The sequence below is a fragment of the Leisingera sp. ANG-M6 genome (assembly GCF_000813905.1).
In the GTDB taxonomy this organism is placed as follows: domain Bacteria; phylum Pseudomonadota; class Alphaproteobacteria; order Rhodobacterales; family Rhodobacteraceae; genus Leisingera.
Genome location: NZ_JWLG01000034.1, coordinates 1 through 42,687 on the forward strand (window position 1 = coordinate 1; position 42,687 = coordinate 42,687).

General features: G+C 64.1%; 38 protein-coding genes. 26 read left to right on the forward strand and 12 right to left on the reverse strand.

Annotated features, from left to right (window positions below; genetic code table 11):
* Positions 1-123: 123 nt before the first annotated feature.
* From RA24_RS21035 to RA24_RS21060, 6 genes are all read left to right on the forward strand, one after another.
* Entirely contained in the window at positions 124-1,068 is a 945-nt protein-coding gene (locus RA24_RS21035; protein WP_052254223.1) for a CheB methylesterase domain-containing protein, read from the forward strand.
* 24 nt (positions 1,069-1,092) lie between these two features.
* Complete coding sequence (locus RA24_RS21040) at positions 1,093-1,662, forward strand: chemotaxis protein CheD (protein WP_019294499.1); 570 nt, start codon at positions 1,093-1,095, stop codon at positions 1,660-1,662.
* Between the two features lie 105 nt (positions 1,663-1,767).
* Positions 1,768-2,571, forward strand: coding sequence for a molybdate ABC transporter substrate-binding protein (modA, locus tag RA24_RS21045; RefSeq protein WP_039194166.1), 804 nt, complete (start codon positions 1,768-1,770; stop codon positions 2,569-2,571).
* Entirely contained in the window at positions 2,568-3,272 is a 705-nt protein-coding gene (modB, locus tag RA24_RS21050) for a molybdate ABC transporter permease subunit (protein WP_039194169.1), read from the forward strand. The genes modA and modB overlap by 4 nt, the downstream gene beginning before the upstream one ends.
* On the forward strand, positions 3,272-4,360 hold the full coding sequence (gene modC, locus RA24_RS21055) for a molybdenum ABC transporter ATP-binding protein (protein ID WP_019294502.1): 1,089 nt from the start codon (positions 3,272-3,274) through the stop codon (positions 4,358-4,360). The genes modB and modC overlap by 1 nt, the downstream gene beginning before the upstream one ends.
* Before the next feature lie 125 nt (positions 4,361-4,485).
* Positions 4,486-5,316 (forward strand): bifunctional allantoicase/(S)-ureidoglycine aminohydrolase, encoded by an 831-nt coding sequence (locus tag RA24_RS21060; protein ID WP_019294503.1) that lies wholly within the window; start codon positions 4,486-4,488, stop codon positions 5,314-5,316.
* A gap of 72 nt (positions 5,317-5,388) precedes the next feature.
* Here the strand turns inward: RA24_RS21060 and RA24_RS21065 are convergent, their stop codons facing one another.
* Positions 5,389-5,757 carry a winged helix-turn-helix transcriptional regulator gene (locus RA24_RS21065; RefSeq protein WP_019294504.1) on the reverse strand — a complete coding sequence of 123 codons (369 nt, stop codon included), beginning with the start codon at positions 5,755-5,757 and terminating at the stop codon, positions 5,389-5,391.
* 210 nt (positions 5,758-5,967) lie between these two features.
* Between RA24_RS21065 and RA24_RS22130 the strand changes: the two genes are divergently transcribed.
* Entirely contained in the window at positions 5,968-7,131 is a 1,164-nt protein-coding gene (locus RA24_RS22130) for a glutathione S-transferase N-terminal domain-containing protein (protein WP_241480988.1), read from the forward strand.
* Positions 7,132-7,144: 13 nt separating this feature from the next.
* Here the strand turns inward: RA24_RS22130 and bhcR are convergent, their stop codons facing one another.
* Entirely contained in the window at positions 7,145-7,960 is an 816-nt protein-coding gene (gene bhcR, locus RA24_RS21080) for an HTH-type transcriptional regulator BhcR (protein WP_019294506.1), read from the reverse strand.
* A 198-nt stretch (positions 7,961-8,158) separates the two neighbouring features.
* Here bhcR and bhcA point away from each other — a divergent pair, with 198 nt between their 5' ends.
* The 5 genes from bhcA (at position 8,159) to RA24_RS21105 (ending at position 13,143) form a co-directional block, all read left to right on the forward strand.
* The gene (bhcA, locus tag RA24_RS21085; RefSeq protein ID WP_039194170.1) at positions 8,159-9,349 is read left to right on the forward strand and encodes an L-aspartate--glyoxylate aminotransferase BhcA; all 1,191 of its coding nucleotides are present in this window, start codon (positions 8,159-8,161) and stop codon (positions 9,347-9,349) included.
* Positions 9,349-10,317, forward strand: a complete 969-nt coding sequence (gene bhcB / locus RA24_RS21090) for a beta-hydroxyaspartate dehydratase BhcB (protein ID WP_039172432.1) — start codon at positions 9,349-9,351, stop codon at positions 10,315-10,317. Before bhcA ends, bhcB begins: the two co-directional genes overlap by 1 nt.
* Positions 10,318-10,333: 16 nt before the next feature.
* Positions 10,334-11,497 carry a 3-hydroxy-D-aspartate aldolase BhcC gene (gene bhcC / locus RA24_RS21095; RefSeq protein ID WP_039194173.1) on the forward strand — a complete coding sequence of 388 codons (1,164 nt, stop codon included), beginning with the start codon at positions 10,334-10,336 and terminating at the stop codon, positions 11,495-11,497.
* Positions 11,498-11,569: 72 nt separating this feature from the next.
* Complete coding sequence (bhcD, locus tag RA24_RS21100) at positions 11,570-12,535, forward strand: iminosuccinate reductase BhcD (RefSeq protein ID WP_039194176.1); 966 nt, start codon at positions 11,570-11,572, stop codon at positions 12,533-12,535.
* A 95-nt stretch (positions 12,536-12,630) separates the two neighbouring features.
* Entirely contained in the window at positions 12,631-13,143 is a 513-nt protein-coding gene (locus tag RA24_RS21105) for an AmiS/UreI family transporter (protein WP_039194179.1), read from the forward strand.
* Positions 13,144-13,205: 62 nt separating this feature from the next.
* Here the strand turns inward: RA24_RS21105 and RA24_RS21110 are convergent, their stop codons facing one another.
* From RA24_RS21110 to puuE, 3 genes are all read right to left on the reverse strand, one after another.
* Positions 13,206-14,642, reverse strand: coding sequence for a nucleobase:cation symporter-2 family protein (locus tag RA24_RS21110; RefSeq protein WP_039194181.1), 1,437 nt, complete (start codon positions 14,640-14,642; stop codon positions 13,206-13,208).
* A 71-nt stretch (positions 14,643-14,713) separates the two neighbouring features.
* Complete coding sequence (locus RA24_RS21115; protein WP_039194184.1) at positions 14,714-15,205, reverse strand: ureidoglycolate lyase; 492 nt, start codon at positions 15,203-15,205, stop codon at positions 14,714-14,716.
* Positions 15,202-16,617 (reverse strand): allantoinase PuuE, encoded by a 1,416-nt coding sequence (gene puuE, locus RA24_RS21120; RefSeq protein ID WP_039194187.1) that lies wholly within the window; start codon positions 16,615-16,617, stop codon positions 15,202-15,204. The genes RA24_RS21115 and puuE overlap by 4 nt, the downstream gene beginning before the upstream one ends.
* Positions 16,618-16,766: 149 nt before the next feature.
* On the opposite strand from puuE, the gene uraH reads away from it, so the two are divergent.
* Positions 16,767-17,123 (forward strand): hydroxyisourate hydrolase, encoded by a 357-nt coding sequence (gene uraH / locus RA24_RS21125; RefSeq protein WP_027233834.1) that lies wholly within the window; start codon positions 16,767-16,769, stop codon positions 17,121-17,123.
* A gap of 79 nt (positions 17,124-17,202) precedes the next feature.
* Here the strand turns inward: uraH and RA24_RS21130 are convergent, their stop codons facing one another.
* A complete protein-coding gene (locus RA24_RS21130; RefSeq protein WP_039152356.1) occupies positions 17,203-18,111 on the reverse strand; it encodes a LysR family transcriptional regulator in 909 nt (302 codons plus the stop codon).
* Positions 18,112-18,215: 104 nt separating this feature from the next.
* Between RA24_RS21130 and RA24_RS21135 the strand changes: the two genes are divergently transcribed.
* Both RA24_RS21135 and RA24_RS21140 read left to right on the forward strand, forming a co-directional pair.
* On the forward strand, positions 18,216-19,475 hold the full coding sequence (locus tag RA24_RS21135; protein ID WP_039194191.1) for a urate hydroxylase PuuD: 1,260 nt from the start codon (positions 18,216-18,218) through the stop codon (positions 19,473-19,475).
* A 317-nt stretch (positions 19,476-19,792) separates the two neighbouring features.
* A complete protein-coding gene (locus RA24_RS21140) occupies positions 19,793-19,996 on the forward strand; it encodes a hypothetical protein (RefSeq protein ID WP_019294497.1) in 204 nt (67 codons plus the stop codon).
* A 58-nt stretch (positions 19,997-20,054) separates the two neighbouring features.
* Here RA24_RS21140 and RA24_RS21145 read toward each other — a convergent pair whose 3' ends face one another.
* On the reverse strand, positions 20,055-20,972 hold the full coding sequence (locus RA24_RS21145; RefSeq protein ID WP_039152352.1) for a LysR family transcriptional regulator: 918 nt from the start codon (positions 20,970-20,972) through the stop codon (positions 20,055-20,057).
* A gap of 207 nt (positions 20,973-21,179) precedes the next feature.
* Here RA24_RS21145 and xdhA point away from each other — a divergent pair, with 207 nt between their 5' ends.
* The 6 genes from xdhA to RA24_RS21175 all read left to right on the forward strand — a co-directional run bounded on the left by xdhA (position 21,180) and on the right by RA24_RS21175 (position 31,572).
* The gene (gene xdhA, locus RA24_RS21150; protein ID WP_039194194.1) at positions 21,180-22,643 is read left to right on the forward strand and encodes a xanthine dehydrogenase small subunit; all 1,464 of its coding nucleotides are present in this window, start codon (positions 21,180-21,182) and stop codon (positions 22,641-22,643) included.
* A gap of 12 nt (positions 22,644-22,655) precedes the next feature.
* Complete coding sequence (xdhB, locus tag RA24_RS21155) at positions 22,656-24,974, forward strand: xanthine dehydrogenase molybdopterin binding subunit (RefSeq protein WP_039194196.1); 2,319 nt, start codon at positions 22,656-22,658, stop codon at positions 24,972-24,974.
* 3 nt (positions 24,975-24,977) lie between these two features.
* A complete protein-coding gene (xdhC, locus tag RA24_RS21160; RefSeq protein ID WP_039194199.1) occupies positions 24,978-25,871 on the forward strand; it encodes a xanthine dehydrogenase accessory protein XdhC in 894 nt (297 codons plus the stop codon).
* Between the two features lie 31 nt (positions 25,872-25,902).
* Positions 25,903-27,495, forward strand: coding sequence for a xanthine/uracil/vitamin C permease (locus tag RA24_RS21165; RefSeq protein WP_039152346.1), 1,593 nt, complete (start codon positions 25,903-25,905; stop codon positions 27,493-27,495).
* Positions 27,496-27,558: 63 nt separating this feature from the next.
* Positions 27,559-28,857, forward strand: coding sequence for a guanine deaminase (guaD, locus tag RA24_RS21170; protein WP_039194230.1), 1,299 nt, complete (start codon positions 27,559-27,561; stop codon positions 28,855-28,857).
* A gap of 177 nt (positions 28,858-29,034) precedes the next feature.
* On the forward strand, positions 29,035-31,572 hold the full coding sequence (locus RA24_RS21175) for an AMP-binding protein (RefSeq protein WP_039194202.1): 2,538 nt from the start codon (positions 29,035-29,037) through the stop codon (positions 31,570-31,572).
* Here RA24_RS21175 and RA24_RS21180 read toward each other — a convergent pair.
* The 3 genes from RA24_RS21180 to RA24_RS21190 all read right to left on the reverse strand — a co-directional run bounded on the left by RA24_RS21180 (position 31,569) and on the right by RA24_RS21190 (position 34,713).
* Complete coding sequence (locus RA24_RS21180) at positions 31,569-32,777, reverse strand: pyridoxal phosphate-dependent aminotransferase (protein ID WP_039194207.1); 1,209 nt, start codon at positions 32,775-32,777, stop codon at positions 31,569-31,571. The genes RA24_RS21175 and RA24_RS21180 overlap by 4 nt on opposite strands.
* A 141-nt stretch (positions 32,778-32,918) precedes the next feature.
* The gene (locus tag RA24_RS21185) at positions 32,919-33,806 is read right to left on the reverse strand and encodes a LysR substrate-binding domain-containing protein (RefSeq protein WP_039194210.1); all 888 of its coding nucleotides are present in this window, start codon (positions 33,804-33,806) and stop codon (positions 32,919-32,921) included.
* 1 nt (position 33,807) lies between these two features.
* Positions 33,808-34,713: a LysR substrate-binding domain-containing protein gene (locus RA24_RS21190; RefSeq protein WP_082020411.1), complete on the reverse strand. Its 906-nt coding sequence runs from the start codon at positions 34,711-34,713 to the stop codon at positions 33,808-33,810.
* 138 nt (positions 34,714-34,851) lie between these two features.
* Here RA24_RS21190 and amaB point away from each other — a divergent pair, with 138 nt between their 5' ends.
* Entirely contained in the window at positions 34,852-36,354 is a 1,503-nt protein-coding gene (gene amaB / locus RA24_RS21195) for an L-piperidine-6-carboxylate dehydrogenase (protein ID WP_039194213.1), read from the forward strand.
* Positions 36,344-37,615: an NAD(P)/FAD-dependent oxidoreductase gene (locus tag RA24_RS21200; RefSeq protein ID WP_039194216.1), complete on the forward strand. Its 1,272-nt coding sequence runs from the start codon at positions 36,344-36,346 to the stop codon at positions 37,613-37,615. The genes amaB and RA24_RS21200 overlap by 11 nt, the downstream gene beginning before the upstream one ends.
* A 182-nt stretch (positions 37,616-37,797) precedes the next feature.
* Here the strand turns inward: RA24_RS21200 and RA24_RS21205 are convergent, their stop codons facing one another.
* Positions 37,798-38,937, reverse strand: coding sequence for a zinc ABC transporter substrate-binding protein (locus tag RA24_RS21205; protein WP_052269646.1), 1,140 nt, complete (start codon positions 38,935-38,937; stop codon positions 37,798-37,800).
* 101 nt (positions 38,938-39,038) lie between these two features.
* Here RA24_RS21205 and RA24_RS21210 point away from each other — a divergent pair, with 101 nt between their 5' ends.
* From RA24_RS21210 to RA24_RS21220, 3 genes are read left to right on the forward strand one after another with little or no spacing between them, the layout of a single operon-like run.
* The gene (locus RA24_RS21210) at positions 39,039-39,521 is read left to right on the forward strand and encodes a Fur family transcriptional regulator (protein WP_019294483.1); all 483 of its coding nucleotides are present in this window, start codon (positions 39,039-39,041) and stop codon (positions 39,519-39,521) included.
* On the forward strand, positions 39,518-40,276 hold the full coding sequence (locus RA24_RS21215; RefSeq protein WP_019294482.1) for an ATP-binding cassette domain-containing protein: 759 nt from the start codon (positions 39,518-39,520) through the stop codon (positions 40,274-40,276). The genes RA24_RS21210 and RA24_RS21215 overlap by 4 nt, the downstream gene beginning before the upstream one ends.
* The gene (locus tag RA24_RS21220; protein ID WP_039194221.1) at positions 40,273-41,079 is read left to right on the forward strand and encodes a metal ABC transporter permease; all 807 of its coding nucleotides are present in this window, start codon (positions 40,273-40,275) and stop codon (positions 41,077-41,079) included. Before RA24_RS21215 ends, RA24_RS21220 begins: the two co-directional genes overlap by 4 nt.
* Before the next feature lie 77 nt (positions 41,080-41,156).
* On the opposite strand, the gene RA24_RS21225 is transcribed toward RA24_RS21220, so the two are convergent.
* The coding region (locus RA24_RS21225; protein WP_039194236.1) for a response regulator at positions 41,157-42,687 on the reverse strand (1,531 nt) is incomplete at its 5' end.

Here is a 42,687-nt window from a genome sequence, read left to right on the forward strand (position 1 = left end):
ACTATGGCAACCTGTGCCTGCAATTCTTAGGGCACTGCAACTTGACTGGGGAACCCATTGTCTTCGCGTAACTTATTGATCATTACCACGGACCGTAACTTTGCCCGCACGTTGCAGGGCTATATGGAGTCCGCCTATCCCGGCATGAAAGTGCTTTTGGCCAACAACCTGATGATGGCTTACAATCAGGCGGAGGCCGCACAGCCGGTGTTTGCCTTCGTTGAGGACGGGTTCACCAAGCTGCCTGAGTTTGAGATGATGATGGCGCTGTTTTCCGCCATGGACACCCGCTGGGTCTCCGTGATGGACACCCAGGGCGCCACGCCGGCCCGCAAGTCCTCACCGCTGCTTGATGTCGGCGCCGGTATCTTCGAGCTGACCAAATCAGACCACCCAAGCCAGTTTGCGCAGTATTTCGACATGATGCTCAACGCGCCGCGCCGCAGCCCCCGGGCTGCCGCAGGTGCCTCGGCCGCCCGGCCGGCCGCTGCTGCTGGCGGCAGCAAGAAACTTATCCTGATCGGATCCTCAACGGGTGGCGTGGAGGCGCTGCGCAGCGTGCTGGTCGGCTTCCCCTTCGACTGCCCTCCGACCCTGATTGTGCAGCACACCGGCAAGAATTTCGGCTCCGGGCTGGTGTCACTGCTGGACCGCATCTGCCCTGCCCGGGTGCGCCCGGCAGAAGACGGCACCACGCTGGAGCCGGGCCATGTTTACATCGCCGCAGGCCAGCGCCGCCACATGGGGATCACCAGCCGCAAGCCGCTGCGCCTGCGGATGAAGGAAGGCCCCGATATTTCCGGCCACACACCCTCTGTTGACGCTCTGTTCACCTCTGCCGTGCCATATGGAAAGGACGTTGTAGCCACCATCCTGACCGGCATGGGCCAGGATGGGGCCAGGGGGCTCCTGGAACTGCGCAAGGCCGGCGCCAAGACTTTTGCCCAGGATGAGAAATCCTCAGTGGTCTACGGCATGCCACGGGTGGCCTGGGAAATGGGGGCTGCCCAGCAGCAGGTGCCTCTGGCCCGGATGGCCAATACACTACTACAGGCCAGCAAGGTCTGATCGAACCGCAGGAAGGACCTGACTTTGACTACTGTTTTCGCCAATTCGAAATCCGTTACGGTTCTGCAGGGGGAATACCGGGTGAGCACGGATCAGAAGATCATGTTCTCCACGGTCCTTGGCTCATGCATCGCGGCCTGCATTTACGATCCGGAAAATGGTGTGGGCGGGATGAATCATTTCCTGCTCGCCAACGCCCGCCAGGGCGGTGCGGCCAACGCCCGCTACGGCATCCACGCAATGGAGCTGCTGATCAACGGCATCCTCAAGAAAGGTGCCAGCCGTTCCAACCTGAAGGCCAAGGTGTTCGGCGGCGCCAAGATGTCGGCAAACCTGTCGGATATCGGGGCTGCAAATGCCGATTTCGTGCAGCGGTTCCTGCGCGATGAGGGCATTCCCGTGATTTCTTCCAGCGTCGGAGGCACTTCGGCACGCCGGGTACGGTTCCACGCCTGTTCCGGCGCAGCCCAGCAGACACATGTCAAGGACGACCGCAAACTCGGCGAACTGGAACAGCGCGCCGCCGCACGTCCGGCTCCGGTCCCTGCACCGGCAGCGGCAGGCGCTGGCGCTGGCGTGGTGGATCTGTTCTGACCGGCCGCCACCTTCGGCACGCCGCCTGGCCTGCAAGGCCGCTGAGCACAGTGCGTGAAATACCGTTTGCCCGCACCGGCCGGCACAGGTAGTCCCTTAGGGGTCATGAGCGCATACCTGGCTTCATTCTTGAATTCATTGGCTTCGCCGGTTTTCTGGCGGAGCCTTGTTGCAGCAGGGGCGCTGATCTCCGGCATGGCCGGGCAACTGCAGGCCGAAGTCACCGTGTTTGCGGCCGCCAGCACCAAAACCGCGCTGGATGAGGCAGCGGCATCCTACCGGGACAGCACCGGTCAAAAACTAACACTCTCATATGCAGGCTCTCCAGCCCTGGCCCGGCAGATCCAGCTGGGCGCACCGGCAGACCTGTTCATCTCAGCCAACCCCGGTTGGATGGACGTACTGCAGCAAGAAGGCCTGATCGACGAAACCTCACGTCTGGACTTGCTTGCGAACAGTCTGGTTTTGATCGCGCATGGACCAGGTGCTCTGCCGCTGGACTTAGAGGCCGCGGATCTGGCAGGCCGGCTTGGCGAAAGCCGCCTGGCCATGGCGCTGGTGGATGCGGTGCCTGCAGGCATCTACGGCAAGGCAGCGCTGATGGCACTGGGGCAATGGAATGAGCTTGCTCCCAAGGTGGCTCAGACCGCCAATGTGCGCGCCGCGCTGGCGCTGGTTGCCTCCGGCGAGGCGTCAATGGGAGTTGTCTATGCCACCGATGCCAAAGCGGAAGATGGAGTCACGGTGATTGCAGCCTTTCCGGCAGACAGCCATCCTCCGGTCATCTACCCGGCTGCTGTCGTCACCGGCGGCAATATGGCTGAGGCAAAGGCGTTTCTGGATTTTCTTAACGGCCCCGCGGCCCGGAGCATCTTTCTGCATCGCGGTTTTGGAGAACCCCAAGAGTGAGCGCTGAATCTGCATGGCTGGGTCCCGAGGAATGGCAAGCGGTGATGCTGTCGCTTCAGGTCTCGATCTGGGCAACGCTGGCGGCACTTCCGCCGGCGGTCTTCACCGCCTACGCGCTGGCACGCTGGCAGTTTCCAGGTAAGCAGATCGTCAACAGCCTGGTGCACCTGCCGCTGATCCTGCCTCCGGTGGTCACCGGCTACTTGCTGCTCATGCTGTTCGGCACAAAAGGACCGGTTGGCGGCGCATTGCAGCAGATCGGCATCGTCTTTGCCTTCCGCTGGACCGGGGCAGCGCTGGCCGCGGCCATCATGGCCTTTCCCCTGATGGTGCGGGCCATCCGCCTGTCGGTGGAGGCGGTGGACCCCAAGCTGGAACAGGCCGCCGCCACCCTGGGCGCATCGCGCATCATGTGTTTTGCTACCATCACCCTGCCGATGATCCTGCCCGGGCTGATTGCCGGCGCGGTGCTGGGCTTTGCCAAGGCCATGGGCGAATTCGGCGCCACCATCACCTTTGTCTCCAGCATTCCCGGACAGACCCAGACGCTGCCTTCGGCGATCTATACCTTCCTGCAGGTGCCCGGCGGCGAGACCGCGGCGCTGCGGCTGACCCTGGTGTCGATTGCAATCGCCTTGACCGCGCTGCTGCTGTCGGAACTGCTGGCGCGCCGGGCGGCTGACCGGGCCGGGGGGCGCTGATGCTGACCGTTTCGCTGCAACATGCGCTGCCAGGGTTCGGGTTGGACGTGCAGTTTGAGGCGCCGCCAGGGGTCACCGTGCTGTTTGGCCGCTCCGGCACCGGCAAAACGACGGTGATCCAGGCGGTGGCCGGGCTGCTGCGGCCGGATCAGGGCCGGGTGGCGCTGCAGGGCGAGGTGCTGTGCGACACCAGCCGGGGGCAATGGCTGCCGCCGCACAAGCGCCGGATGGGCTGTGTCTTTCAAGAGGGGCGGCTGTTCCCGCATCTGACGGTGCGCCAGAACCTGGCTTTCGGCCAATGGTTCGCGCCCCGGAATGCAAAGCGAGAAAACCTGGACCGGGTGGTGGAGCTCTTGGGCATCGGCCCGCTTCTGCAGCGCCGGCCCGGACATTTGTCAGGCGGCGAAAAGCAGCGCGTTGCCATTGGCCGGGCGCTGCTATCCGCGCCGCGGATGATCCTGGCGGATGAACCGCTGTCGGCTCTGGATGAGGCCCGCAAGGCAGAGATCCTGCCCTATTTCGAGCGGCTGAGGGACGAGATCGGCATTCCGATGCTCTACGTCAGCCATTCGGCGGCTGAAGTCGCCCGGCTGGCGACCACCGTGGTTGTGCTGCAGGACGGCCAGGTTCAGCGGCAAGGCTCCGCGGCAGAGGTTCTGGGTGATCCCGCGGTTATGCCCGCAGGCGTCCGCGCGGCAGGCGCATTGCTGCAGGCACGGGTGGCGCGGCATCACGGCGACGGGCTGACAGAGCTGGATGCAGGCGGCGTGCCGCTGTACCTGCCGCAGATCGCCAGGGCGCCCGGCAGCATGGTCCGGGTGCGGGTTTCGGCGCATGAGGTGATCCTGTCGCGCCAGCGCCCCGAAGGGCTGTCGGCGCTTAACATCCTGCCGGGCACTGTGGAACATGTCCGCACCGGCGGCGGGCCCGGCGCTATGGTCTCGCTGACCACGCCGGCGGGCCGGGTTCTGGCCCGTGTCACCCGACGCTCCGCCCAGGCCCTGGGATTGGAGCCTGGCGCAGAATGCCATGCAGTGGTCAAAACCGTCTCCATTGCGCCGGAAGATATCGGCGGCGGCGGTGGATAGGGCCGCCAGTCACGTCTTCAAAAATACCAAGACAATCCTTCAGGTATTCTTGATACGGAAATAAGTTCGGTTGCGCCGGACAGGCGGGTATCAATGGAGCAGCACTTCAGCAGGAAAGGCAGCCGATGACCAAACGATCCTATTACGCTCCGGAAGGCGGGCTGCCGCCGCAGACCCAGCTGCTGACCGACCGCGCCATGTTCACCGAGGCTTATGCGGTGATCCCCAAGGGCACCATGAGCGATATCGTGGCCAGCCTCCTGCCGTTCTGGGACAAGGCGCGCTTCTGGGTGCTGTCGCGGCCCCTGTCGGGTTTTGCCGAGACCTTCTCGCAGTATATCGCCGAGGTGCAGCCCGGCGGCGGCAGCGACCGTCCGGAAACGGAAGCAGGCACCGAGGCGGTGCTGTTCGTGGTGCAAGGATCAATGACCCTGACCATCGACGGATCCGCGCATGAAATGGAGGAGGGCGGCTATGCCTTCCTGCCGCCGCAAGCGGTCTGGAGCCTGCGCAATAACGGTGACGCACCGGTCCGCTTCCACTGGATCCGCAAGGCTTATCAGCCGGTTGCAGGGCTGGACGCGCCTGAGGCCTTTGTCACCAGCGACAAACACGTCGACCCGACCCCGATGCCGGAAACCGAGGGCAAGTGGGCGACCACCCGTTTCGTGGACCCCAACGACCTGCGCCACGACATGCATGTGACCATCGTCACCTTCGAGCCCGGCGCGGTGATCCCCTTTGCCGAGACCCATGTGATGGAGCATGGCCTCTATGTACTGGAGGGCAAGGCGGTCTACCGGCTGAACCAGGACTGGGTCGAGGTCGAGGCCGGCGATTACATGTGGCTGCGCGCCTTCTGCCCGCAAGCCTGTTATGCAGGCGGCCCGGGCAAGTTCCGCTACCTGCTCTACAAGGACGTGAACCGTCACATGCCGCTGGCGCCGCTGCGCTGACGGGCAGGTCAGGGGAACACAAGCCGTTTTCCGGCATCGGGCTGCTCATACTCAGGCTGGCTGACTCTCAGGTCAGCTGGCCTGTTCGCTGTTATGAAGCACCCACCATTTATGCATTGCATGGAACATATCCGTTAGCGCCATCGCCTTGGCGGTTGCCGTATACTCCACCCTCGGCGGAACCTCGGGAAAGATCTCCCGGCTGACAAGGCCGTCTTTCTCCAGCGCCCTCAGCTGGCTGGTGAGCATGGTCTGGGTGATGCCTTCAACGTCACGCCTCAGCTCGCCAAACCGTTTGGTTCCCTGAAAAATCAGCACTTGAAGGATGATCAGCTTCCACTTGCCGCCAATGAGCTGTGCGATGTCCGGCATCGGACAGCGCTTGCCAAATGCCCCGCCAGATTGCGTCGTCTGGAAATTTTTCGGCGGCTCGGCATTCATTGCAAATCCTCCATGGTACAAAAATCATACTAACATGAATTTGAGGAGTTTCGCAGAAAATCAGAGTTGAGGATGCTATTCAGCCGGTACTTGTTATTGGAAGCAGCCGGGCAATAGTATCGTTTCCCTGACTAAGTAAGAAATTTCTGCCTACTTTTCAATTAATTAGCAGACGCTATCCTCCTCAGAGACACCTGAAGGAGGCACAAAATGACACTCACTATTCACACAATCAGCGGCGCACCCCGCGCCTGGCGTGTTCTCGCGGGCCTGGCACTCAAGGGGCTGAGCTGGGAGCAGAAGGTGCTGTCAGCGTCAGACGGCGAGCACAAGAAGGAACCCTTCCTTTCGCTCAATCCGCGCGGCACGGTCCCGGTGCTGGAAGCAGGCGGCTGCGTCATACGGGATTCCATCGCGGCTCTTGCCTGGCTCGACAGGGCCTTTCCGAAGCGTCCGCTGTTTGGCGCAACCCCGGAAGAAGCCGCAGAAATCTGGCAGATCACGATGGAGGCCAGCGGCTATCTGCGAGATGCCTGCCATGATGTGCTGGCGCCTGTGCTGGTTCAGCGTATCTCTCCGGCCCCCGGCAGTCCTGAAGAAACAGCGCTGAAGACCACGTCAGAGGCCCTGCACAGAGAGTGCCGCTGGCTGGAAGGGCTTCTGGACAGCAGGCCGTTTCTGGCCGGGTATGCCCCCAGCGCCGCTGACGCAGTAGTATTTCCGGAAGTCCGCCTGATCCAAAGGGCCGCCGAAACCCGACACGAGGTGATGGAGAAGCTCGGGTTCGGCTTCCCTCCGGATCTCTACCCCCGTCTGGCGGACTGGAAGGACCGGATGAGCGTGCTGCCCGGCATGGCCGAAACCCTACCGCCGCACTGGAACGAGCAGACCAGCAGCCCTGCCGCGCGGAACTATAAGCGCAGCATTTCCGCCGCCGCCACGCCAGATCAGGCTTTCCACGCCCTGACGCAGGGGTTCGGAGGCTGGTGGACGGAGCCGGATAATCCCATTCTGCAGCCCGGCGACCGCGCCAAATTCACCTTCCCTCCGGGACGCTCCTTCTGGATCTTTGAGGCCAAGCGCCTTGTTCCCGGCGAACTTGTCGAGCTCGAATGCGTCGAGGCGCTGCATCTGCACGAAGGGCAGCCCAGCGAAATCGAAACCGAATGGCTCGGCACGCGCGCTATTTGGCGGATTTCTCCGGATCCGCAGGGCTGCCGCATCCGGTTTGAGCATGAAGGCCTCAGGCCCAGCCTGCTCTGCTATGATGTATGCGAGGCTGGCTGGGACCATTTCTTCGCTTCCAGCCTGAAGGCCTATCTCGACACCGGTCAGGGCAGGCCGCACCGCACCGCGGAGGAATTGCAGCACTAGGCGCAGGGGGGCGTCAGGCGGCCGGCGCCCCCATTCCTTGCGACAGTTTCTGCGCGGCGTCCTTGACCAGGGTGCCGATGCCATAGATGCCGCCGTCCGGCATCCGTGCGGTGGGGCCGGAGATCGAAATTCCAGCCAGGACCTCGCCCTGCATGCCAAAAACGGGCGCCGCGACGCAACGCATGCCCGGCGCCTTTTCCTCATCGTCGAATGACCAGCCGCGGTTGCGGATTTGCGCCAGGTCTGCGCGCAAAGTCTCTGCCGAGGTCAGGGTTTTCTCCGTAAACCGCTCCAGCGTGCGCCCGCGCAGGAAACGGGCCAGCTGATCCTCACCGAAACAGCTGAGCAGCGCCTTGCCGATGCCGGAAGCATGCATGGGAGAAGTGGTTCCAGGCGGAAAGAAAGCCCGGATCGATTCATGGGTTTCCACCTGGCTCACGAACATCACATCGCCGCCGCGTTCGATGCCGAGGTTAGAGGTCTCGCCGGTAGCCTCCATCAGCTCCCGCATCACCGGCCGCGCCCGTTCGATCACACTGGAGCGGCGCAGGAAGGCGGAGCCGAGACGGAACGCCATCGCGCCGATGTGCCAGGTCTGCGACTGCGGCTCCATCTCGACAATCCGGCGCGCCTCCAGCGTTGCCAGCACCCGGTACATCGTGGCCGCCGACTGATCGAGCGCGGAGGAAAGCTCCGTCAGCGTCATGCCACTGGCGCCAGCTAGCGCGTCCAGCACATCCAGCGCCCGGTCCAGCGATTGGATCGTGGCCGGCTGACTGGCGGAATCAAAGCTTTTGGGGCGGCCCTTGCGGCGCGGCGGCTGGGACATTTTCAGGTCTTTCTTGGCAATTCAAGCAGCTGCTTATCGATAAAACTGAAAATACCTTCTGTACAGTGAAAAAACTAAACTCATTGAAAATATGGATAAATAACTCGTTTCTCCCATTTTTGAAATCTTTTTTCAAAAAAATATCCCTGCGGGCAGCTGCCCCTTACATTGGAGGAAATCGCCACAGGAGGGCACGACATGAGCTTTCAAAACCCAGTTTTCATTCCCGGTCCGACCAATATGCCCGAAGCACTGCGCAAGGCAGTGGACATGCCGACGCTGGACCACCGCTCGCCGCTGTTCGGCCAGATCCTGCACCCGGCACTGGCCGGTGTGAAGAAGGTTCTGAAAAGCGAATCCGCCGAGATCTTCGTCTTCCCGTCGACCGGCACCGGCGGCTGGGAAACCGCGATCACCAACACGCTGAATTCGGGCGACAAGATCCTGGCGGCGCGCAACGGCATGTTCAGCCACCGCTGGATCGACATGTGCCAGCGTCACGGTCTGGACGTCCAGGTTGTTGAAACCCCCTGGGGCGAGGGCCTGCCCGCGGACCGGTATGAGGAAATCCTGACCGCTGACACTTCCCACCAGATCAAGGCGGTTCTGGCGACCCATAACGAGACCGCAACTGGCGTCAAATCCGACATCGCCGCCGTCCGCCGCGCGCTGGACGCCGCAGGCCACCCGGCGCTGCTGTTTGTCGATGGCGTTTCCTCCATCGCCTCGATGGACTTCCGGATGGACGAATGGGGCGTCGATATTGCCGTCACCGGCTCGCAAAAGGGTTTCATGCTGCCGCCGGGCCTGGCCATCGTTGGCTTCTCGCCCAAGGCCATGAAAGCTGCCGAGACCGCGACCCTGCCGCGCACCTTCTTTGATATCAAGGACATGGCCAACGGCTATGCCAACAGCGCCTATCCTTACACGCCTTCTGTCGGCCTTCTGAACGGTCTGAACATGGCTTGTGGTATGCTGCTGGATGAAGGGCTGGAGAATGTCTTTGCCCGCCACCACCGGATTGCCGAGGGCGTCCGCGCCGCGGTCCGCGCCTGGGGGCTGGAGCTGTGCGCCGTGTCGCCGGATGTCTACTCCGACAGCGTCAGCGCCATCCGCACGCCGGACGGCTTTGACGCCAACAAGTTCGTGAGCCTGGCGGCCGAGAAATACGGCGTCGCCTTTGGCACCGGCCTGGGCGAAGTCGCGGGCAAGGTGTTCCGCATCGGCCACTTGGGCAGCCTGACCGATGTGATGGCTCTGTCCGGCATTGCCACCGCCGAAATGGTTATGGCCGACCTCGGCCTCAACATCCAGCTGGGCTCCGGCGTGGCAGCGGCGCAGGACTACTACCGCGGCAACACCGCCTCCAGCACCAAGGCTGCCGCCTGATGAAGGATACCGCGATGTATATCCCGACCTATGAGGACATGCTGGCTGCGCACGTTCGCATCCAGCCCCATATCCGCCGCACCCCGGTGCGCACCTCTGCTTATCTGAATGAACTGACCGGGGCCGAGCTGTTCTTCAAGTGCGAGAACTTCCAGGAGCCGGGCGCCTTCAAGGTGCGCGGCGCCACCAACGCGGTGTTCGGGCTGGATGAGGCGCAGGCCGCCAAGGGCGTCGCCACGCACTCCTCGGGCAACCATGCCTCCTGCCTGTCTTATGCGGCAATGCTGCGCGGCATCCCGTGCAACGTGGTCATGCCGCGCACCGCGCCGCAGGCCAAGAAGGACACCGTGCGCCGCTATGGCGGCAAGATCACCGAATGCGAGCCTTCGACCAGCTCGCGCGAGGAGACCTTTGCCAAGGTGCAGGCCGAGACCGGCGGCGACTTCGTGCATCCTTACAACGACCCGCGCGTGATTGCGGGGCAGGGCACCTGTGCCAAGGAGTTTGTGGAGCAGACCGACGGTCTCGACATGGTTGTGGCCCCGATCGGCGGCGGCGGCATGATTTCGGGCACCTGCCTGACGCTGTCGACGCTGGCGCCGGAAACCCAGGTGATCGCGGCGGAGCCGGAGCAGGCCGATGACGCCTACCGCAGCTTCAAAGCGGGCTACATCATCGCCGATGATGCGCCCAAGACCATCGCCGACGGGCTGCTGGTTCCGCTGAAAGACCTGACCTGGCATTTCGTCAGCAACCACGTCAGCGAGATCTACACCGCATCCGATGCGGAGATCATCGACGCAATGAAACTGATCTGGAAGCACCTGCGCATCGTGATGGAGCCGTCCTCCGCGGTGCCGCTCGCCACCATTCTGAAAAACAAAGACGCCTTCGCGGGCAAACGCGTGGGCCTGATCGTCACCGGCGGCAATGTCGACCTCGACAAGCTGCCCTGGATGAACAGCTAAACTGGGGAATAGAGAAATGAACGCACAGACCAAATTCGAAGAACTTGAAGTCGGCTATGACGTCCCGGCGATCCCGGGCATGGACGAGGCTGACATCCAGACCCCGGCGCTGGTCCTCGACCTGGACGCGCTGGAGCGCAACATCAAGAAGATGGGCGACTATGCCAAGGCGCATGGCATGCGCCACCGGGTGCACGGCAAGATGCACAAGTCGGTGGATGTGGCCAAGCTGCAGGAGACCTTGGGCGGCGCGGTTGGCGTCTGCTGCCAGAAGGTGTCCGAGGCCGAGGTCTTTGCCCGTGGCGGCATCAAGGACGTGCTGGTCTCCAACCAGGTGCGCGACCCGCAGAAAATCGACCGCCTGGCCCGCCTGCCCGAGCTGGGCGCCCGCACCATCGTCTGCGTTGACGATCTGGACAACGTGGCGGACCTGTCGGCAGCAGCGCAAAAGCACGGCACCGAGCTTGAAGTGTTCGTCGAGATCGACTGCGGCGCAGGCCGCTGCGGCGTGACCACCACCGAAGCTGTGGTTGAGATCGCCAAAGCAGTGAACGCTGCAGAGAACCTCAAGTTCTCTGGCATCCAAGCCTATCAGGGCGCGATGCAGCACATGGACAGCTACCAGGACCGCAAAGCCAAGCTGGACATCGCCATCGCGCAGGTTGCCGATGCGGTTGAGGGCCTGAAGGCCGAAGGCATCGAGTGCGAGCTGGTCTCCGGCGGCGGCACCGGCTCCTACTACTTCGAGTCGAACTCCGGCGTGTACAACGAACTGCAGTGCGGCTCCTACGCCTTCATGGACGCGGACTATGGCCGTATCCTGGACAAGGACGGCAACCGGATCGACCAGGGCGAGTGGGAAAACGCCTTCTTCCTCTACACCCAGGTGATGAGCCACGCCAAGGCCGACAAGGCCATCGTGGACGCGGGCCTCAAGGCGCAGTCCGTGGACAGTGGCCTGCCCTTCATCTTCGGCCGCGACGACGTGGAATACATCAAATGCTCAGACGAGCACGGTGTGGTCTCCGACCCGAACGGTGCGCTGAAAGTGGGCGACAAGCTGCGCCTGGTGCCCGGCCACTGCGACCCCACCGCCAACGTGCATGACTGGTACGTCGGTGTCCGGAACGGCAAGGTCGAAACCGTCTGGCCCGTCTCGGCCCGCGGCAAGGCCTACTAAGCAAACGATCCCCGAACTGGCGGAGGTGCGCATGCCGCCCTCCGCCGGCTTTTTTGTTGAGGAGAAACAGACATGTATATCGTTCCGGAAAAGGCGATTGCGGATCTTGTGACCCGCGAAGCCTCGTTCGATGCGGTCGAGAAGGTCTTTGCCGCGATGGCCGCAGGCGATGCCTACAACTTCCCCGTGGTGCGCGAGGCAATCGGCCACGAGGACGCGCTCTACGGCTTCAAGGGCGGCTTTGACCGCGCGGGCCTGACGCTGGGCCTCAAGGCCGGCGGCTACTGGCCGAACAACCTGGAAAAGCGCGGGCTGATCAACCACCAGTCCACCGTCTTCCTGTTCGACCCGGACACCGGCAAGGTGAAGGCGATGGTGGGCGGCAACCTCTTGACTGCGCTGCGCACCGCAGCGGCATCCTCAGTGTCGATCAAGCATCTGGCCCGCCAGGACGCCAAGGTGATCGGCATGATCGGCGCCGGCCACCAGGCCACCTTCCAACTGCGCGCCGCCCTGGAGCAGCGCCAGTTCGAGAAGGTTATCGGCTGGAACTACCACCCGGAAATGCTGCCCAACATCGAAAAGGTCGCCGCGGAAGCAGGCCTACCGTTTGAAGCAGTGGACCTCCCCGGCATGACAGAGGCGGATGTGATCATCTCCATCACCTCGGCCTTTGCACCGTCCCTGATGGCAGATCACGTCAGCCCCGGCACCCATGTCGCCTGCATGGGCACCGACACCAAGGGCAAGCAGGAGGTCGAGGCCGAACTTCTGGTCAAGGCATCCGTGTTCACCGACGAAGTGGCGCAATCCATCACTATCGGCGAGGCGCAGCACGCGGTGGCGCAGGGCCTGATCCAGGAGTCTGATGTTGCCCAGATCGGCGCGGTCATCAACGGCACCAATCCGGGCCGCACCTCGGACGATCAGATCACCCTGTTCGACGGCACCGGAGTCGGCCTGCAGGATCTGGCCGTTGCGGCCTCTGTTGTGGAAGTGGCGGTTGAAAAGGGCATCGCCATCGAGGTCGATTTCTAAGCCCCGGCCAGAAACACATTCTGCAAATATCCGCATAGCGGAACGGCAGGAGAGAGGTGTACCTCTCTCCTGTTTTCTTTTGGGGGACTGAAAAAATGTTTCTGGGATTGAGCCTGCTGGTGGTCGGCGTGGTGCTGTGTTTGAACGGCATCTGGCAGATGGGCCGTATTCAGGACCGCGAGATCATCCTGATCAACGCGGTTGCATCACTGGTGTTCTTTGCCATCGTTCTGCTGATCGCGCTGGCAGCGCAGCAACCTGCGGACCTGCTGGATGCGGGCATGACGCTGCTGTTCGGCACCACCTATCTGTGGGTGGCCTACAACCGCATCTTCGCCTCCAGCGGCGAGGGGCTGGGCTGGTTCAGCGGCTTTGTCGCGCTGACCGCGGCGCCGATGGTGCTTCGGGTGCTGACGCAGGTGGACGGGCTGTTCGATGTCTGGCTGGCAGGTTGCTGGGCCGCCTGGTCCGGGCTGTGGTTCCTGTATTTCCTGAACCTCGCGCTCAATCGCGGCAGCCCCCGGCTGACCGCCATTGCAACGCTACTGTGCGGGATCTTCACCGGCTGGCTGCCGGGGTTGGCAGTGCTGCACGGGCTGGCTGGCTGAAACGAAAAGAACCGGCCCATTGCGGGCCGGCTCCTCTTGTTACTTCAACGTTTGTGCCTGCTTCAGGCGTGATCCTCATGCGGCAGCGACCCGCGGCCGTGGCCGCTCATCCCGCCGGAGACTTCCTCGGTGGCCTCCCCCGCCAGTTCCTGCGGCAGCACCAGGTTCAGCACGATGGCAATCAGCGCTGCAGGCAGCAGACCGCTGGTCAGCAGGATGCGTGCGGTGTCCGGCATGTGCTGCAGCGCGCCTGGTTCCAGCTGCAGACCCAGGCCGATGGACAGGGAGATCGCAAAGATCACCATGTTGCGGCGGTTCCAGTCCACGTCCGACAGCATCGAAACGCCTGCCGCAACCACCATGCCGAACATCACGATCACACCGCCGCCCAGCACCTCGATCGGCACCGTGCGGATCACCGCGCCCACCTTGGGGATCAGCCCGCACACGATCAGGAAGATGGCCCCGCAGGTCACCACGTGGCGGCTCATCACCCCGGTCATCGCGATCAGGCCGACGTTCTGGGAAAACGACGTGTTGGGGAAGGCGCCGAAGAATCCCGCCACAGCTGTACCCACACCATCGGCATAGGTCGCACCTGCGATCTCCTCCTCGGTGGCCTCGCGGCCCGCGCCGCCCTTGGTCACGCCGGAAACGTCACCGACGGTCTCAACCGCGGAAACAAAGCTCATCAGGCAGAAGCCGATGATCGCCGCAGCCGAGAACTCGAAGCCGTATTTGAACGGCTGCGGCAGGGCAAAGGCTGCGGCCCGCTCCCAAGAGCCGGAAACGGCTTCAAACGTCAGCATTCCCGTCATCAGCGCATAGATGTAGCCGACGATCAGGCCCAGCAGCACGGCGGAGACCGAAAGCATCCCCTTGGTGAAGAACTTGAGGCCGAGGGTGACGAAAATCACTACCAGCGCCGCCGACCAGTTCAGCAAGGAACCGTACTCCGGCGTGCCGATGGCCGGAACACCGCCCGCGGCGTACTGGATGCCGACCTTCACCAGCGCCAGCCCGATCATGGTGACCACCAGTCCGGTAACCAGCGGCGGCAAGGCAAAGCGGATCTTGCCGATCACCGTACCGAGCAGCCCGTGGAAAATGCCTCCAACAATGACACCGGTGAACAGCGCGGCCAGCCCGTCGACACCCTTGCCCGCAACCAGCGGGATCATGATTGGCAGGAAGGCGAATGAGGTGCCCTGCACAATCGGCAGCGCCGAGCCGATGGGGCCCACGGTGATGGTCTGCAGCAGGGTGGCGATGCCGGCAAACAGCATCGACATCTGGATCAGATAGAGCAGTTCGGGGAAATCGGGCGAATTGGAGCCGAAGCCGAAACCGGCGGCGCCGGCCACGATGATGGCGGGTGTCACGTTTGAAACGAACATCGCCAGCACATGCTGGATGCCCAGCGGCACCGCCTTGTGCAAGGGCGGTGTGTAATTGGGGTCGCGCAGCTGTGCTGGCGTCCCGATGGAAGTGTCAGCCATGATTGGAATCTCCTGTCGGTCATGGGGATCTTGCCGCTTCTTGTTTTTGTTGGCGGCTTGAAGGTGTGCGGTCAGTCTGCGACCACGGTAAAAGGCTCCTTGAACCAGTGTTCTTCGAGATTGGGGGAGGTACCGATCCGGTCGACAACGATATATTGGCCGGGTGCTCCCAGCGGGGCGAGCACCCCGTGCCAAGTGCCGCGGTGCAGATTGATGGATTGGCTCGGCTGGCTGATGAAGGCCTGCAGGTTGACCGGCACACCGCCATCGTCGTCCGCGACTACAACCAGCATAGGAACGCCGCTCACTGGCACAAAGGCCTGGCTGCCCTCCGGATGGCGCTCCACCATGTCCACTTTGTGCGGCAGATGGCGGGCCTTGGCATCAAACAGGCTGATACCTGCCCGTCCGTCCGGGCCGAAATCCAGGGCTGCGCGGTCGTGGTGACGCCCGCACATGCCCTGATTGATGATCTTGTCCGGCGCGCCCGCAACCTCGATCACGTCGCCATAGGGTGCAAAAGCCGCTGCGGTCAGCGGCTTCGCTGTCAGCCGCCCGCTCACGGCAGCAGGTCCTGCAGCCGGAACTGGGCGATGCGCTCGACCTGGCGGCAGGCCTCGTCGAACTCGGTGGCCCGGTCGTTATGGATACGGCGGTGGAAGGCCTCCATGATCGACGCCTTATTGTGATCCCGCACCGCGATGATGAAGGGGAAGCCGTGCTTCTCCACATATTCGATGTTGAGCCGGGTAAAGGTATCGCGCTCCTCATCGGTCAGCATGTCGAGACCAGCACTCGATTGTTCCGAGGTGCTTTCGGCTGTCAGACGGCCAGCGGCGGCCAGCTTGCCCGCCAGATCAGGGTGCGCGGTCAGCACGCCCAGGCGCTCATCCTCACTGGCGGTGCGGAAAATCCGGCACAACGCATTGTGGACACCGGCCGCGCAGTCATGCGCGGGCCCCAGCTCCAGATCAAAGGCACGGTCGGCGATCCAGGGCGAATGCTCGAAGATCGAGCCGAACTTGGCGACAAACGCCTCGCGCTCCATTTGGCTGGGGCGCTCGCGCTTCACCGGCGGGTGGGTTTCTGCCCAATGCTCAGCAATGTCGATGCGGCGCGGGCACCAGACACCCTCGAAGCCCTGGATATAGTCGATGAACCGCTTGAGCCCCGCGATCTTGCCCGGACGGCCCACCAGACGGCAGTGCAGGCCGATGGTCATCATCTTCGCAGCACCCGCCTCGCCCTCGGCATAGATCACGTCAAAGGCATCCTTCAGATACTGGAAGAAATGCTCGCCCGTGATCCAGCCCGGCGAATTGGAAAACCGCATATCGTTGGCTTCCAGCGTGTAGGGAATGATCAGTTGATCATGGCCGCCGGTCTCCAGCCAATAGGGCAGGTCGTCGTCGTAAGTGTCGGAGATGTAGTCAAATCCGCCTTCCTCGGCCACCAGGCGCACCGTGTTGGCACTGCAGCGTCCGGTGTACCAGCCGCGCGGGCGGGTGCCGGTGACCTCCGTGTGCAGGCGCACGGCTTCGGCAATGGCGGCGCGCTCCTCATCCTCGGCCATGTCCTTGTGCTCGACCCATTTCAGGCCGTGGCTGGCGATCTCCCAGTCCGCGTCCTTCATCGCCTGCACCTGCTCCGGCGAGCGGGCAAGGGCAGTGGCAACGCCATAGATGGTCAGCGGAATGCCCGCGCCGGTGAACAGCCGGTGCAGCCGCCAGAAGCCGGCGCGCGACCCGTATTCATAGATCGACTCCATGTTCCAGTGGCGCTGGCCGGGCCATTGCGCGGCACCGGGAATGTCGGACAAGAACGCCTCAGAGGCCGCATCCCCATGCAGGATGCAGTTCTCGCCGCCTTCTTCATAGTTCAGAACAAATTGCACGGCGGCTTTGGCCCCATTGGGCCACTGCGGGTCAGGTGCGGCAGCACCGTATCCGCGCAAGTCACGGGGATAGCGCGTCACGTCAGGTCTCCTGTCTTTTTATTATGTATAGAACAGATAATCCGCTTCGGCTTTCAGTATATTTTTGAAAGAACTTTTTGACTCTTCCTTCTGTATGCATTGGCCTGATGCGCGCATACCTAGGGAAACGGAATTGAAAGGAGGCTGGCATGGCCGGATTTCTGACCACCCATGTGCTGGACACCGCCCGCGGCTGCCCGGCGGAAGGGCTGAAGATCGATCTCTACCGGATCGAAGGCAAAGAGCGCATTCACCTGCGCAGCCTGACCACCAATGATGACGGGCGCACAGATGAGCAGATCCTGCCTGCAGGCGAATTTGCCACCGGCACCTATGAACTGGTGTTCCACGCCGGCGGCTATCTGCGCGCCACCGGCCAGGCCGGCGCCGACCCGCTGTTCCTGGACGAAGTGCCGCTGCGCTTCGGGATGAGCGAGGCTGACAGCCACTACCACGTGCCGCTCTTGCTGTCGCCCTACGGCTACTCCACCTACCGCGGCAGCTGAGCCGCACGCCCCAAGATACCTCTCCTCCCGCTTGGCATCTGCCGGCGGTTCCCGTCCCAGGCAACTGGGGCGGGCTTTTTCATTCTGAGGGGAGGGACGCCTGAATGTGGTCCACCATGAAATCCATGAACAGCCGCACCTTGGGGTCCTGGTGGCGGCGGTGAACATAGAGGCACGCCATCTGGATCGGAATCGGCGGCTCCTCTGCCAGCACCGGCACCAGCCTGCCGGAGGCCAGGTGTTCTGAAATCTCGAACACCGGTTTTAGGATGATCCCATGCCCGTCCAGCGCCCAGTTGGTCAGCACATCGCCGTGATCCGATTCAAACGGCCCGGTGACCGTCACCCGCTTGACCCCGTCCTGACTGCGCAGCGGCCATTGGAACTCCGGCGCACCGGGATAGCGCAGGTTCAGGCAGTCATGCGCCTCCGTCTTCAGCTCATCGCTGTTCTTCGGCTGGCCGCGCTGCCTGATGTACTCTGGCGCCGCGCACAGAACCCGCGGGCAATCGGCGATCTTGCGGATGCGCAGGTTTGAATCCTCCGGCACGCCCAGGAAAAACGCCGCATCCAGCCCCTCTGCCGCCAAGTCCAGCTTGCGGTCCGACAGCCGCAGCCGGATCGAGATCAGCGGATAAGCTTCCTTGAACTTCGGCACCGCCGGCGCAATCAGCCGCTGCCCCAGCCCCAGCGGTGCGGCCACATACAAGGTACCGCGCGGGGTTTGGGTGACGCTGCTGATGTCAGCCTCAGCCTCATCCACCGCTTCCAGAATCTTGACCGCGCCGTGATAGAACAAGTTGCCCTGTTCGGTCGGATTGAGCAGCCGGGTGGTGCGCTGGAACAACCGCACATTCAGGTGATCCTCCAGCTGCGAAATCCGCGACGACGCCACCGCCGCTGAGATCCGCATGTCACGTGCGGCGGCAGACATGTTGCCAAGTTCATAGACGCGGACAAAGGTGCGGATATTGTCGAGATAGGCCATTCACGTATTCTTTGTGTTATTTTGAAACAGCTTGGATTTTTTACCTAATACATGAAAATAACGCCATGCTCTAGTCTCGGGTCAAAGCTTATGAGGAGAGAACAATGGAAGAGCTCGTGATCATGTGGGACTGGCTGGGCTTTGCGGTCCGCTGGCTTCATGTCATCACCGCCATTGCCTGGATCGGATCGTCCTTCTACTTCGTCGCGCTGGACCTTGGCCTGCGGAAGGTTCCGCATCTGCCGGTCGGCGCGCACGGCGAGGAATGGCAGGTCCACGGCGGCGGTTTTTATCACATCCAGAAGTATCTGGTGGCACCGGAGAACATGCCGGACCACCTGATCTGGTTCAAATGGGAAAGCTACGCCACCTGGCTGTCGGGCGCGGGCCTGTTGATGATCGTCTACTGGGCGGGCGGGGAGCTGTACCTGATCGACTCCGCCAAGGCCGACCTGGCCCTGTGGCAGGGCATCCTGATTTCCGGCGCATCGCTGACCATCGGCTGGATCGTCTATGACTTCCTGTGCAAATCGCCTCTGGGGGAAAAACCGACCTTCCTGATGGTGCTGCTATTCGTGCTGCTGGTCGCCATGGGCTGGGGCTACAACCAGATCTTCACCGGCCGCGCGGTGATGCTGCACCTGGGCGCCTTTACGGCTACCATCATGACTGCAAACGTCTTTTTCATCATCATGCCGAACCAGCGCATCGTGGTGAAGGACCTGCAGGAAGGCCGCACGCCGGACGCCAAATACGGCAAGATCGCCAAGCTGCGTTCGACCCATAACAACTATCTGACGCTGCCGGTGGTGTTCCTGATGCTGTCGAACCACTACCCGCTGGCCTTTGCCACCGAGTACAACTGGCTGATCGCGGCGCTGGTGTTCCTGATGGGCGTGACCATCCGCCACTACTTCAACAGCAACCACGCGGGCACCAGCAACCCGACCTGGACCTGGCCGGTGACCGCCATCCTGTTCATCGGCATCATGATCCTGAGCCAGGCGCCGCTGCAGCAGGACACCTACGAGGAATCCGAGGCTCGGGAGCTGACCAAATCCGAGCAAGTGTTTGCCAGCAATCAGCATTTCGAGGACGTGATGAATGTGGTGCCGGGCCGCTGCGCCATGTGCCACGCGCGGGAGCCCTACTATGACGGCATCCGCCGCGCGCCCAAGAACGTGCTGCTGGAGACCCCGGCGGATGTGGCGAAATACGCCAAGGATATCTACCTCCAGGCCGGTGCCACCCATGCGATGCCGCCCGCCAACGTCACCTTCATGGAGGACGAGGAGCGCACCCTGATCCGCCGCTGGTATGGCAGCGCCTCCAAGGATCTGCCGCTGACACTGGCCGCGAACTGACGCTGTCAGACACTTTCAAACCGGATGGCTCCGCCCCTGTGGCGGGGCCATTTTTTGTCCGGCACCCTGCATGCACCCCCTGTACACCCCCTGTGCACCGCCAATGCAGCAAAAACCCGGGAACCAATTGCCCAAGCTGCGCGTTACCTCGGCATAGGGTTTGCCCAACTGCGCCGGATCTCCGGGGCTTCCGGCCTGTTCAGCCACAGCGCCACTCCGTTGCGGGCACCCTTCGCTTGGGCGGCACCAGCCGGGGGTGGCCGCCCGGAAATGCGGCAACACTGCCGGGGGGAGTGGACGTTGAAGGAGGAAACACGATGCTTAGGAAACCCATCGCAATCGGATTTGCACTCTGCACCGTTTTGGCCGCCTGTGGCGACACCACCGGCGAGCGGCTGGTCTACGGCGCCGGTGCCGGCGCGGCCGGCGCCGCCGTTCTGGACGGCAATCCGGTGACAGGGGCGGCTGTCGGGGCCGCGGCAAACCTGCTCTACTGCCAGGAAAATCCGCACCGCTGCTAAGGCGAGAACCCTGGTCATTCAAAAGGCGGGCAAGCGGTGCCCGCCTTTTCCTTTGCCTCTAGCCGCCCGCTTCGCTGCGACGGAAAGCGGCGAGGCCCTGTTTTACCGCATAGTCCACAAACAGGCGGATCTTGGGGTCCTGCAGTTTCCGGTGCGGATAGAGACAGCCGAAAATGGTCGCCTCAGGCGGGGTGTCCGGCAGCACCTCGACCAGCGCGCCGCTCTTCAAATGCGCAGCCACGTCAAAGCGCGGCTTGTTAACGATGCCGCGCCCGTCCAGCGCCCAATTGGTCAGCACGTCGCTGTCATCGGCGTCGTATTTTCCCGAAACCTCCAGCTTGCGCGGCCCCTCAGGCGTGGTCAGCGTCCAGTAATATTCAGGTGAGCGCGGATAACGCAGCAGCAGGCAATTGTGACCACTCAGCAGATCCTCCGGCACCTGCGGGGTGCCGTGGCGCTCCAGATACTCCGGCGCCGCACATAGCACCCGGGCGCAATCGGCGATCTTGCGCATCTTCAGGGTGGAATCATGCGGGGTGCCGATAAAGAAAGCCACATCCAGCCCGTCGGCCAGAATATCGACCTTGCGGTCCGACATCCGCATGCGGATTTCGGTGGCCGGATACTCCTCGACAAACCCCGGCACCAGCGGCGCGATGATGCGGCGGCCAACGCCCAGCGGCGCGGTCACCCGGATCACCCCGCGCGGCGCGGCGGAAAACTGCGAGACCACCGCCTCGGCGTCCTCAATCGATTCGAGCACCTTCTTGGCTTCGGTATAAAACAACTGCCCGGCCTCTGTCGGGGTCAGCGATCTCGTGGTACGGTTGAACAGCCGCACGCCAAGGTGCTTTTCAAGCTCCTTGATCCGCTTGCTGGCCACGGCGGGAGTCAGCCGCAGATCCCGCCCGCCAGAGGTGATGCTGCCCAGTTCGACGACTCGGGTAAAGACCCGCAGGGATTCCAGATAAGACATGGTTCACAGACCTTTACGGGGCGCGTTTCCCGCTTGCCCTGATGAGCAGAGGTCGGCAAACGCACCGGTTCCGGCACCTATTAGCCTAACCATTTTCAACAGAGTGTTGAAAGCCTTTCGCGATTGCAGCCGTTAACCGAGGCAGTCAGACAAGGTAAAAATGACATAAGCGGGCCAGCTCGGCCCAAGAGACATTCGGGAGGCCCCATGGCACATCAAACCGGCATACGCTTTCTTCTGAACGGCAAGGACATTGTGCTGGAGGACGTGAAGGCGACCACCACTCTGCTGGATTTCCTGAGGCTGGAGCAGCGCCTGACCGGCACCAAGGAAGGCTGCGCCGAGGGCGACTGCGGCGCCTGCACCGTGCTGGTGGGCCGTCTGCATAATGGCGCCCTGCGTTATGAGGCGGTGAACGCCTGCATCCGTTTCCTGGCGTCGCTCAATGGTTGCCACGTTGTGACGGTGGAGCATTTGTCCGGCCCGAACGGCCGTCTGCACCCGGTGCAGCAGGCGATGGTCGAATACCACGGCAGCCAGTGCGGCTTCTGCACCCCCGGCTTCGTGATGTCGCTTTATGCGCTGTGGATGGAAAACCCGCAGCCGAACGAGGCTGAGGTGGAAACCGCCGTGCAGGGCAACCTGTGCCGCTGCACCGGCTATGAGCCGATCGTGAAGGCCGCACTTGCGGTGAACCAGTACGGCACCCTGGCCAATGATTACCTGACCACCGAACGCGACGCGCTGACCGCCAAGCTGAAGGAAATCCAGACTGCGGCCCGCGTCGTGACCGGCCCCGAGGACGACCGTGCCATCCTGCCGCTGGACGCGGCGGATCTGGCAGAGGTGCTGGCAGAGAACCCCAAGGCGACCATCGTGGCCGGCTCCACAGATGTGGGCCTGTGGGTCACCAAGTTCATGAAGCCGATCTCGCCGGTGGTGTTTGTTGCCCACCTGGAGGAGCTGAAGGCGGTTGAGCTGACGGATGAAGCACTAACCATCGGTGCCGGCGTCACCTATACCGAGAGCGAGGCGGCGATCCGCGATGCCTTCCCGCATCTGAGCGCCTACTGGGACCGCATCGCCGGCTGGCAGGTGCGCAACATGGGCACCATCGGCGGCAATATCGCCAACGGCTCGCCCATCGGGGACACTCCGCCGGTGCTGATCTCGCTGGGCGCCGAGGTGACGCTGCAGAAGAAAGGCGGTTCCCGCACGCTGCCGCTGGAAGAGTTCTTTATCGACTACGGCAAGCAGGACCGTGAGCCGGGCGATTTCGTGGCCTCGATCCGCATTCCGCGCCCGGCGGCAGGGCAGATTGATGCCGCCTACAAGATCTCCAAGCGCCGGGACGAGGATATCTCCTCGGTTGCCGCCGGGGTCAGCGTCACCGTGAAGGACGGCACGATCACCTCTGCGCGGATCGCATTCGGCGGTATGGCGGCAACGCCCAAGCGCGCCGCCGGGGCCGAGGCCGCACTGGTTGGCCAGCCCTGGGGCGAGGCCGCGTTTGACGCGGCAGCGGAAGCGGTGAAGCAGGACTTCACCCCGCTCAGCGACTGGCGCGCCTCTGCCGAGTACCGCGCGCTTACGGCCAGCAACCTGCTGCGCCGCTTCTACCTGGAACATGATGCGGGAACCGCCGGTGCTGTCCGGCTGGCCGTCGCCTGAGGAGATTTTGAGATGAAAGACCATCAGACCATCAGCGGCGCCGTGCACCATGACCGCCAGCACGATAGCGCGATCAAGCATGTGACCGGCCGCGCCGAATACACCGACGATATCGCCGAGCCCTATGGCACGCTGCACGCCTACCTGGGTGTGTCCACCGTGGCGCACGCCAATATCAGGAGCATCGACCTGTCAGCGGTGCGCGCCGCGCCCGGCGTGGTGGACGTGCTGACCGCCGATGACATTCCCGGCGTCAACGACATCAGCCCCACCGGCAAACATGACGAGCCGGTGTTCCCGACGGAGAAGGTCGAATTCCACGGCCAGCCGATGTTTGCGGTGATTGCCGAGACCCGCGATGCCGCCCGCCGTGCGGCGGAGCTGGCAGAGGTGGACTACGAGGTGCTGCCGCACGCGCTGGACCCGGTCCAGGCGCTGGAAGCGGGCTATCCGATGATCACCGATCCGCTGAAGCTGGAGCGCGGCGACGTTGAGGCCGGGCGCAAGGGTGCTCCGCACCGCATCCAGGCGCAGATGACCGTTGGCGGACAGGACCACATGTATCTGGAGGGGCACATCGCTTTTGCCGTCCCCGGCGAAGATGAGGATGTGACCGTGCATTGCTCCACCCAGCACCCCAGCGAGGCGCAGCATATGGTGGCGCATGTTCTGGGCGTCGCGAACAACGCGGTCACCGTCAACGTGCGCCGCATGGGCGGCGGCTTTGGCGGCAAGGAAAGCCAGATGAACCTGTTCTGCGCTGTGGCTGCGATTGCTGCGAAGAAGCATAACCGCCCCGTAAAGATCCGCCCAGACCGCGATCAGGACATGACCGCCACCGGCAAGCGCCATGACTTCGTGATCGACTATGACGTGGCCTTTGACGACGCGGGCCGCATCCAGGCGGTCGAGGGCGGTTTTGCCGCGCGCTGCGGCTATTCCTCGGATCTGTCCGGCCCGGTCACCGACCGCGCGCTGTTCCATGCGGACAACGCCTATTTCTACCCGAACGTGCTGCTGAAAAGCCGCCCGATGAAGACCAACACCGTCTCCAACACCGCCTTCCGCGGCTTTGGCGGCCCGCAGGGCGTGGTCGCGGCAGAGCGGATGATCGAGGAGATCGCCTATGCCCTTGGCAAGGATCCGCTGGATGTGCGCAAGGCCAACTTCTATGGCGAGGAAGGCCGGGATCTGACGCCCTACCATCAGAAGGTGGAGGACAATATCCTCGACCGGCTGATCGGGGAGCTGGAGGAAAACGCCGAATACCGCAAGCGCCGCGAGGAGATCATCGCCTTCAACAAGGAGTCGAAGATCATCAAGAAGGGCATCGCCCTGACGCCGGTGAAATTCGGCATTTCCTTCACCGCGACCTGGTACAACCAGGCGGGCTCGCTGATCCACGTCTATAACGACGGCTCGATCCACCTGAACCATGGCGGCACCGAGATGGGGCAGGGCCTCAACACCAAGGTGGCGCAGGTTGTGGCCGACGCCTTCCAGGTGGATTTCGAGCGCATCAAGATCACCAAAACCACCACCGAGAAGGTGCCGAACACCTCCGCCACCGCGGCCTCTTCGGGCTCGGACCTCAATGGCATGGCGGCGCTGGATGCGGCGGAGCAGATTATTGCCCGGCTGACCAAATTCGCGGCTGAGAAGTATGAAGTGGCCGAGGCGGAGGTCGAATTCCTGCCCAACCGCGTGCGCGTCGGCAGCGAGGAAATCCCCTTCGATACGCTGGTGAAAGAGGCCTATATGGCTCGCGTCCACCTGTCGGCGGCGGGCTTCTACAAGACGCCGGAAATCCACTGGGACCGCGCGGCGGGAAAGGGCCAGCCGTTCTTCTACTACGCCTATGGCGCGTCCTGCTCCGAGGTGTCGGTCGACACGCTGACCGGCGAATACCGGGTGGAGCGCACCGACATCCTGCATGACGTGGGCCGCTCGCTGAACCCGATCCTGGACAAAGGCCAGGTGGAGGGCGCCTTCATCCAGGGCATGGGCTGGCTGACCACCGAGGAACTGTGGTGGGACGGCGAAGGCCGCCTGCGCACCCATGCGCCCTCGACCTACAAGATCCCGCTGGCATCCGACCGGCCGCGCGTCTTCAACACGCAGCTGGCCCAGTGGTCGGTGAACAAGAAGCGCACCATCAAGCGGTCCAAGGCCGTGGGCGAGCCGCCGTTCATGCTGGGCATCTCGGTGTTCGAGGCGCTGTCGATGGCGGTTGCCAGCACCGCGGACTACAAGGTCTGCCCCCGTCTGGATGCGCCAGCCACGCCGGAGCGCGTGCTGATGGCGATCGAAACCCTCAAAGCGCAGGGCTGAGCCATGACCCGCCGCCCTTCCCTCCAGGACTTTCTGGCCAGCCACAAACATGTGGTGCAGGTCGCGCTGACCCGCGTTCGCGGTTCCTCCCCGCGCGAAACCGGCACCTGCATGTTTGTGGCGCGAGGCGGCCTTTGGGGGACCATTGGCGGCGGTCAGCTGGAATATATCGCCATCGACCACGCCCGGCGGATGCTGAAGCAGGATGTGATCAGCGACACGCTGGATGTGCCGCTGGGGCCGGAAATCGGCCAGTGCTGCGGCGGCCGGGTGGAAATGTCGCTGGCGCAGATGCGCCAGGCCGACCGCGACGATGCCATTGCCCGCCAGCAGGCCGAGGAGCAGGCCCTGCCGCATGTCTATGTGATGGGGGCAGGCCATGTTGGCCGGGCCCTGGCGGATCTGTTCCAACATATGCCGGTGCGCTGCATCCTGATCGACCAGCGCGCCGAAGAACTTGCCTTGTGCAACGCGGACGTGGAAATCCGCCAAAGTGCAATTCCCGAGATCGACATCGCCACCGCGCCCGCGGGCAGCGCCTTTGTCGTTCTCACCCATGATCACGCGCTCGACTTCCTGCTTGCCTCCGCTGCCCTGCAGCGCGGCGATGCGGGCTATGTCGGCCTGATCGGATCGGCCACCAAGCGGGAGAAATTCCGCCGCTGGTGCCGGGACCATTGCGACGGTCTGGGAACCGACCGTCTCATCTGCCCCATCGGGGCAAGCGGTAGCCGCGACAAGCGGCCCAGCGTCATCGCGGCCTTCGTGGCAGCGGAAGTGATTGCTGATTTGACCTCTGAAACTGCCGCGTCCGCTCCATCACGGAGCACTGACCTGCCCCAAGCGGGTAAGCAACCGGACGCAGAGGGAGACACGGCTGGAGCAATCAGCCGGTAAGGACTGCGTCCTCTGATAGGAGGAGGCCGCCATGACCACAGGGCGGAGCTATACGTACAAACTGTTCGCGCGGAATGACTTCAGTGCATTCTGGGCGCTGTTCACAGACAACCTGATCAACCTGATCGTGCTTTCGGGCATCTGTCAGTTTGTCTTCAATATGCCTGCCGACATCGTGTTCGGCCGCATCGTGCCCGGCGCCGCAGTGGCGATCCTGGCCGGTATCGCGGTCTACACCTGGCTGGCCAAGCACACCGCCGAGAAAGAAGGCCGCGACGTGACCGCGCTGCCTTATGGCATCTCGACCCCCGTGATGTTCGTCTATCTGTTCGGCGTGATCGGGCCGATTTACTGGTCCACCAATGACGCCATGCTGGCCTGGCAGGTGGGCATCGGCGCGGGCTTCATGGGCGGCATCGTGGCCGGTCTTGGCGCCATCGTCGGCCCCTGGCTCAAGCGGGTGACCCCGCGTGCCGGCATGCTCGGCACGCTCTGCGGTATTGCGCTGGTGTTCATCGGCACCGTGCCGCTGGCGACGATCTTTGAGAATCCGTTCATCGGCTTTGCCTCGATGATCATCATCCTGTGGGGCCTGGTGGGCCGCCACCGGCTGCCGTTCAACATCCCGGCAGGCCTGCTGGCGCTGATCGTCGGTACCGTTGTGGCGCTTGGAATGGGCGAGGCTTCGGTGTCTCTCGATGGCGTTGGCGTTTACTTGCCGGTTCCTTACATCGGCGACCTGATTGCCGGTATCCAGCATCTGTTTGCCAACCCGGAGCTGTTCCTGGTCCTGGTGCCGGTGCAGATCTACAACTTCATCGAAACCATGAACAACGTCGAAAGCGCCGAAGCGGCGGGCGACCACTATCCGGTCGGCCTGTGCCAGGTGACCGACGGCGTTGGCACCATGATCGGTGCGGTCTTCGGCTCGCCGTTCCCGACCACCGCCTATATCGGCCACCCGGCCTACAAGCGGATGGGCGCGCGCTCTGGCTATATCATCGGCGTCGGCATCGTGATCCCCTTTGCCGCCTTCTTTGGCCTGCTGGCGTTCCTCAACAACCTGATCCCCGTCGCCGCTGCCGCGCCGGTTCTGGTGTTCGTGGCGCTCAGCCTGGTGACCAATACCGCGCATTCGGTGAAAACCGACCACATCGCCGCGGTGACCATTGCAATGATGCCGCATGTCTCGGCCTTCCTGGTGATCAAATGGGGCGCACTGGCCGGCGCATTGGGCGCACTGGGTGCCACTGGCATGGCGCAGTTGGGCGATCCGGAACTGACCGCAGCGCTGCTGCAGCAGGGTGCCCATTACGAAGGCCATCTGGCCCTCAGCCAGGGCGCGATCCTGACTGGCCTGATCTGGGGCGCCATCGTGGCCAGCGTGATCGACGGCGACTTCCGCAATGCGGGCGGCTTTGCCCTGGCGGCGGCGGTGATGTCGCTGGTCGGCGTGATCCACTCTGCCAGCCTGCATTGGCCGGAGTTCAGCGGTGTTGCCATGGGCTACCTGATCGCTGCGGCCTTCCTGTTCATCTACCCGATCTTCCACAAGGCGGATGAGCACGAGGAAGAGGACGACAGCGTGAAACCGCATGTGCCGCACCTGCCGGCAGGCGAATAATCCCAAATGACAATGGGCAGGGGGCTGCGCGCTCCCTGCCTGCGAACCAAGGACAACACAGATATGACATCGAAACAGACGCTGCTGCGCGGCCGGGTGCTTTCCTTCACCGCCGAGCCGCAAGACCCCCAGGACACCAGCGCCTATGAGTTCATCGAGGACGGCGCGCTGCTGGTCGCGGACGGCATGATCCTCGCCAAGGGCAGCTATGGCGACCTGGCCCCCCAGGCTGCAGGCGCCGAGGTGATCGACCACCGCCCGAACATCCTGATGGCCGGCTTCATCGACACCCACCTGCATTTCCCGCAGGTGCAGGTGATCGCCTCCTGGGGCTCGCAGCTGCTGGAGTGGCTGAACAACTATACCTTCCCGGAGGAGGTCCGTTTTGCCGATGCCGGCCACAGCAACGAAATGGCGGGCCATTTCTTCGACCTCTTGACCAGCCACGGCACCACCACCGCGGTGGCCTATTGCTCGGTCCACAAGACCTCCGCCGAGGCCTATTTCACCGAAGCCGCGCGCCGCAACATGCGGATGATCGGCGGCAAGGTCCTCATGGACCGCAACGCGCCCGAGGGTCTGCTGGATACCCCTGTCAGCGGTTATGACGACACCAAGGAGCTGATCGCGAAATACCACGGCAAGGGCCGGGGGCTTTATGCAATCACCCCGCGCTTTGCCATCACCTCCACCCCCGATCAGATGGAGATCGCCGGCGCGCTGGTGCAGGAGCACCCGGACTGCTACGTGCAGACCCACCTGTCGGAAAACCACGACGAGATCGCCTTTACCGCGGAGCTTTATCCGCAGGCGCGGGATTATCTGGACGTCTACCAGTCCTACGGGCTGCTGACCGAAAAGATGCTGCTGGGCCACTCGATCCACCTGCAGCCGCGCGAGATCGACGCGCTGGCCGAAACCCAGGCCAAGCCGGTGTTCTGCCCGACCTCCAACCTTTTCCTGGGCAGCGGGCTGTTTGACGACGCTGGCCTGCGCGAGCGCGGCATCACCAACGCCATTGCCACCGACATCGGCGCCGGCACCAGCTATTCGATGCTGCAGACCCTGAACGAGGGCTACAAGGTCCTGCAATTGCAGAACCAGAGCCTGCACCCCCTGCGCGCTTTCCACTGGATCACCCGCGGCAACGCCGTGGCGCTGGGGCTGGAGGACAAGATCGGCACGCTGGAAGCAGGCACCGAGGCCGACATCGTGGTGCTCGATTCCCGCGCCACCCACGCGATGGACCTGCGGATGCAGCGGGCGGAGACCTTGTCCGAAGAGCTGTTCATCCTGCAGACCCTGGGTGACGACCGTTCGATCGCGCAAACCTATGTTGCCGGTCAGCCGATGAAGACCTGACCTTGCCGCCGCGGGCCAACGCCCGCGGCACTTCTACCTCAATTCTTACCATAATCCCTATTACAATCATTTTTCATACCGCTCTGACGCACATGCAAAAAGGCGGCGACAAGCCGCCCAGGAATAATTGACAAAATTAGTAAATTATAATACCCGCCGCGCTCGAAGGAGTTGCGGATGTTTTACGACCTGGCCAAATTGCGCGCGTTCGGCGCCCGTCCCTGCCTGATTGCGGCGGATGGATCACAGCTGACCTATGCCGCTTTGGCGGATGCCGCGGAACAGTTTGCCCGCCAATTGCCGCAGAACCGGCGGCTGATTGCGATTGAGGCCACCAGCGCTCCGCAAGCCATCACCGCCTATCTCGGCGCGCTGGCCGCAGGCCATGCCGTCATGCCGCTGCCCGCCGGGGATCAGGCCACCGCCGAAAGCCTGACAGACCGGTTCCGCCCCGCCGCCAGCTTCCGCTGCACCGGCGGCACCTGGCAGCTGCTGACCCATGCGCATGAGGCGGCGGAGATCCACCCGGACCTTGCCCTGCTGCTGCAAACCTCCGGCAGCACCGGCCATGGCCGCGGCGTGCGCCTGTCCTCGACCGCCGTGGACAGCAACGCCCGCGCCATTGCGCAATATCTGGAGATCCAGCCCCAGGACCGCGCCGCGCTGATCCTGCCGCTGCACTATTCCTACGGCCTGTCGGTGCTGCACTCGCATCTGGCCACCGGGGCCAGCCTGTGGCTCGCACCCGGTTCGGTCTTGGATGCCGGTTTTGCAGGTGCGCTGACGGCTTCCGGCGCCACCAGCCTCGCAGGCGTGCCGCATCACTTCCGGCTGCTGGACAGCGCGGGCCTGTCCCAGGCGCTGCCGGAAACCATCAAGACCCTGACCGTTGCAGGCGGCGCGATGGAGGCGGATCAAGTCCGAACCTGGGCCGCCCGGATGCAGGCCCGCGCCGGCCGGTTCATTGTGATGTACGGCCAGACCGAAGCGACCGCGCGGATCAGCTACTTGCCGCCGGAGCAGGCATTGGTCCACCCCGGCGCCGCAGGCCGCGCCATTCCCGGCGGCCACTTGCTGCTGCGCGATGCGGGCGGCAATGAAATCACTGCGCCGGAGGGCGAGGGCGAACTGGTCTACAAAGGCCCGAACGTGATGATGGGCTACGCCGAGGGCCATACCGATCTGGCCAAAGGCGCGGAGCTGTCTGAGCTTGCCACCGGCGACCTTGCCCGGTGCGATGCCGATGGGCTGTACCATATCACCGGGCGGCTGTCGCGGATGTCCAAGATCGCGGGCCTGCGCATCGGCCATGACGCCATCGAACGCGCACTGGCTGCCCAGGGGCATGAGGCCGCGGTCTGGGGCGATGACACCCGCATCTCCATCGCCATCTGCGGGCCAGAGGACGGCATCGCCGCGCTGGCCGCCAAGCTGACCGGCGTCGGCCAGCAGCATTTTTGCGTGATCCCGCGCAAACCCCTGCCGCGCCGCGCCAATGGCAAGATCGACTATCCGGCGCTCAAGGCGCAGTCTGCCAACCCTGCGCGGTCCAAGGGCGTGCTGGCCGCCTATCAGGCTGCCTTTGCGCCGCAGACCGTGGGCCGCAACGACAGTTTTGCCTCGCTCGGCGGCGATTCCCTGCGTCATGTGGAGCTGTCGCTGGCGCTGGACGACGCCCTGGGCGGCGCCCCGGCCGGCTGGGAAACCATGCCCATCAAGGAGCTGGAGACCACCGCCCCCGCCCGCGGCAGCAGCCTGCCGTTTGAGCTGGTCGCGCGGGTGATTGCGATCCTCGCCGTGGTCATTGCGCACCAGACCCATTGGCCCACCTACGGCGGCGCCGCCGCGATGGTGATCCTGATGGGGATGAGCGTTGCCGGCTACCGCTGGGAGGCGCTGAGCACCGGTGACATGCGCAGCTTTTTCAAGCCCGTGGCCGCGGTGCTGATCCCCTATTACCTGGTGCTGGCCGGCTATGCCGTGGCCTGGGAGCAGGTGCCCTGGGTCTCTGTCTTCCTGGCCGGGAATTTTGCCCTGACCACGCCGGAAACCCATCTGATGCTGCCCTATCTTTATTGGTTCGTGGAGGCTTACTGGCAAATCACCCTGCTGATTGCCCTGCCCTTTGCGCTGCCGCCGGTGCGGCGCTGGCTGGCACACCAGGGCGCCTACCGAGCGGGCCTGTGCCTGCTGGGGGTTGCCGTGGCCATCCGCCTGATCGCGCCGGAGGTCTGGCAGATCGGCGGGCGCGCGCAGTTCACCGTGCCTTGGGTCCTCTATCTGTTTGCCATCGGCTGGTGCATCACTGCGGCCCGCACACTGCGCCAGCAGCTGGTGCTGCTGGGTGCCGCCTGCGTGATCATGCCGTCAGCCGCCTACCTTGGCGGCAACTGGTACGGCGGCTGGATCAAATACATGTGGCTGCTGGCGCTGATTGGCGGGCTGATCTTTTTTCAGCGGGTGCCCCCGCCGCGCCCTGTTTCCCGCGCCGTCATGCGGCTGGCACAGGCCGCCTTCCCGATCTACCTGCTGCACCGGCTCGTGCCGGAGGTCCTGATGCCGATGATCGGGCTGGAGGGGCGCAGCGCGCTGGTCAACACCCTCGGCATCCTCGGCGGCATCGCCCTGGGGCTGGTTGTGGCCTCAGGGCAGCGGCAGCTGGTGCGCGCCTGGGCAAATGCCCGCACCCGCCAGCCGTCGCTCGCGGAAGCCTAGGCGAGGGTCGCGACAGCTTTGCCGATCCGGCTCAGCGCCTCGTGCAAGTCCGCCTCGGAGGTGGCATAGGAAATCCGGAAATAAGGCGAAATGCCAAAGGCGCGGCCCGGCACCACCGCCACATGATGCCGGTCCAGCAGCCAGGCGCAGAAATCCGCGTCTGTTTCCAGCACCTGTCCCCCCGGCGTGCGCTTGCCCAGCACGCCCGCGCAATTGGCAAATGTGTAAAACGCGCCCTCCGGCACCGGGCAGTTGATCCCTTCCATTCCGTTCAAGGCTTCCACCACCAGATCGCGCCGCTTCTGGAAACTGGCCCGCCGCTCTGCCAGCACCTCCTGCGGGCCGTTCAGCGCCGCCGCCGCCGCCGCCTGCGAAATGGACGAGGGATGCGAGGTCGATTGCGACTGCACCACCTTCATCGCGTCGATCAGCGCCTTCGGCCCACCGGCATAGCCCAGCCGCCAGCCGGTCATCGCATAGGCCTTGGAGACGCCGTTGATGGTCAGAACCCGGTCCTTCAGCAGCGGCTCCACCTGCGCCGGCGTTGCAAATTCAAAGCCGCCATAGGTGATGTGCTCGTACATGTCATCAGCCATCAGCCAGACGTCCGGATGCCGCAGCAGCACCTCCAACAGCGGTTTGTAGTCATCCGCGCTGTAGCCCGCGCCCGCCGGGTTCGACGGCGAGTTCAGCAGCAGCCAGCGTGCGCGCGGAGTAATCGCTTCCTCCAGCTTCTCCGCGGTCAGCCGGAAGCCAGTGTCATCCCCGCAGGGCACCAGCACCGGCTCGCCGCCGGCAATGCGAATGATATCGGAATAGGAGGTCCAAAAAGGTGTCGGCACGATCACTTCATCGCCGGGGTTGAGGCTGGCCATGAAGGCATCGAACAGGATCTCCTTGGCGCCGGTGCCAGCGATGATCTCGTCCAGCGCATAGTCCAGCCCATTGTCTCGCTTGAACTTGGCCTGGATTGCCTGCCGCAGCGCCAGCGTGCCGCCGAGCGGGGTGTATTTCGTCTCCCCTGCCCGCATTGCGGCGGCAGCGGCCTCCTTGATGTGGTCCGGCGTGTCGAAATCCGGCTCGCCCGCGCCCAGGATGATCACCGGTGCGCCCTGCCGTTTCATCTCTGCCGCCTTGGCGCCGATGGTGAGGATTTCCGAGACCTCAAGCGGATCAAGACGGGCGGCGCGGCGGAACTGGGCCATGGCAAAGACTCCCTGCTAGTTGTTTCCGCTAGATTGAAGCGAAAAACGCACTTCAAAAAACCGACCCTTTAGGACAGAAACCATTCCAGATTGGCATTTGTCGCGAAGGGCAGCGCCCGCCCCGGTGGGGAGCGGAACACCTTAATCCCGCCTGCCCTTCAACTGCTTGCGCAGCCAGGCTTCCAGTTTCTGCACCGCCTCCGGCACCACCCCGTGCGGGCGCACCAGGAAATAGCGCTTGCGCGACTCCAGCGCCGGCCCCGGTATCCGCATCAGATCGCCTGCCGCAATCTCCCGCGCCACCATGTCATAAGGCACAATCGCCGCGCCCAGCCCCGCTGTGGCGGCTGCAATCACCATCGAGTGCTGGTCGAAGTAACGCCCGTCCTGACGCGGCGCGCCCGCCAGCCCTGCGCGCTCGAACCACTCCGCCCAGCTGCCCGCGCGGCTTTCCAGATGCAACAGCGGCGCCTGTGCCAGATTATGCGACTGCTCCAGCTGATGCGCGGCATGGAACCCAGGCGCGCAGACCGGCACCATTTCCTCTCCGAACAGCGGCGCCATATGGGTGCCGGGCCAATTATCCAGCCCGTAATGCACTGCCAGATCGAAATTCTCGCGGGCAAAATCAAACGGCTCCAGCCGGGTGGAGAAGCTCAGCTCCACCTCCGGGTGGCGGGCAAAGAAATCCGGCAGCCGCGGGATCAGCCAGAGGTTGGCGAATGCCGGCAGCACCGCAATTCGCAGGGCCGATCGCCCCGCCCCGGCGGCGGCGGCCTTTTGCAGGGTGGCGCGCAGCCCGGCCAGATCCAGCTCCAGATCGGCGGCCAGCCCCTGCCCCGCCGGCGTCAGCACCACACCGCGGCCTGCCCGCTGGAACAGGTCGAAGCCCAAGTCGCCTTCCAGCTCCTTCACCTTCTTGCTGACCGCGCTCTGGGTCAGCCCCAGTTCCTCGCCGGCGGCAGTGAAGCTTTGATGCCGCGCGGCGCTTTCAAAACAGCGCAGATGGGTCAGGCTTGGCAGCCGCATTTCAAACCTCCTCCAGCTGCATCAGCAGCCACTCGCGGAACTTGATCAGCGGATAGTCCTCTGCCTGATCCGCAGGCCAGACCAGGAAATACTCGCCCAGGCTCACCGCAGCCCCCTCCATCGCCAGCGCCAGGCGGCCTTGGGCAATCTCATTCTCCGCCAGGAAATCCGGAAGCAGCGCCACCCCCAGCCCATGCACCGCCCCCTGCGTCATGGCGGAGGACTGGTCAAACAGCATCCCCCGCAGCTTTGCCGCGGGCACATCATGCAGGTGAAACCATTGCTCCCAGCAATCAGGGTGGGTTTCCAGATGCAGCAGCGGATAGTTCAGCAGCTCCGCCGGGCTGGCCACCGGCCCCGCCAACAGACCCGGCGCGCAGACCGGCAGCACATGTTTCGGCATCAGGGGCAGATACTCCACCCCCGGCCAGTCGCGCGTGCCGTAGTGGATCGCCGCCTGCGCGGTGCCCGCGTCAAAGCTGAACGGCAGGTTATGCGTATGCAGGTTCACCGTGATGCCGGGATGCGAGGCGGCAAATTCCTTGAGCCGCGGCGCCAGCCAATGGAGGCCAAAGGACGGCAGGATTGACAGGGTGAAGCTGCCGCCGTCCGGATTGGCCCTGAGCTTGACCGAAGCCTGCGCCAGCCGGGTCAGGATCATCCTCGCCTCCTTGGCAAAACCGGTGCCCGCCGGCGTCAGCTGCATCCGCATCTGGTCGCGGGCGATCAGATCCACCCCCATCTGCTCCTCCAGCTGCTTCAGCTGGCGGCTGATGGCGCTTTGCGTCAGCGACAGGTCCTCCGCCGCGGCCGAGGCGCTGCCGAGCCGGTCCACGGCCTCCAGCGCCAGCAGCGACGGGATCGAGGGCAGAAAGCGGCGCGGGGCAATCATATGATCTTTGCTCATAGCTTCAGGATTTAGTTTCAATAGCAATCCGCGCCGGAGGGTGCAATTTCTATATCAGACCGACGCCCGGCGGGACATCCGCGCAAAGCAAGCTAAAGTTTTGCTCATGCCCTGCCCTCGCATCATAAGGACACCGACATGCCCCATTCCGATATCCTCACCGCTGCAGGCCTGACCGAGGCCGAACTGACCGGCGGCAGCCTCTCTGTCACCACGCCGGTGGACGGCAGTGAAATTGCCCGCCTGAAAACCCACACCGCGGCAGAGGCCGAAGCGCAGATCGCTGCTGCCAAGGCTGCTTTCAAATCCTGGCGCCTGGTTCCAGCCCCGCGCCGCGGCGAGCTGGTGCGCCTGCTAGGTGACGAATTGCGCAAGGAGAAGGAAAACCTGGGCCGCCTTGTCACCCTGGAATGCGGCAAGATCTACCAGGAGGGCCTGGGCGAAGTGCAGGAGATGATCGACATCTGCGACTTCGCGGTGGGTCTCTCGCGCCAGCTCTACGGCCTCACCATCGCGTCTGAGCGCCCCGGCCACGCGATGCGCGAGAGCTGGCACCCGATGGGCACCTGCGGCATCATCACCGCCTTCAACTTCCCCGTCGCCCCCTGGTGCTGGAACGCGGCGCTGGCGCTGGTCTGCGGCGATCCGGTGATCTGGAAACCGTCGGAGAAAACCCCGCTCACCGCCCTTGCCGTGCAGAAAATCTGCGACCGCGCCATGGCGGGTTTTGGCGGGGACGCGCCCGAGGGCCTGATCCAGGTGCTGATCGGCGAGCGGGACCTGGGCGAGGCGCTCACCGTCTCCAGGGACGTTGCCATCATCTCCGCCACCGGCTCTGTCCCGATGGGCAAGGCGGTGTCCGCCGATATGTCGAAACGCCTCGGCCGCACCATTCTGGAACTGGGCGGCAACAACGCGATGATCGTGGCGCCGTCGGCCGATCTGGAAATGGCCCTGCGCGCCATCGTGTTCTCTGCCGTCGGCACCGCCGGCCAGCGCTGCACGTCGCTCCGCCGCCTGATTGTGCACGAGGACATCTATGACCAGCTGATCCCCCGACTGATCAAAGCCTACGAGGGCCTGCCCATCGGCGACCCGCTGGCCGACGGCACACTGGTCGGCCCGCTGATCGACGGCGCGGCACTGGACGCGATGACCAGCGCGCTGGGGCGCGCCCAGGATGAAGGCGGCACCGTGCACGGCGGCACCCGCGCATTGGCGGACAGCCACGGGGATGCGGCTTATGTGCACCCGGCCATCGTCGAAATGCCCGGCCAGACCGCCATAATGCACACTGAAACCTTTGCCCCGATCCTCTATGTGGTGAAATACACGGATCTCGACCAAGCCATTGAAATGCAGAACGAAGTGCCGCAAGGCCTCTCCTCCTGCATCTTCTCCACCGACGTGCGCGAATGTGAATATTTCCTCTCGGCAGCAGGCTCCGACTGCGGTATTGCCAACGTGAACATCGGTCCCTCCGGCGCTGAAATCGGCGGTGCTTTCGGGGGCGAGAAGGAGACGGGCGGCGGCCGCGAAAGCGGTTCTGACGCCTGGAAAGGGTACATGCGCCGGCAGACCAACACCGTGAACTACTCACGCGAGCTGCCGCTTGCTCAGGGGATCAAATTTGACATCTGATCTGGCGTCCTGCCTCTGGCACCAAACCTGCCAGGAAAACCCAGCCTTCCCGGAACTCACCGGGGAGGCAACGGCCGATCTGGTGGTGATCGGCGGCGGCTACACTGGCTGTTCCGCCGCATTGAAGGCCGCCGAAATGGGTGCCTCTGTCAATCTGATCGAAGCGGACGAGATCGGCAGCGGCGGTTCGGGGCGCAACGTGGGGCTGGCAAACGCCGGCCTCTGGCTGCCGCCCGAGGACATCAATGCCGCACTGGGCGCTGAGACCGGCAGCCGCTTGTCAGAACTGCTGGCAGGCGCGCCGGACATGGTGTTCGCTCTGATCGAAAAACACGCCATCCAATGCGAGCCGGAGCGCGGCGGCACCCTGCACTGCGCCCATGCGCCTTCAGGCCTGAAGGACTTGCAGCGCCGCCACGCCCAGCTCACCGCCATCGGCGCACCGGTGGAGCTGCTGTCGCGCGAAGACGCCATTCAGCGCACCGGATCCGACGCTGTGCACGGCGCGCTGTTCGACCCGCGCGCGGGCACCATCCAGCCGCTGGCCTATGTGCGAGGCCTTGCCCGCGCTGCCGCCACGGCGGGCGCGCAGCTGCCCCCCCATCCCCCCGCCACAGTCATCAGCCGCGAAGGCTCTGCCTGGCATGTGGCAACGCCCAAGGGCAGCCTCCGCGCCAAGCATCTGATCATGGCCACAAACGCCTATGCCCGCGAAATCTCCGGCTACGCCGCACCGCAGGTGATCCCGGTGCATTACTTCCAGGCTGCCACCAATCCGCTGCCCGCATCCCTGCTGAAAAAAATCCTTCCGGGCAAGGAAGGCTGCTGGGACACCGCGCTGGTGATGTCGTCGTGGCGGCTGGATCAAGCCGGGCGGCTGGTGATCGGCGGCATGGGCGCGCTCAACCATTTCGGCAGCGCCCTGCACCGCAGCTGGCTGCCCCGCAAGCTGGCAGCGCTCTATCCTGAGCTGAAGGATGTGAAACTGCACAGCCACTGGCACGGCCGCATCGCCATGACCACCGAACACCTGCCCAAGATCCTGGACCTGCAAGGCGGCTATGCCTGTTTCGGCTACTCCGGCCGCGGCATCGGCCCCGGCACCCTGTTCGGGGCTGCCATGGCCGAGGCGCTGCTGAATGGTGACTCAGCCTGCCTGCCGGTGCCGCCCGCCAAGGGTCACAGCCTGCCGTTCGCAGGTCTGCGCAGCGCCTATTACGAGACTGGCGCCACGCTCACCCATCTGGTCAGCGACAGATAAGGGGCAACTCCTTGCGCGGAACAAGGCCGAAGGCCGCCGCGCATCGCCGGCGCGCGCCCACGCGGCGGCGATTTGGCTGAGCCAGGCGTTTCGCCGGCAGGTTCTACGGATTTGGCCGGCATAAACTGCCAGACACAACCGCCGGGATCGCCCCCGCGCGCGCCATCAATACGCGGCTTGCTTCACTTGCAGCCGGCAATCGCCGCGCCAATCTCTTGCAACAGCGCCGGATAGAACTGCGGCCCCGGCACCAGCCCCGCCCCCAGCGGATCCAGCACAGCGGTGCCGGCCGCGGTGCCGTCCAGCACGGTGGCAACCAGCCCCGGGTTGAACTGCGGCTCGGAGAACACGCAAGCCACTTTCAGCTCCGTCACCACATCCTGGATTTCAGCAACCCGTGCCGGGCTGGGCTTCACTGCGTCGCTCAGCGAGATCGCCCCGGCCGCGCTCAGGCCAAAGCCTTGCTCGAAATACTGATAGGCGTCATGGAACACGATGAACGGCTTGGCCCGGAAAGGTTCCAGCGTGGCCGAAACGCTTGCCACGGTTTCCGCGATTTCCTGCTTGCCGGCCTCAGCATTCGCCCGGTAGGCGGCAGCGTTGTCCGGGTCGTGCTCTGCCAGCTCCTCTGCGATCACATCCAGCCAGGCCTGCGCATTGGCCGGCAGCAGCCAGGCATGCGGGTCGGCACCCTCATGGTGATGTCCGTGGGCATCGGCGTGATCTTCATGGCCGTGCTCTCCGGCATGTTCCTCGTGATCATGCCCTTCGTGGCCATCATGATCCGCATGATCGTGGTCTTCGTGATCATCATGGCCCGCATGCGCAGCTGCTTCGGCATGCTCCGCATGACCATGATCGCCGTGGCCGTCATGATCTGCATGATCCTCATGCCCGCTGTGGTCATCGTGATCCCCGTGCCCCTCGTGACCATCATGCGCATGTGCCTCAAACCGGGCTCCTTCACGGAACGGCAGCACCGTGGTGCCTTCGCTTTCCAGCAGCTCGATCCGGTGCGCATCACCGGCCAGTTCCTCCAGCGGACCTTCCAGCCAAGGGGTCAGAGCTCCCCCCAGCCAAAACACCACATCCGCCTGGTCCAACGCCCGCGCCTCGGAGGGGCGCATCGCATAGCCATGCGGCGAAGCGCCCGGCGGCACCACAAGGGCCGGCTCGCCCAGACCCTGCATCACGCGCGCCACCAGCCCGTGCACCGGCGCGATATCCGCCGCCACTTGCGGCACCTCTGCCACCGCGGCCCCTGCCCCCGCCAGCAAAGCCACCACCGCTGCACCGCATTTCAAAACGCCAGATTTCCGCATGTCGCGCCCCATGTAATCTTATAACATCACGCCGCTTGATAAACGTCATAACATAACATATCAAGAGGCAAATCCGCCGCCGCGCAGAAGGACCCCCGCATATGGATTCCATCGGCTTTGCCCCGCACGACCACACGAGCTGCATCCAGGACGGGATTGCCGCTGTGGACGCCCAATGCCGGGCAGAAGGCCTGCAGTTCACCCCGGTCCGGCGCCGGGTACTGGAAATCCTGCTGCAGGAGCACCGCGCGCTGGGGGCTTATGAAATCCTCGACCGGCTGCGCGAGGAGGGGCTTGGCTCGCAGCCGCCCGTCGCCTACCGCGCGCTGGATTTCCTGGTGAAAAACGGCTTTGCGCATAAGATCGAGCGGCTCAATGCTTTCATCGCCTGCACCCATCCGGGCGAAAGCCACGCGCCGGTCTTCCTGATCTGCCGCGCCTGCGACGCGGTGGCGGAGGCGCAGCGCGAACCCACACAGGGCCAGCTTGGCGAGGCCGCCCGCGACGCCGGTTTTGTGATTGAGCGCGCGGTGATCGAGGCCGAGGGCCTATGCCCGAAATGCCAGGAGAAACCCGCCGCATGAGCAGCCTGATCTCCCTCGACGGCCTCACGGTGGCGCATGGCGGCAACACGGTGCTGTCCGGCGTCAGCCTGTCGATAGCTCCCGGCGAGATCGTTACCGTGGTCGGCCCCAACGGCTCCGGCAAGTCCACTCTCTTGCGCAGCGTGATCGGCGCACAGAAGCCTGCGCGCGGCACCATCACCCGGGCGCCGGGGCTGCGGATCGGCTATGTGCCGCAGAAACTGCACATCGACCCCACCCTGCCGCTGACCGTGCGCCGGTTCCTGAGCCTGCCGGACCGGGTGTCCGACACCCGTGCCGCGGAGGCATTGGAGCAGGCCGGCGCCGGAAATCTGGCAGCGCGGCAGATGTCCGGCCTGTCCGGCGGCCAGTTCCAGCGGGTGCTGCTGGCCCGCGCCCTGCTGTGCAATCCGCAGCTGCTGATCCTTGATGAGGCAACCCAAGGTTTGGACCAGCCCGGCTCGGCGGCCTTTTACCAGCGCATCGAGAAGGTCCGCCAGGAGCTTGGCTGCGCGGTGCTGATGGTCAGCCACGAGCTGCATGTGGTGATGGCGGCCTCCGACCGGGTGATCTGCCTCAACGGCCACGTCTGCTGCGAGGGCGCGCCAGAGCATGTCGCCTCCGCCCCGGAGTACCGCGCCCTGTTCGGCACCGGCACCCAGGGCGCGCTGGCGCTTTACCGGCATGAGCACAATCACAGCCATGATCACGGCTGCGAACATGATCACGGGCATCATCACGAGGCTGCCGAATGACCTTGCTGGACGATTTCCTGATCCGTGCCGCGCTGGCGGGCATCGGCGTGGCGCTGGCCGCGGCGCCTCTGGGCTGTTTTGTGGTCTGGCGCCGGATGGCCTATTTCGGCGATGCCACCGCCCATGCCTCGATCCTCGGCGTGGCGCTGGCGCTCAGTTTTGACGTCTCGGTCTTTGCCGGGGTACTGGCGACCGCGCTGGCAATGGCCACCACGGTTTCGGCTTTGGCGGGTCGCGGCTATGCCATGGACACGCTGCTGGGGGTGCTGGCGCATTCCTCGCTCGCCTTCGGCCTGGTTGCCGTCTCCTTCCTGCAGGGGGTGCGGATCGACCTGATGGCTTATCTGTTCGGCGATATCCTGGCGGTGGGCCGCGGTGATCTGGCGGTGATCTGGGGCGGCGCGGTGCTGGTTCTGGCGCTGTTGTGGTGGCGGTGGTCTGCACTGCTGACGGCGACCCTGAACCCGGACCTGGCCCATGCCGCCGGCATTGACCCCCGGCGCGAGCAGATGGTGCTGACCATTGCGCTGGCGCTGGTGGTGGCGGTTGCGATCAAGGTCGTCGGCGTGCTGCTGATTGCCGCGATGCTGCTGATCCCTGCCGCCGCGGCGCGCCCCTTTGCCGCCACGCCGGAACGCATGGCACTGATCGCGGCGCTGCTGGGCATGCTGTCGGCTGCCGGCGGCTTGCAGCTGGCCTTTGCGCTGGACACCCCCGCTGGACCCAGCATCGTCTGTCTGGCTGCAGGCCTGTTTGCCGCCACCAGCCTCGCCGGTCTGCTGCTGCGGCGCAGCCGCGGCTGATGTTTCTAGCTTCTGGCACGGCTTGACCGGGCGCCAGGACCGGCCCACGGCAATCCGCCTGCCTGCAAGCCGCAGCCTCAGCTGCCGGTGCGCTGCAGGTCCGGAGCGCCGGTCCATTTGCTGATCGCCTCGGTCAGCGCTTTCTTGTTGATCGGCTTGCTCAGGAAATCATCCATCCCGGCCTGCAGGCACTTTTCCCGGTGCGACTGCAGCGCATTGGCCGTAAGCGCCACAATCGGGCATTTGCTGCCGCCGTTCTCGGCCTCGATCCGGCGCATCTCTGCAGTGGCCTCCAGCCCGTCCATCTCCGGCATCATCATGTCCATCAGAACGATGTCGGGCCGCGCAGCCTCAAACTGGGCAACGGCCTCAAGACCGTTCCTGGCGATGCTGATGTCCAGCGGCGCGTTTTTCAGCATCTTGGTCACAACCAGCTGGTTGGTGCGGTTGTCCTCTGCCAGGAGCAGTTTCAGCCGCTGCTCCGGCGGCTCGCTGCCGCGTTCCTGGCTTGCGTCAGGTTCCGCCGTCTGGAGAGGCAGGCTCAGCACCCGGTCCAGCACCTGCCGCAGCTGCACAGACCGCACCGGTTTCAAAGCAAACTCACAGGCACCGATGGCCTCGCAATCCGACCGGCTCAGCGCATGCTCAACCGACGACAGGATAATCAGCGGCACAGTTTCAAATCCCGGCATCGCCCGGATCCGCGCCGCCAGCGCGCGCCCGTCCATGGCCGGCATCTGGAAGTCCAGAATCACAAAATCAAAACGTCGGCCGTCCAGCTGCGCATCGGCCAGGATCTCCAGTCCTTCATGCGCCGAGGCCGCCAGCGTGCAGGACACACCCCAGGCGCTCAGCCGTTCGGACAGGATCACCCGGTTCAGCTCCAGATCGTCCACCAGCAGCCCGTGCAGCCCGGCAAAGTTCTGCGGGCTGCCCTGCGGAACCGCAGCCGCCTGGCTGCCGGGCCGCAAGGGGAGCTCGATGGTAAAGACCGATCCTTCGCCCGGAACTGACTCCACCTGCACCGATCCGCCCATCAGCGAAAGCAGCTGCGACGAAATCGCCAGCCCCAGTCCGGTGCCCTCAAAGTTGCGGGTGGCGGCGTTGTCGGCCTGCTCGAAGGCCCGGAAAATCTTGCCGATGCGGTCCGCCTCAATGCCGACCCCGGTGTCACGCACCCGCAGCTGCAGCAGATGGCTGCCGGACTCCTGCGCCTTCCCGGTCACCTCGATATAGACATAGCCTTCGCGGGTGAACTTAACCGCATTGCCCGCCACATTGGTAATCACCTGCCGGATCCGGCCCGCGTCGCCCTCAAACACCTCGGGCAGCGCCGGGTCATAGCGCATGGTGATCTCGACGCCCTTTTCCGCCGCCTTCGGCGACAGCAGGGTCACCACATCCTCCACCGCGGTCTGCAGATTGAAGGGCTCGATGGCGAACTCGACCTTGCCGGCCTCGATCTTGGAGAAATTCAGAATGTCATTGATGATCGTCAGCAGCGCCGAGCCGGACTTGGCAATGGTCTCTGCATACATCTGCTGATCATCGTCCAGCTGCGTTTCCTGCAGCAGTTCCGCCATGCCGATCACCCCGTTCATCGGGGTG

Coding starts and splice junctions, on each gene's coding strand:
- RA24_RS21035 (WP_052254223.1), top strand. CDS start 124: ATGGAGTCCGCCTATCCCGGCATGAAAGTGCTTTTGGCCAACAACCTG.
- modA (WP_039194166.1), top strand. CDS start 1,768: ATGAGCGCATACCTGGCTTCATTCTTGAATTCATTGGCTTCGCCGGTT.
- modC (WP_019294502.1), top strand. CDS start 3,272: ATGCTGACCGTTTCGCTGCAACATGCGCTGCCAGGGTTCGGGTTGGAC.
- RA24_RS21060 (WP_019294503.1), top strand. CDS start 4,486: ATGACCAAACGATCCTATTACGCTCCGGAAGGCGGGCTGCCGCCGCAG.
- RA24_RS21065 (WP_019294504.1), bottom strand. CDS start 5,757: ATGAATGCCGAGCCGCCGAAAAATTTCCAGACGACGCAATCTGGCGGG.
- RA24_RS22130 (WP_241480988.1), top strand. CDS start 5,968: ATGACACTCACTATTCACACAATCAGCGGCGCACCCCGCGCCTGGCGT.
- bhcR (WP_019294506.1), bottom strand. CDS start 7,960: ATGTCCCAGCCGCCGCGCCGCAAGGGCCGCCCCAAAAGCTTTGATTCC.
- bhcA (WP_039194170.1), top strand. CDS start 8,159: ATGAGCTTTCAAAACCCAGTTTTCATTCCCGGTCCGACCAATATGCCC.
- bhcB (WP_039172432.1), top strand. CDS start 9,349: ATGAAGGATACCGCGATGTATATCCCGACCTATGAGGACATGCTGGCT.
- bhcC (WP_039194173.1), top strand. CDS start 10,334: ATGAACGCACAGACCAAATTCGAAGAACTTGAAGTCGGCTATGACGTC.
- bhcD (WP_039194176.1), top strand. CDS start 11,570: ATGTATATCGTTCCGGAAAAGGCGATTGCGGATCTTGTGACCCGCGAA.
- RA24_RS21105 (WP_039194179.1), top strand. CDS start 12,631: ATGTTTCTGGGATTGAGCCTGCTGGTGGTCGGCGTGGTGCTGTGTTTG.
- RA24_RS21110 (WP_039194181.1), bottom strand. CDS start 14,642: ATGGCTGACACTTCCATCGGGACGCCAGCACAGCTGCGCGACCCCAAT.
- uraH (WP_027233834.1), top strand. CDS start 16,767: ATGGCCGGATTTCTGACCACCCATGTGCTGGACACCGCCCGCGGCTGC.
- RA24_RS21130 (WP_039152356.1), bottom strand. CDS start 18,111: ATGGCCTATCTCGACAATATCCGCACCTTTGTCCGCGTCTATGAACTT.
- RA24_RS21135 (WP_039194191.1), top strand. CDS start 18,216: ATGGAAGAGCTCGTGATCATGTGGGACTGGCTGGGCTTTGCGGTCCGC.
- RA24_RS21140 (WP_019294497.1), top strand. CDS start 19,793: ATGCTTAGGAAACCCATCGCAATCGGATTTGCACTCTGCACCGTTTTG.
- RA24_RS21145 (WP_039152352.1), bottom strand. CDS start 20,972: ATGTCTTATCTGGAATCCCTGCGGGTCTTTACCCGAGTCGTCGAACTG.
- xdhA (WP_039194194.1), top strand. CDS start 21,180: ATGGCACATCAAACCGGCATACGCTTTCTTCTGAACGGCAAGGACATT.
- xdhB (WP_039194196.1), top strand. CDS start 22,656: ATGAAAGACCATCAGACCATCAGCGGCGCCGTGCACCATGACCGCCAG.
- xdhC (WP_039194199.1), top strand. CDS start 24,978: ATGACCCGCCGCCCTTCCCTCCAGGACTTTCTGGCCAGCCACAAACAT.
- RA24_RS21165 (WP_039152346.1), top strand. CDS start 25,903: ATGACCACAGGGCGGAGCTATACGTACAAACTGTTCGCGCGGAATGAC.
- guaD (WP_039194230.1), top strand. CDS start 27,559: ATGACATCGAAACAGACGCTGCTGCGCGGCCGGGTGCTTTCCTTCACC.
- RA24_RS21175 (WP_039194202.1), top strand. CDS start 29,035: ATGTTTTACGACCTGGCCAAATTGCGCGCGTTCGGCGCCCGTCCCTGC.
- RA24_RS21180 (WP_039194207.1), bottom strand. CDS start 32,777: ATGGCCCAGTTCCGCCGCGCCGCCCGTCTTGATCCGCTTGAGGTCTCG.
- RA24_RS21185 (WP_039194210.1), bottom strand. CDS start 33,806: ATGCGGCTGCCAAGCCTGACCCATCTGCGCTGTTTTGAAAGCGCCGCG.
- RA24_RS21190 (WP_082020411.1), bottom strand. CDS start 34,713: ATGAGCAAAGATCATATGATTGCCCCGCGCCGCTTTCTGCCCTCGATC.
- amaB (WP_039194213.1), top strand. CDS start 34,852: ATGCCCCATTCCGATATCCTCACCGCTGCAGGCCTGACCGAGGCCGAA.
- RA24_RS21205 (WP_052269646.1), bottom strand. CDS start 38,937: ATGCGGAAATCTGGCGTTTTGAAATGCGGTGCAGCGGTGGTGGCTTTG.
- RA24_RS21210 (WP_019294483.1), top strand. CDS start 39,039: ATGGATTCCATCGGCTTTGCCCCGCACGACCACACGAGCTGCATCCAG.
- RA24_RS21215 (WP_019294482.1), top strand. CDS start 39,518: ATGAGCAGCCTGATCTCCCTCGACGGCCTCACGGTGGCGCATGGCGGC.
- RA24_RS21220 (WP_039194221.1), top strand. CDS start 40,273: ATGACCTTGCTGGACGATTTCCTGATCCGTGCCGCGCTGGCGGGCATC.